This is a genomic window from Photobacterium sanctipauli (assembly GCF_003026495.1).
GTDB classification, from domain to species: Bacteria; Pseudomonadota; Gammaproteobacteria; order Enterobacterales; family Vibrionaceae; genus Photobacterium; species Photobacterium sanctipauli.
The window spans coordinates 1-57671 of the sequence record NZ_PYMA01000023.1 but is presented as its reverse complement, the minus strand read 5'-3'; the positions used below and the strand labels follow the sequence as shown (position 1 = coordinate 57671).

The window sequence follows — 57671 nt, the reverse complement described above, 5'->3', positions numbered from 1 at the left end:
CTTTGCAGCTTGTTTGCGGGTATTTGACCGGAAGCTGCCAGTATCCCCAACGCGATGGGCAAATCAAACCGCCCGCCTTCCTTGGGCAGGTCGGCCGGGGCAAGGTTCACCGTGATCCGCCGCGAGGGGAACTCGAAATTGGCATTGACGATGGCGCTGCGCACCCTGTCCTTGGCCTCCTTGACACTGGTCTCAGGCAAGCCGACCAAAGTTAGGGCTGGCATTCCGTTGCTAATGTGGACCTCCACGGTCACCGCGGGCGCATTCACCCCGACACAGGCACGGCTATGGATAATCGCAAGACTCATGAAACAATCACCCTGATGATAGATTAATCAACTAAGTTAATGAAAATAGTGTGTTTGGTTTCATCAATAGCCTATTTATGCAGCCAGTTTGCAAAATAATTTACAGTTTTTGCTTGTCATGCGAGCGATGTCTGTGTTACCACTTAGGTAAAGCAAAACACAAACATTAAAACTGGACAGACAGTCAATGCAATTTACCGCCAAAGCGCTCGTGCTCATTATCAACGTCATCGTGGTGATTATCTCACCGCGACGAGGGCTGGCAGGCGTAAATTAGCAACAAACACAACTACGCAAAAAAGCCCTCGCACCGAACGGTACGGGGGCTTTTTTTTGAACATTTACTGGAAATACGCTGAAAAAGACATCAGCGACTATCGCAAGCATGGAAACGGGAGAGCAGCGATGACAGGAGCAGAGTTAGTCGTACACGCGCTGCAGCAGCAGGGGATAAAAACAGTTTTTGGCTATCCGGGTGGCGCGATCATGCCTATCTACGATGCCCTCTATGACGGCGGGGTCGAGCATATCCTCTGCCGCCACGAGCAAGGTGCCGTCATCGCCGCTATCGGCATGGCGCGGGCAACCCAGGACGTGGCTGTTTGTATGGCGACTTCGGGGCCAGGCGCCACCAACTTGGTGACCGGCCTTGCCGATGCGTTCTTGGACTCGGTACCGATGGTTGCGATCACCGGCCAGGTTGCCAGCTCGCACATCGGCACCGACGCCTTCCAGGAAATGGATGTGATCGGCATGTCGTTGGCCTGTACCAAGCACAGCTACCTGGTGACCGACATCAACGAGTTGGCACCGACATTGGCCGAAGCCTTTGTGGTTGCCAAAGCAGGCCGCCCGGGCCCTGTTATTGTCGATATTGCCAAGGATGTGCAGTTGGCCGAAGCACCAACGGATATTGTCGCGGCCATCACGCCACCAGCCATCCCTGTTGCCTCTAGCGAGGCGGTTGCGGCAGCCCAGGCGGTATTGTCCCAAAGCAAGAAGCCTGTCATGTATGTGGGCGGCGGGGTGCAAATCGCCAAGGCAACCGACACGGTACGCAGCTTCCTGAAAATGAACCCGATGCCGTCGGTCAGCACCCTCAAGGGGCTGGGTACCATCGAGCGCCATGATCCGCACTATCTGGGCATGCTGGGTATGCACGGCACCAAGGCAGCCAACCTCATTGTACAAGACTGTGACTTGCTGATTGTCGTCGGCGCCCGTTTCGATGACCGCGTGACAGGCAAGCTAGATACCTTCGCGCCCAACGCCAAGGTCATTCACATTGACATCGACGCTGCCGAGTTCAACAAGCTGCGCCACGCCGACGCACCGCTTCGCGGCGATATCAATACGATTCTGCCCCAGTTGGAGCTGGCACAGGATATCAGCCCATGGGTGGCATACAGCGAAACGCTACGCCGCGACAACAAGTGGCGCTACGACCACCCGGGCGAGCTGATCTATGCCCCGCTATTGCTGAAGCAGCTATCGGACATGATGCCGGACAGCAGCATGGTATCGACCGATGTCGGCCAGCATCAAATGTGGGCGGCGCAGCATATCCAGCCGCGCGCCCCGCAAAACTACATCACCTCTGCCGGGCTGGGCACCATGGGCTTTGGTTTGCCTGCCGCAATGGGCGCCAAGGTTGCCCGCCCCGACGATGAATCGATCCTGATCACCGGCGACGGTTCGATCATGATGAACATCCAGGAGCTCGGCACCCTTAAGCGCCGCCAGATCCCGGTCAAGATTGTCCTGATCAACAACCAGCGCCTCGGTATGGTCCGCCAATGGCAATCGCTGTTCTTCGATGGCCGCCATAGCGAAACTATCCTTGATGACAACCCGGACTTCGTCAAACTGGCGGAAGCGTTCGATATCCCGGGCAAGACCATCACCACCAAGGACGAAGTCGGCCCCGCGCTGCAAGAGATGCTGACAAGTAAGACCTCTTATTTATTGCATGTCGTTATATCAGAAGAAGAAAATGTATGGCCGCTGGTTCCGCCGGGCGCCGCAAACCAAGACATGCTGGAGAATACCTAATGGAAAGATATTTACTCGACATCAAGGCCAATGATAAGCCAGTATTGCTAGAGCGGATTTTGCGGGTGATCCGTCACCGTGGTTTTATTATTAAAAAAGTAGACGCGACTCAAAATCACGAGAGCAAGATAGCCAGCATTTATATTATCGTAGATAGTGATCGTCCCATTACCACGCTTCTAAACCAAATCGAGAAGCTTTGGGATATACGTACCGTCGATACCACACTATTAGAAAACCGAGATTAGTTTTTAAGGAAGGAACAAAAGATGGCAAATACAGCGGATTTTATCTGGTTCAATGGTGAAATGGTTCCTTGGGCTGACGCCAATGTCCATGTACTGACCCATGCAATGCACTACGGCACCTCGGTCTTCGAAGGCATTCGCTGCTATAACACGCCGAACGGTCCTGCAGTGTTCCGTCACAAAGAGCACATGGAGCGTTTGAAGAACTCGGCCAAGATCTACCGCTTCCCGATCCCATACAGCACCGAAGAGCTGATGGAAGCCTGCCGCGAGACCCTTCGCGTCAACAAGCTAGAATCCGCCTATATCCGCCCGCTAGGTTTTGTCGGCAACGTTGGCCTTGGCGTATGCCCGCCGGCCGATACCGAAATGGAGCTGATCATCGCAGCCTTCCCGTGGGGTTCCTACCTGGGCGAAGAAGCACTGGAAAACGGTGTTGATGCCATGATTTCAAGCTGGAACCGCGCCGCGCCAAACACCATCCCTACCGCGGCCAAGGCCGGTGGTAACTACCTATCGTCGCTACTGGTTGGCGGTGAAGCGCGCCGCCATGGCTATGCCGAAGGTATCGCATTAAGCGTGGACGGCTACCTGTCTGAAGGGGCAGGGGAAAACATCTTCGTGGTACGTAATGGCGTGCTATCCACACCGCCGGCAACCAGTGCCATCCTGCCGGGTATCACCCGCGACACCATCATGATCCTCGCCAAAGAAATGGGTTATGAGATCCGCGAGGAAAACATTGCCCGCGAAGCACTGTACCTTGCCGATGAGATCTTTATGACCGGCACCGCGGCCGAGATTGTACCGGTACGCTCTGTTGACCAAATCACGGTCGGCGAAGGCAAACGCGGCCCAGTCACCAAGCAGGTGCAAGAGGCCTACTTCGGCCTGTTCAATGGCAGCACCGAAGACAAGTGGGGTTGGCTAGACCCAATCTACCCATCTGAAACCAAGTAAAGAATATATGCCTGCCCGCCAAACCGCGGGCAGCCAGCAACAAAGCAAAAGGATTTTTTTGTTATGCCCAAGTATCGCTCCGCCACTACCACCCACGGCCGTAACATGGCCGGTGCCCGCGCACTATGGCGCGCCACAGGCGTAAAAGACGAAGATTTCGGTAAGCCAATCATTGCCGTCGTCAACTCCTTCACCCAATTCGTTCCGGGCCACGTCCACCTGAAAGACCTTGGCCAGCTGGTTGCCAGGGAAATCGAAGAAGCGGGTGGTATTGCCAAAGAATTCAACACTATCGCGGTTGATGACGGTATCGCGATGGGCCACGGCGGTATGCTGTACTCACTGCCTTCGCGTGAGCTAATCGCCGATTCGGTCGAGTACATGGTGAACGCCCACTGTGCCGACGCCATGGTGTGTATCTCGAACTGCGACAAAATCACCCCGGGAATGCTGATGGCCTCGCTGCGCCTGAATATCCCGGTGATCTTCGTATCGGGCGGCCCGATGGAAGCAGGCAAGACCAAGCTGTCGGATCAGATCCTTAAGCTTGATCTGGTTGATGCCATGATCCAAGGTGCCGATCCCAATGTTTCCGATGAGCAAAGCGAGCAGATCGAACGCTCTGCGTGCCCAACGTGCGGCTCGTGCTCGGGCATGTTCACCGCCAACTCGATGAACTGCCTGACCGAGGCGTTGGGCCTAAGCCAGCCAGGCAACGGGTCGATGCTGGCCACCCACGCCGACCGCGAACAACTGTTTATCAACGCCGGTAAGCGTGTTGTCGAGCTGACCAAGCGCTACTATGAGCAAGACGACGAAAGCGCGCTACCGCGCAATATCGCCACCAAGAAAGCATTTGAGAATGCGATGGCATTGGATATCGCCATGGGCGGTTCGACCAATACCGTCTTGCACCTGCTGGCCGCGGCACAAGAAGGTGAAATTGATTTCACCATGGAAGACATCGACCGTATGTCCCGCCGCGTTCCCCATTTGTGTAAGGTGGCCCCGTCTACCCAGAAATACCACATGGAAGATGTCCACCGCGCTGGTGGGGTTTACGGCATTCTGGCAGAGCTGGATCGTGCCGGCCTGTTCCACAGCGAGTGCTACAACGTGCTTGGCGAGCAGTTCGCCCAAAGCTTCAAGCACTACGATATCGTCCAGACACAATCCGAAGACGTGAAGTCCTTCTTCCGTGCCGGCCCTGCCGGGATCCGCACCACCCAGGCCTTCTCGCAAGATTGCCGCTGGGATACGCTGGACGATGACCGTGAAAACGGCTGTATCCGCAATAAGGAGCACGCCTTCAGCCAAGACGGTGGCCTTGCGGTCCTATCCGGCAACATGGCGCTAGACGGCTGCATCGTGAAAACCGCGGGCGTTGACGAAAGCTGCCTCACCTTTACCGGCCCGGCGATTGTATTCGAAAGCCAGGAAAGCGCGGTTGAAGGGATTCTGGGGGGCAAGGTCAAAGCCGGCGACGTGGTGGTGATCCGCTACGAGGGTCCGAAGGGCGGCCCGGGCATGCAGGAAATGCTATACCCGACCACCTACCTGAAGTCGATGGGCCTAGGCAAAGAGTGCGCCCTGATCACCGATGGCCGTTTCTCAGGCGGTACCAGCGGCTTGTCGATTGGCCACGTGTCGCCGGAAGCAGCCAACGGCGGTACTATCGGCTTGATCAAGGACGGCGACACCATTGCCATCGATATCCCGAACCGCACCATCGACCTGCAAGTCGACGATGCCGAACTGGCCCAGCGCCGTGCCGACACCGAGCAACGCGGCTGGAAGCCTCTTGACCGCCAACGCGAGGTCTCGTTTGCCCTGCGTGCCTATGCCAACCTTGCCACCAGCGCCGACAAAGGGGCGGTACGTGACAAGTCCAAACTAGAAGGATAACCCATGATGAGCGAAGTAACCCAGGCCAAGGATGTAGAGCTATTAAGCGGAGCCGATTACCTTCGCGATATCCTCCGAGCACCAGTATACGAGGTGGCGCAAGTCACCCCGTTACAGGGAATGGATCGCTTGGCAGCACGCATTGGCAACCAGGTACAACTCAAGCGCGAGGATCGCCAGCCGGTCCACTCGTTCAAGTTGCGCGGTGCCTACAACATGATGGCGCAACTCACCCCGGCACAGCGCCAAGCCGGGGTCATTGCCGCCTCCGCGGGTAACCATGCCCAGGGGCTGGCGATGTCCGGCAAGCACTTGGGGGTGTCGGCCACTATCGTCATGCCGCGTACCACGCCCGATATCAAGGTCGATGCGGTACGCAGCTTCGGCGGCAATGTTGTCTTGCACGGTGGTAATTTCGACGAAGCCAAGGCCCATGCGGAGTCGTTGGCCGCCCAGCACGGCTATACCTTTATCCCGCCGTTCGATCATCCGGCAGTCATCGCTGGCCAGGGCACGATTGGGGTTGAGCTGGTGCAACAAAACGGCCACCTCGACTACATCTTCGTCCCGGTTGGCGGCGGCGGTTTGGCCGCGGGTGTCGCCGTGCTGATCAAGCAGCTCATGCCACAAATCAAGGTCATCGGGGTTGAAGCCGAAGACTCTGCCTGCCTCCATGCCGCCTTGGATGCCGGCCAACCGGTTACCCTCGATCAGGTTGGGATGTTTGCTGATGGTGTGGCGGTAAAACGCATCGGCGAAGAGACCTTCCGCCTGTGCCAACAGTACCTCGACGATTCCATCACGGTCAGCAGCGATGAGATTTGCTCGGCCGTGAAGGATATTTTCGAGGATACCCGGGCCATTGCCGAGCCTTCCGGGGCATTGTCGCTGGCCGGATTGAAGAAGTATGCCGAAGCAGAGCAACTTCAGGGCAAGCAACTGGCTGCCGTACTGTCGGGCGCCAACCTAAACTTCCACGGCCTGCGTTATGTTTCTGAGCGCTGTGAGCTGGGTGAAAAGCGGGAAGGCCTGTTGGCGGTGACTATCCCGGAGCGTCCGGGGGCGTTCCTTGATTTCTGCCACATCCTGGGCGGCCGTGCCGTCACCGAGTTCAACTACCGCCATAATGACGACACGCTCGCCAATGTGTTTGTCGGTGTCCGCTTGATGCAGGGGCAGGAAGAGCTCGACAGCATCATTCAGGATCTGCGCAAGGGCGGCTACCCGGTCGTCGACCTGTCAGACGATGAAATGGCCAAGGTTCACGTGCGCTACATGATTGGTGGCCGGCCGGCCAAACCGCTCAATGAGCGCCTGTACAGCTTTGAGTTTCCCGAGTACCCGGGCGCTTTGTTGAAGTTCCTCAACACCCTAGGCACCCACTGGAATATCAGCTTGTTCAACTACCGTAACCACGGTGCCGATTATGGCCGGGTATTGTGCGGGTTCGAGCTGGAAGAAAAAGACTTGCTATCGTTCACCAGCCACCTGCGTGAGCTTGGCTACCAGTGGAAGGATGAAACCGCCAACCCTGCTTACCAGTTCTTCTTGGCCCAGTAAGCAACTCGGCAGCACATAACTTAAAAAGCAGCCTAAGGGCTGCTTTTGTATTTCTGTCACTTGGGGGCAGAAATATAGTCAATACAGGCTTGCACCTGGTTTAGGTGAGATTTCAGCATCTCGGTTTGCAATGGCTCGGGCAACTTGCCATACAGGTTGGACAACTGCTGCCAGTAGTGGCTGCCGTTATCTTGCCCTTGCTCGACCATGATATCGCCAATGAACCACTCAAGGGGACGGCCAGTCAACAATGCAATTTTCAGCAGGGTCGTGATCCTCGGTTCGGTTTTGCCCGATTCAAGGTCCAAATACGTCTGCCGTGCAATATCAAGCTTCTTGGCCATCACTACTTGAGATAATTCTTTCCATTCGCGCGCCTCACGGATCTTGGATGCTATTTGCGACTTCGCGATTTCCATGGATTATCCTCTGTTAATTATTCGTCCTTTTCATCCACCATGGCGCTGCAAATTGTGATATTCAGCAGTGTCATAACATTGAAAAAGCAGCAAATTATCTAACAGAATCACCATAATTCACGGCAAATACGCATAAAACGTGAATCTATACATTCAATGTCTACCAAAGCAGACAATTTGGTTTTTTGCTTGCATATCTATGTATACAAGTCGACGCATACCAACAAGCAGCACATTGGCATTTTGCTTTGCTATCTGTCTTTCTGCGTCAATGCGCGGGTATACTCCGCCATAAAACCGGCAAGGTTAATACTTTGCTGCAAAATCACATTCCTGGCCGAGTGGGGCAGGCGGCTGAAATACTGCAAAAGGCGATCAATTTCCTCTTTGTATTCGCTTTCGAGAATTTCTATCCCCTCGTCGCCATAGACGAACCAGGTCAGCGGTCGCTCGGTGATCTCCGAAATTTCAGATAGCACCCTCACTTTTGGCTCGGTCTTTCCCGTTTCCAAATCTAGATAGGTTTGCCGCGCAACTTTCAGTTGCTGGGCCATGTGAACTTGCGTCAACCCCTTCCACTCTCGGGCCTCTTTGATACGAGCAGCAATTTGGGCTTTAGGATCTGTCATGTCTTACCTCCAATACACCAAAATGAATAACGCCTAGCTTTCATTACTGGATTGCACAACATAAGCCAACTTGACAAAAACACTTAAAATCAACCAAAAACAAAAACTTAAAAAACACCCTCTCAATATGAATTGTAAATTGATTCGCAAAACGTGATCTTGGTGCCTATATTTCTTATTTCGCAAAAAACCACCACCTCTGTCTAGATAGTAGACCTCAGGGTTAACAAAATAGAAAAAAGGCACCGCTCAGGGTGCCTTTTCTTAAAAGTGAGAATCGTCTTATTTATTAGACAACCTCGCTACTTACTCAACCGTTACCGCTTTGGCCAGGTTGCGAGGTTGGTCGACATCCGTACCCTTGATCAGGGCCACGTAGTACGACAACAGCTGCATCGGGATCGTGTAGTAGATAGGTGCTGTGATCTCGCTTACATGCGGCATGGTGATGATCTTCATGGTCTCATCCGCCTCGAAGCCCGCATCCGCATCCGCAAAGACATACAGCAAGCCGCCGCGGGCACGCACTTCTTCGATGTTCGACTTCAGCTTCTCCAGCAGCTCGTTGCTTGGCGCCACCACGACAACCGGCATATCGGCGTCGATAAGCGCCAGCGGGCCATGTTTGAGCTCACCGGCAGCATACGCCTCAGCGTGGATATAGGAGATCTCCTTTAGCTTCAGGGATGCTTCCATCGCGATTGGGTAGAACTCGCCACGGCCAAGGAATAGGGTATGGTGCTTATCGGCAAAATCCTCGGCCAGCGCCTCGATTTCCTTCTCAAATGACAGCGCGGCATTGATCTGTTTCGGCAACGCATGCAGTGCCTCAACAATCTCTTGCTCTTTCTCCGCACCAATCAGTGCTTTCTGCTTGCCCAGTGCGGTAACCAGCATCAGCAGTGCCGATAGCTGGGTAGTAAAGGCCTTGGTTGATGCCACGCCAATCTCGACCCCGGCACGGGTCATAAAGGCAAAATCAGACTCGCGAACCAACGAAGAGCCGGCTACGTTACAAATCGTCATCGCCGCCATGTAGCCTTTTTCCTTCGCCAGGCGAAGTGCCGCTAGGGTATCGGCCGTCTCACCCGACTGAGAAAGGGTGATCAACAAGCTATTCGGACGGGTGACGAACTTGCGGTAGCGGAACTCAGACGCGATCTCGACATCACAGCTAACCCCAGCCAAGTCCTCGAACCAATAGCGGGCTGTCATACCTGCATTATAAGACGTACCACATGCCACGATCTGGACATGCTCAACCTTGCTCAGGATTTCCGCGGCATTCACACCGATAGACTCCGTTACCACGCTGTCGGCGGTGATGCGGCCTTCCATGGTGTTGATCAGCGCGGTTGGCTGCTCGTAAATTTCTTTTTGCATGAAGTGGCGGTATTGGCCCTTGTCGCCGGCATCATGCTCGGCATTGGACTCGGCAATTTCACGCTCGACACGCTCACCAGTCGCATCAAATACCGTTACCTCACGGCGGGTAATTTCTGCCACATCGCCTTCTTCCAGGTACATAAAGCGGCGGGTAACATTGAGCAGCGCCAGCTGATCAGACGCCAGGAAGTTTTCACCGACGCCGAAACCAATCACGATAGGGCTGCCAGAACGCGCTACCACCACGCGGGATGGGTCTTTGCGATCAAGGGCAACGGTACCGTAGGCACCTTCCAACTGCTTCGCGGTTTTTTGCACGGCCTCCACCAAGCTTGCCGAGCTGCGCAGCTCCCACTCGACCAAATGGGCAATCACTTCGGTATCGGTTTGCGAGGAAAACACGTAGCCGCGCTCAACCAGCATTTCACGCAACTCTTCGTGGTTTTCGATAATACCGTTGTGAACAATGGCAATATCACCGGACATGTGCGGGTGGGCATTGGCCTCGGACGGCTCGCCGTGGGTCGCCCAGCGGGTGTGGGCGATACCCGTACCGCCAACCACATCTGCCGCCTCTACGGCATCCGCCAATTCCTGCACCTTGCCAAGGCGGCGCACGCGGGTTAGGTTAGCCTCGCTATCCACAACCGCGACACCGGCTGAGTCATAGCCACGGTACTCAAGGCGGCGTAAGCCCTCTACCAGAATTTCAGCGACATCACGCTGTGCTACTGCGCCAACAATCCCACACATAATCAATTTGCTCCTAAAGTTTTATTCCGCCGCCGCACAGATCACCTGTACGCCATGCTGTTCAATCTGTTGTTTCGCGTCGCCATCAAGGCCGTCGTCGGTGATCAGGGTGCTAATATTGCCCCATGGCAGCTCCAGGTTCGGAATTTTGCGACCGATCTTGCTGGACTCGACCATCACCACCACCTCACGGGATACCTCCGCCATTACCCGGCTCAATCCCACCAGCTCATTAAAAGTTGTAGTACCTCGAGCGGTGTCGATCCCGTCCGCACCAATAAAAAGCTGATCAAAGTCATAAGAACGCAATACCGATTCGGCCACTTGGCCTTGGAAGGCTTCCGAATGGGGATCCCATGTCCCGCCCGTCATCAGCAAGGTGGGCTCGTTTTCCAGCTCGTTGAGGGCATTGGCGACATTGAGCGAGTTGGTCATCACAATCAGGCCATGCTTGTCGTTGAGCAGGCTGATCAGGCTCGCCGTCGTACTGCCGCTATCGATAATGATCCGGTTATGGTCGCGGATACGGGCTGCTGCCGCTTTGGCAATCGCTAACTTACGAACCGAAACATTTTCCTCGACATCGGCCACCATTTCAGTCGGGATGGCAACCGCGCCACCATAACGACGCAATAGCAAGCCGCCTTTTTCCAAGGTGGCTAGGTCTTTGCGGATAGTGACTTCCGAGGTGGTAAATTGTTTGGCCAGGGCATCAACGCTCACTTCACCTTGCTCATTGACCACAACGGCAATGGCATGGCGACGCTGCTGGGTATTACGTTTAGACATTCAATTACGAACCGATAGCTATAAGTTTCGAACTGAAAGAAATGGTAGCAGATCAAAACTTTTTTGATCAAGCAAGTACAATTAATTTTTATTAAAAAAGAAGCAGCAATATAACGCTATGTTATAAGCAAATTTGTAAAAAGGGGGAGAGAGGAGAGGGGTGGCCACGACGAAAAAAGGCAAGGGAGCTCCCTTGCCTTTGCTATCCGATACTTAGTAAGCCAAGTGGTTATTTCTGCTTAACCGGGCGCTTCCAGCCTTTAATTGTACGGGCTGGCGCACGAGTGATCACTAACTCACCCTCACCGATATTGCGGTTGATGGTCGCACCGGCACCGATGGTTGCCCCCTTGGCAATCTTAACCGGGGCGATCAGCTGGGTATCCGAGCCGACAAACACATCATCTTCGATCTCGGTCTTGAATTTGTTGGCACCGTCGTAGTTACAGGTAATGGTACCGGCACCGATATTAACGCGATCGCCAATTTCAGCATCGCCAAGGTAGGTCAGGTGGTTGGCTTTCGAACCCTGGCCCAAGCGCGCCTTCTTCATTTCCACGAAGTTGCCGACATGCGAGTCGCCCACCAGCTCCGCACCAGGGCGTAGGCGGGTAAATGGACCCACGGTACAATCTTCACCTACCGTCGCCCCTTCAATCACGCTGTATGGGCGCACAATGGTGTTGTCGTCGATTTCACAGTCCTTGAGTACCGAGCCAGCACCAATGACCACGTTGTTGCCCAGTGACACGCTACCTTCGATGATCACATTAACATCGATTTCAACGTCGGTACCGCACTGCAGCTCACCGCGTAAGTCGAAACGGCTTGGGTCGCGCAGCATCACGCCTTGCTCCAACAGGCGCTCAGCCTGCATGGCCTGGAAAGCACGCTCCAGCTTGGCCAGTTGGATACGGTTGTTTACCCCTTCGACCTCGATGGCGCGTACAGGGTGCACCGCTTCCACCGCACGGCCCTCGTTGTGCGCCGCTTCAATAATATCCGTCAGGTAGTACTCGCCCTGGGCGTTATCGTTCTTCAATGCCGCCAACCAGCGCTTCAGATCGCCGCCATTGGCAACCATCACACCGGTGTTGATTTCCTTGATCAGCTTCTGCTCTTCGGTGGCATCTTTCTGCTCCACAATCGCCACTACCGGGCCGTTGCGACGCACGATACGGCCATAGCCTGTCGGATCGTCAAGCACAACGGTCAGCAGCGCAATACCGCCGCTAGGCTGGGCATCCAGCAGGTTATCTAGGGTTTCAGAGCTGATCAAGGGAACGTCACCGTACAGGATCAGCACCTTCTCATCATCAGCTATCGCAGGGCATGCCTGGTTTACCGCATGGCCCGTGCCCAACTGCTCTGCCTGCAATACCCAGTTAACCGGCTCGTCTGCCAATACCGACTGCATTTGATCGCCACCGTGGCCATATACCAAGTGGATCTGGTTTGCCCCCAGTCCCGCACAGGTATCGATCACGTGCTTTGCCATTGGCTTGCCCGCCAAGGTATGGAGTACCTTCGGCAGGTTCGAGTACATACGGGTTCCTTTGCCCGCCGCTAGGATCACAGCGCTGAAGCTCATGATGGATTATCCCTCTTGATGCATAATTAAAAACAATACTGCCCGCATTGTAACGGCTGAGCCCGGTCCGGTTAAGGGAAATAGTTAGTTTTTTGCGAGTAATAACTTGCAAAAAAACAAAGAGGGTAGTGAAAACCCCGGCCGGCTAGGTAAAAACACTACCCACGGCAAATAGCAGGCATAAAAAAAGCGACCCTAGGGTCGCTTTTTTGCGTCATGCGCCTGATTAACGCGCTTTCTTGGTCAGCTCGATGACTCGTAGCTGAGCAATCGCCTTAGCCAGGTCACTGGCCGCTTGAGCAAAGTCGATATCGCCATGCTGGTTGTGGATACGCTCCTCAGCCTGACGTTTCGCTTCTTCCGCTTTCGCTGCGTCCAAATCTTCACCGCGGATCGCGGTGTCAGCCAATACCGTGACGGTATTTGGTTGAACTTCCAGCATGCCGCCAGAAAGGTAAATAACCTCTTCTTCGCCATGCTGCTTAGTGATTCGAACCATACCCGGCGTGATAGCGGTCAGCAGCGGTGTGTGTCCTGCGTGAATACCCAGTTCACCTTCGCTACCGGTCACCTGGATATCTTCAGCACGGCCAGAGAACAGTTTTTTCTCTGCGCTTACTACGTCCAGATGGAAGGTTATCGCTGCCATGTCGCCTCCTACTTAGCTTAAAGCTTCTTCGCGTTTTCCAATACGTCTTCAATCGCACCGCAGTACATGAATGCCTGCTCTGGGATATCGTCGTATTCGCCCGCTAGAAGGCCTTTGAAGCTACGTAGCGTATCTTTCAGCGATACGTAGATACCTGGGTCGCCAGTGAAGACTTCAGCAACGTGGTAAGGCTGAGTTAGGAAACGCTCAATCTTACGTGCACGAGATACAGCCTGCTTATCTTCTTCAGACAGCTCGTCCATACCTAGGATTGCAATGATGTCTTTCAGCTCTTTGTAGCGCTGAAGCAAGCTCTGAACGCCACGCGCGATGTCGTAGTGCTCCTGACCAACCACTAGCGGATCAAGCATACGAGATGTTGAATCTAGCGGGTCAATCGCCGGGTATAGACCCAGAGAAGCGATCTGACGAGAAAGTACAACTGTCGCATCAAGGTGGGCGAACGTTGTCGCCGGCGATGGGTCAGTCAAGTCATCCGCAGGTACGTATACCGCCTGAACAGACGTGATAGAGCCTGTCTTGGTCGATGTAATACGCTCCTGAAGTACACCCATCTCTTCTGCAAGCGTTGGCTGGTAACCTACCGCAGATGGCATACGGCCTAGTAGTGCCGATACCTCTGTACCCGCAAGGGTGTAACGGTAGATGTTATCGATGAACAGAAGAACGTCACGGCCTTCGTCACGGAAACGCTCAGCCATTGTTAGACCAGTCAGTGCAACACGTAGACGGTTACCTGGTGGCTCGTTCATCTGGCCGTAAACCATTGCTACTTTCGATTCTTCAGGGTTTTCAACGTTAACAACGCCTGCTTCCTGCATCTCGTAGTAGAAATCGTTACCTTCACGGGTACGCTCACCAACACCGGCGAATACAGAAAGACCTGAGTGCTGAAGCGCGATGTTGTTGATCAGCTCCATCATGTTTACGGTCTTACCTACACCCGCACCACCGAACAGGCCGATTTTACCACCCTTAGCGAATGGACAAATCAGGTCGATAACCTTAACACCTGTTTCTAGTAGCTCAGTCGCATTTGACTGCTCTTCGTAGCTTGGCGCTTCACGGTGAATAGCGTAACGCTCTTTCTCACCGATCTCACCACACTCATCAATTGGTTGACCCAGAACGTTCATGATACGTCCTAGTGTCGCGTTACCAACTGGAACCTCAATTGGGCGGCCTGTATTTTCAACAGACAAACCACGACGTAAGCCATCAGAAGTACCCATAGCGATACCACGAACAACACCACCGCCAAGCTGCTGCTGAACTTCCAGTACTAGCGTACCGTTTTCTTTCGCATCAACGTGAAGGGCATCGTATACCTGTGGTACAGAGTCCTGCGGAAACTCTACGTCGACTACCGCACCGATGATCTGTACGATCTTACCTGTAGCCATCGTTAATCCTCTAAACTTATTAATTCTTTGCCTTAAACAGCAGATGCACCAGAAACGATTTCTGACAGTTCTTGTGTGATCGCGGCCTGACGGGCCTTGTTGTACACAAGCTGCAGTTCGTCAATCAAGTTTCCTGCATTATCTGTTGCTGCTTTCATCGCAACCATTCGTGCCGCTTGCTCACTGGCAAGGTTTTCGACAACACCCTGGTACACCTGAGATTCGACATAGCGAACCAACAGGGTATCTAGCAGGGCTTTAGGCTCAGGCTCATAAATGTAGTCCCAAGCGTGGCTGCGCTGCATTTCTTCATCTTCCGACTTAGGCAAAGGCAGCAATTGATCGATCACTGGTTCCTGAACCATGGTATTTACAAACTTGTTGTAAACCAGGTACAGGCGATCCAGTTGGCCTTCATCATATTTCTTCAGCATCACGCCAACAGTACCGATCAACTCATCAACCGATGGGTTGTCGCCCAGGCCAGAAACCTGTGCCAGTACGTTACCGCCATAGCTGTTGAAAAAGGCTGTCGCCTTGGCACCAACCAGTGCCAGGTCGATTTCAGCGCCCTTTTCAGACCAACCTTGGATATCTGTCATCGCCTGCTTGAACAAGTTGATGTTCAAGCCGCCACACAGACCGCGGTCAGTAGAAACAATGATGTAACCTACGCGCTTGGCTTCGCGCTCCTCAAGATAAGGGTGCTTATACTCAAGGCTACCAAGGGCGATATGACCGATCACTTTGCGCATAGTTTGTGCGTATGGGCGTGATGACTCCATTGCGTCTTGCGTTTTACGCATCTTAGACGCAGCCACCATTTCCATCGCTTTAGTGATCTTCTGAGTGTTTTTAACACTACCGATCTTGTTACGAATCTCTTTTGCGCCGGCCATCGTTACTCTCCGTTAGTAGGTGATCGCAAGCGACCACCAACCAATTACCAAGTCTGGGTCGCTTTGAAATCTTCAACCAGTTTCACGAACTGAGTTTCGATTTCGTTGTTCCAAGCACCCGTTTCATCAACCTGAGACACTAGCTCAGCATAGTGACCTTTGGCGTATGAAAGCAACGCAGCTTCGAAGTCAGCAAGCTTAGTTAGCTCGATGTCGTTCAAGTAGCCTTTCTCAGCAGCAAAGATTACCAGAGCCTGCTCAAATACAGACATTGGCGCGTACTGCTTCTGCTTCATCAGCTCAGTTACTTTCTGACCGTGATCAAGCTGTTTCTTCGTTGCTTCATCAAGGTCAGACGAGAACTGGGCGAAAGCCGCTAGTTCACGGTACTGTGCAAGTGCGGTACGGATACCACCCGACAGCTTCTTGATGATCTTGGTCTGAGCAGAACCACCTACACGCGATACAGAGATACCTGGGTCAACCGCTGGGCGGATACCGGCGTTGAATAGCTCTGTCTGTAGGAAGATCTGACCATCGGTGATAGAGATAACGTTGGTCGGTACGAATGCCGATACGTCACCTGCTTGCGTTTCGATGATCGGAAGCGCAGTCAAAGAACCGGTACGGCCCTTCACTTCACCGTTGGTGAATTTCTCTACGTAGTTCTCGTTTACGCGAGCTGCACGCTCTAGTAGACGTGAGTGGAGGTAGAAAACGTCACCTGGGAATGCTTCACGACCCGGCGGACGGCGTAGCAATAGTGAGATCTGACGGTAAGCAACAGCCTGCTTAGACAGGTCATCGTATACGATCAGTGCATCTTCACCACGGTCACGGAAGTACTCACCCATTGCACAACCTGCGTACGGTGCTAGGTATTGCAGGGCAGCAGCTTCTGACGCAGAAGCAACAACCACAATGGTGTTTTCCAGCGCGCCGTGCTCTTCAAGCTTACGTACTACGTTGGCGATAGTTGACGCCTTCTGACCGATAGCAACGTAAACAGAGTAAATACCAGAGTTCTTCTGGTTGATGATGGCATCGATAGCCATCGCCGTTTTACCCGTCTGGCGGTCACCGATAACCAACTCACGCTGGCCACGGCCGATTGGGATCATCGAGTCAACTGCCTTGTAACCAGTCTGAACTGGCTGATCAACAGATTTACGGTCGATAACGCCCGGTGCAATCACTTCAACAGGAGAGAACGTCTCTGTTTCGATTGGACCTTTACCGTCAATTGGCTCACCCAGTGTGTTCACTACGCGGCCTAGTAGCGCAGGGCCTACTGGTACTTCAAGAATACGACCAGTACCCGTTACTTTCATGCCTTCCTGAAGGTCGGCATATGGGCCCATTACAACCGCACCAACCGAGTCACGCTCAAGGTTAAGTGCCAGTGCAAAACGGCCACCAGGTAATTCAATCATTTCACCTTGCATTACGTCTGCAAGGCCATGGATACGAATGATACCGTCGCTTACCGAAACGATAGTACCTTCGTTGCGCGCTTCACTAACAACGTTGAAATTTTCAATACGCTGCTTGATAAGTTCGCTAATTTCCGTGGAATTAAGTTGCATGCTCCAATTCCCCAAATCAAGACTGCAAAGTATCGCTCAGGCGGTCTAGTTTGCCGCGTACTGAGTTATCGATGACTAAGTCTCCAGCTCTAATTACAACCCCGGCAATCAGGGTCTCGTCTACACTGCAATTCAGCTTAACCTTACGCTCAAGACGCTGTTCCAGCTTCGTGCTAATTGCTTCAAGTTGGCTATCGTCGAGGGTAACCGCTGAGGTTACTTCCGCGTTGATAGTCTTCTCGTGTTCACTTTTCAGGAACAGGAACTCGTCGCATACCGCAGGAAGGGCTTTCAAGCGTCCGTTCTCTGCCATTACCTTGATCAGGTTCTGGCCGAACTCGTTGAGTTGCTCGCCGCAGACCGAAACAAATACTTCGGTCAGCTTGTCGGCAGCGTAACCACTATCCAGGATGTCCTGCACAGTTTCGTTATTCGCTACCTCGGCAGCAAAGGTGAGCATTTCAGACCATTGGCCCAGCTCACCTTTCTCAACCGCAAGATCAAAAGCTGCTTTAGCGTAGGGGCGTGCGATAGTAGTCATATCAGACATGTGCTTGCCCCTTTAATTACAGTTCTGCAGTGACTTTGTTAAGAAGATCCGCATGAGCATCCTTATCAATAGAACGCTCAATGATTTTCTCAGCACCAATCACAGCCAGAGTTGCAACTTGCTTTCTTAGTTCATCGCGAGCGCGGTTACGTTCTGCTTCGATCTCAGCAAGACCTTGGGACAGAATTTTATCGCGCTCAGCTTGGGCTTCCGCCTTCGCTTCATCGATGATTTGAGCTTTGCGCTTATTCGCTTGCTCAACGATTTCGGTTGCAGTGCGTTTTGCTTCTTTCAACTGATCAGAAGCATTTGCCTGCGCTAGGTTCAGGTCTTTAGCAGCGCGATCAGCGGCTGCTAAACCGTCAGCAATTTTCTTCTGACGTTCTTCAATCGCTTCCATGATTGGCGGCCATACATATTTCATGCAGAACACGACAAAAATGAAGAAGGCAATTGCCTGACCCAGCAAAGTTGCATTCATATTCACAACGCATCTCCTTAAAAAGGGTTGCTATGGGTCCGTTCGTTCTTATTGATTAGCCAGCTAGCTGACCAACGAATGGGTTTGCGAATGTGAATAGTAGAGCGATTACGATACCGATCATTGGAACCGCATCAAGCAGACCCGCAATGATGAACATCTTAACTTGAAGCATTGGTGCCATTTCAGGCTGACGCGCAGCACCTTCTAGGAATTTACCACCTAGAAGTGCGAAGCCGATCGCTGTACCCAGTGCAGCAAGACCTACAATGATGCCCACGGCAATTGCAGAAAAGCTTAGTAAAGTTTCCATCACTATCTCCAGTTTATAGTTGTCGGCTAAAGTGCCAGTAAAAAATTGAATAATTTACAAATAATCGTTAATGATTGTCTTCATGTGCCTGAGACAGGTACACAATAGTCAACATCATAAACACGAATGCTTGAATTGTAATGACTAGGATGTGGAAAATTGCCCACGGTACCGAGCCCAGCCATTGTGCCCACCACGGCATCAATGCCGCGATTAGGATAAACACCACCTCACCTGCGAACATGTTACCGAACAGACGCATACCCAGTGAAATCGGCTTCGCCAGTAGCGAAACAACTTCAAGAAGCAGGTTGAACGGAATCATAACCGGGTGATTGAACGGGTGAAGAGCCAGTTCTTTTGCAAAGCCGCCAAGGCCTTTCACTTTGATGCTGTAGTAAATCATCAATGCGAATACGCCCAACGCCATTGCCATGGTGATGTTAACATCTGCAGTTGGTACTACCTTAAGATAAGGAATACCTAACCAATGTTCCGCTGGATACGGTAGAAAATCGATAGGCACAAGGTCCATCGTATTCATCAAGAAAATCCAACAGAAAATGGTCAGAGCCAGAGGTGCAATCAGCGGGTTGCGACCATGGAAGGTATCCTTAACGTTGGTGTCAACGAATTCAACCATGATTTCCACAAAACACTGTAGCTTGCCTGGAACTCCTGATGTTGCCTTCTTCGCTACCGAACGGAACAGCCATAAAAATGCCATACCGGTCAGGACAGAGAATACAAGGCTATCTATATGAACCGTCCAGAAGCCACCATCACCCACTGACAAGTTTGTCAGGTGGTGAGTAATGTAGCCTGACGGCGTTAGCGCTTCACCTGGCGCAGCCATAACTCATCCTATTTGTTGTTGTTAATGAATAAAACCGGCCCAAAGATGTTAATCCCAAGAGCCAGCAAATAGGTCAGTTTGAGGGGAACAAGTTCCACCTCGACATACAGGTAAACAAAGGCAAATAGAATGACCGTGACAAGGATTTTTAATACCTCGCCACCATAGAAGGATGCCATTACCAGCCGCGCCTTGCGGGCACCGCTGAATAAAAAGGCACAGGCTGCGAAAACAGTGTTGGCAATCACAAAGATGCCGCCACCGATCAAAGCCGAGATTCCCCAGTCAACACTGACAGCGAACACTGCCATGATTGCCGTTGTCAATACGACGCCAGATTGTAGCAAAAGTAACCTTTTCGCCAATTGACGGCCAGGCTTAACTAGCGCCGATACCATGTATTCGTTCCTCGAGTCCTTTCCACTGCACATACGACGTGCTGGGAAAACTGCCGAAAATTATACGGCTCATTAGATTGAATGCAATCTAATCGCAGCAAAAAAAACTGTTATATTTTACAACACAATAACCTGATCACGTCATTGTAATTTTTGCAACAAAATATGCACGTTTTATGTCACATTTCGTGACCAAACATTGCAAGAAGTTGCTTCAGCTTGTCGGCTTGGTCAAAACTGATTACGATCTTTCCTTTACCGTTTTTCTGCTGATTGATCGCCACCTGGGTGCCAAAACGCTCAGAAAGGTGATTTTCTACCGCCTCGAGCTGAGGGTCCACCGCCACATTTTTTGGCTCTGGCTCAGGTGCCAGCATTTTCTTGACCAAACGCTCCGCATCACGAACCGTTAACATTTTGGCCACAATAATTTGTGCCGCTTCGAGCTGCTGCTCTGCCGGCAAGGCCAACAATGCGCGGGCATGGCCCATATCCAGCAACTTCTGCTCAACCATCCGCTTCACCGGCGCTTCCAATTGGTTCAATCGGAGCAGGTTGGAGACAGCCGCGCGCGACTTACCGACAGCCTCAGCCACCTGTTGGTGGGTGAGTGAGAACTCACTTTGCAGTTTCTCCAGCGCTTGTGCTTCCTCAATCACGTTGAGATCTTCGCGCTGGATGTTCTCGATAAGGGCAATGGCCACTGTCGAGCAGTCATTAACATCCTTGATAATACAAGGGACTTTCTGAAGCCCAGCTTGACGCGAAGCACGCCAGCGCCTCTCCCCGGCAATTATTTCATATTGTTGCGGGGCAATTTCGCGCACCACAATCGGTTGGATCACCCCTTGGGCACGGATGGACTCAGCCAACTCGGACAATGCTTCGTCCGACATTACCTTGCGCGGCTGGTAGCGGCCAGGCTGCAATTGGTTGGTTGCCAACTCTTTTAGGGTGCCGTCTGCAGACAGCGACTGTGCCTGCTCTGCTTTTTGTTGCTTTACCTGCGCCACCGAGCTGGTTGCCAGCAGCGCATCAAGGCCCTTACCCAGGCCTCGCTTATTCATGTTCATGGTTAGCCCTTACGCATCGACCGTGCCGGCATTCTGCGCCAGCTCGTCACGACGAATGATTTCACCCGCCAAAGCGAGGTAGGCTTTGGCACCACTGGAGTATTTGTCGTAATACATTGCAGGGCGGCCATGGCTCGGCGCTTCGGCCAAGCGGACATTACGCGGGATCACGGTACGATAAACCTTGTCGCCAAAGTGCTTCTTGAGCTGTTGCGACACTTCATTCGCCAGGCGGTTGCGCGGATCGTACATGGTCCGCAGCAGGCCTTCGATTTTCAGGTCGCTGTTGACGACAGCGGTCAGTTTGCTGATGGTATCCATCAATGCCGTGAGCCCCTCCAGCGCGAAGTATTCGCACTGCATCGGCACCAGTACTGAATCTGCTGCAGTCATGGCATTGATTGTAAGAAGGTTTAAGGCAGGAGGACAATCAATAAAGATGAAATCATAGTTATCACGAACTACCTCTAAGGCGTTACGTAAGCGCACCTCGCGGGCGAAGACTTCCATCAATTTGATTTCTGCCGCTGTCACGTCACCGTTGGCGGCGACCAAATGATAGCCGCCGGTGGTATCGGTGATAGCCACATCATTGAACGGGGTTTCTTCGACAAGAAGATCATAAGCCGTTGCATCAACTTGGTATTTATCGACCCCACTCGCCATGGTGGCGTTCCCTTGCGGGTCAAGGTCAATGACCAATACCCGCCGCTGCGTCGCCGCCAACGAGGCCGCCAAGTTAACACACGTTGTGGTTTTACCCACGCCTCCCTTCTGGTTGGCTACTGCTATGACTCTTCCCACAAAAAAACCTCATCCATTAACCCTTTGCCACCAAGGTTACTAGATGGCGCTCGCCATCCAACTCTGGAACTTGCAAAGATTTGACCTCTGTCACAGAACACCATTCCGGTAATTCTGCCACTTCCTGTTGATTGAATTGCCCCTTCAGCGCCAGGAAGTGACCTTCCTGCGCCGGCAAGTGATGGCACCAAGATACCATATCACTCATCGAGGCAAACGCGCGGCTTAGCACCACGTCAAAACCTATCTCAGGTTGGAACTCCTCAACCCGGCTCTGAACTGGCGTCACATTGGTGATCTTCAGTTCGTGGATCACCTGGCGGATAAAGCGGATCCGCTTGCCCAAGCTGTCGAGCAGGGTAAACGCCTTATCCGGGTTCATGATCGCCAACGGGATCCCCGGCAGGCCGGGGCCTGTGCCAACATCGATAAAGCGCTCACCCACAAGGTGAGGGCTTACCATAATACTATCCATGATATGTTTCACTAACATCTCGTTCGGATCGCGAACCGATGTCAGGTTATAGGCTTTGTTCCACTTATCTAGCATGGCAACGTAGCCAACCAGCTGGTCGACTTGTTGCTCGGTAACCGTTAGCTCGGTTTGTGCGATCAGCTGAATTAAACGTTGTTTCACTGGTAGCTCCTATTCGCCTTTCTTCAGCATGCCGTGTTTCTTCAGGTAGACCAGCAGCAATGAAATCGCCGCCGGGGTAATACCCGAAATACGCGATGCCATGCCGATGGTCTCAGGCTTGGCATCATTAAGTTTGCTGATCACCTCGTTGGACAGCCCCTTAACCAGGCTATATTCCAAATCGAATGGCAACTTGGTGTTTTCATGACGCAGTGATTTCTCCACTTCGTCTTTCTGGCGGTCGATATAACCCTGGTATTTCACCTGGATTTCAACCTGCTCGCTAGCCTGCGCATCTTCGTGGGCAGGACCGAACATATCAATATTGGTCAGTTGCTCGTAGCTCACTTCCGGGCGGCGCAATAAATCTTCGCCGCTGGCCTCACGGGCAACCGGGGTCTTGAGTATCGCGTTCACGTCGGCCACCTGCTCTGAATTTGGTGTAACCCAAATCCCTTTCAGGCGCTGGCGCTCTTGCTCCATGTTTTCCATTTTTTGGTTGAAGCGAGTCCAACGTTCATCATCCACTAAACCAAATTCGCGACCGATTTCGGTCAAACGTAAGTCAGCATTGTCTTCGCGAAGCAACAAACGGTATTCCGCACGGGATGTAAACATGCGGTACGGCTCCTTGGTGCCCATCGTTGACAGGTCGTCGATCAACACGCCCATGTAGGCTTGATCACGGCGTGGGCTCCAGCCTTCCTTGTCTTGCGCTTGCAGCGCAGCGTTCATCCCGGCAAGCAAACCTTGGGCCGCGGCTTCCTCGTAGCCGGTGGTACCGTTGATCTGGCCGGCAAAGAACAAGCCGCCAATAAACTTGGTTTCAAACGTCTGCTTCAAATCGCGCGGATCGAAGAAATCATATTCGATAGCGTAACCCGGGCGGACAATCGCCGCGCTTTCGAAGCCTTTCATCGAACGGACAATTTGCATCTGCACGTCAAACGGCAGGCTGGTGGAGATACCGTTAGGGTAGAGCTCGTGAGTTGTCAGTCCTTCCGGCTCGATAAAGATCTGGTGGCTGTCCTTATCGGCAAAGCGCATCACCTTGTCTTCGATCGACGGACAGTACCTTGGGCCGATCCCCTCGATCACACCGGAGTACATTGGGCTGCGATCCAGGTTATTGCGGATCACATCATGGGTTTTCTCGTTGGTGTGGGTGATAAAGCACGGGATCTGGCGCGGATGATCCGATGGCTTGCCCATGAACGAAAACAGCGGTGTCGGGTTGTCGCCATGCTGGACCTGCAGCTGGCTGAAATCAACCGTGCGGGCATCGATACGCGGTGGCGTGCCGGTTTTTAGGCGATCAACACGCAAAGGCAATTCGCGCAGGCGAGAAGCCAGGGCGATCGATGGTGGATCACCGGCACGGCCGCCGCTGTAGTTTTCCAAGCCAATGTGGATCTTGCCGCCGAGGAAGGTACCAACCGTTAGTACCACGGTCTTACCGCGGAACTTCAGCCCCATCTCCGTCACCACGCCAACCGCGCGGTCGTTTTCGACGATCAAGTCATCAACGGATTGCTGGAATAGCATCAGGTTTGGTTGGTTTTCCAACTTCTCACGCACCGCAGCCTTGTACAAGGCGCGATCTGCCTGAGCACGCGTGGCACGCACTGCCGGGCCTTTCGAGGCATTCAAAGTACGGAATTGGATCCCGCCCTTATCCGTTGCCTGGGCCATTAAGCCACCCAGGGCATCAACTTCTTTAACCAGGTGTCCTTTCCCGATCCCGCCGATCGCTGGGTTACATGACATCTGTCCCAACGTATCGATGTTGTGCGTCAGCAATAGGGTTTTTTGTCCCATACGGGCTGCAGCCAATGCGGCCTCTGTACCTGCATGACCGCCACCAACTACGATGACATCAAAATTGTCCTGGTAAAACATGAAACTACCTCGGGTATTCAAAATTGCCAGTGGGTTATCTTTGAGCAAAGGTGGATCATTCTATCGCGTTTCTTGAAAAGAGAGAATCTTTCCTGAAGATCATTTGATCATGAGAAATGAGCTCTTTAAATATATATAAGATCTTTTAAAGAGATCTTCTGTTAGATCTATTATATAGATCGCCCGATCGTGTGGATAAGTGATATTTGATCCTAATGATCATGATGTTAGAGACGATCATTTGTTGTGGAGTAGCATGGATCTTCGCAAGGATTAGCTGGGATCAAAATGTACACTTATCAACAGGGGGGAGGGAGCTATAAAGTTATTAAATGGATAACTATGGTTTGATCACCGTTTAGATCTATAGTTATCCACAGAAAAAAGTTTAAAATTACTACTTTTTTGGAGTAATTTTAGGCTGATTTTTATCCACAGAGGTGGGTTTTCCATGTTTCCAGCCATGCTTCAGCCGGATCTTCAGGGACTGGATCCTGCGAAACATCGATATCCAAGCGATCGCCAATGCGCTCGGCACCCAGCTCAGACAGTAGTTGATCAATGTTTTTGGCAGCGGCACAGAAAGTGTCGTAGCTGCTATCGCCCAATCCGACAATGCCGTATTTCATCTTGCTCAAGTCGGGCTTTTGCTCTGCCAGCTGGCTGACAAAAGGCAGGAAGTTATCCGGGTATTCGCCTGCGCCATGGGTTGAGCAGACCACCAGCCAAACACTTTGTTGGTCCAGTTGGCTGAGTTCGGCTTGGTTTTCGATGCTGGTGCTGTGGCCGTCTTGCTCTAGCAGGTCGGCGAGGTGGTCGGCAACGTATTCGGCACCACCAAGGGTGCTGCCTGTAATAAGGGTGATATGGCTCATGGGGTACATACCTGTGTAGATATTCACAACAAATTTATACACAGCATTGTACTGGCTCAGGGCAGGGATGAAAGCTTGATCTTGCGGTAGGGCGGATCTTTTTCGAGAGGTTATTCACAGCCTGCCCCGAGGATCCGAAACAGGCTGTGGAAGAAGATCGTGTTGGCGGGGGCGGTTATTTACCGATACAGAACGAGGTAAATATCCGGCCAAGAAGATCGTCCGAGGTGAACTCGCCGGTGATCTCGCTGAGGTGCTGCTGGGCAAGGCGCAGTTCCTCGGCCAGGATTTCACCGGCCATGAAGCCTTCCAGTTGCTCCTTGCCGATTTCAAGGTGGTGCGCTGCGCGCTCCAGGGCCTCCAGGTGGCGGCGGCGGGCCATAAAGCCGCCTTCGGTCGTGCCGGCGAAGCCCATGCACTCCTTGAGGTGTTCACGCAGGCTATCCACCCCTGCACCCGTGCGTGCCGACAGGCGGATCAGGGTGGGGTTGTTGACATGGCAGATCCCGGTCTCCTCACCGGTAAGCTCGACCTTGTTGCGGATCACCGTGATACCCAGATCGCTTGGCAGGCGCTCGACAAATTCCGGCCAAATCTCATTCGGGTCGGTCGCATCGGTGGTGGTGCCATCGACCATGAATAGCACGCGGTCGGCCTGCTGGATTTCTTCCCATGCCCGCTCGATACCGATACGCTCAACCTCGTCCGAGGCCTCGCGCAAGCCAGCGGTGTCGATGATATGCAGCGGCATTCCATCAATATGGATATGCTCGCGCAGTACGTCGCGGGTGGTACCGGCGATATCGGTGACAATCGCCGAATCCTTGCCCGATAGCGCATTGAGCAAGCTGGACTTGCCGGCATTCGGACGGCCCGCGATAACCACTTTCATTCCCTCGCGCATAATCGCGCCTTGGTTGGCCTCGCGGCGAACCGCATCTAGGCGGTCGATGATGCCGTGCAGATCGCCGGTGACCTTGCCATCGGACAGGAAGTCGATTTCCTCTTCCGGGAAGTCGATCGCAGCCTCGACATAGATGCGCAGGTGGATCAGGGCTTCAACCAGCTCGTTAACCCGGGTGGAGAAGGCGCCCTGGAGCGATTTGAAGGCACTTTTGGCGGCTTCCTCTGAGCTGGCATCAATCAGGTCGGCAATCGCTTCTGCCTGGGCTAAATCGAGCTTGTCGTTCATAAATGCCCGCTCGGAGAATTCCCCAGGACGGGCGGCACGGATCCCGTTGATTTGCAGGATACGCTTGATCATCATATCCATCAGAACCGGGCCGCCGTGGCCCTGCAGCTCCAGCACATCTTCGCCAGTGAAAGAGTTCGGCCCCTTGAAGAACAAGGCGATACCCTGGTCAAGAGCACTGCCGTCTTCATTTTTAAACGGAAGGTACTCGGCGTAGCGCGGTTTCAGCTCGCGGCCGGCCACGGCCAATGCCACTTCTTTGGCGAGCGGGCCCGACACGCGGATAATGCCTACACCACCTCGGCCCGGCGGTGTTGCTTGGGCAACAATGGTATCTGTATGTTCGTTCATAATTTTGGCTTAGCTTGATAAATACGCAGCAATTGTAAACAGACTAGCCGTGATTGCCCAGTAGGCGCAAACGGCAGCCGGGAATTTATGAAAATAAAAAAGGCGACCCTGCGGTCGCCTTTTCTTATCGAAGCTCTGCAGGCTTATTTAGAATGCAGGCCTTTTTTCTCCAGTGAGCGGTAGATCAGCGTTTGCTGGATCAGCGTCACAACGTTCGATACTAGCCAGTAAAGTACTAGGCCAGATGGGAACCATAGGAAGAAGAAGGTAAACATCACCGGCATGAAGGTCATGATCTTCTGCTGCATCGGGTCCGTTACCGTGGTTGGGCTCATTTTCTGGATCAGGAACATCGTTGCACCCATCAGGATAGGTAGCACGAAGTATGGGTCCTGTGCAGAAAGGTCAGTGATCCAGGCGAAGAACGGTGCGTGGCGCAGTTCAACCGACTCCATCAGTGCCCAGTATAGCGCGATAAAGATAGGCATCTGTAGCAAGATTGGTAGACAGCCACCCAGCGGGTTCACTTTTTCTTTCTTGTACAGCTCCATCATCTCCTGGCTCATACGCTGGCGGTCGTCGCCTAGGCGCTCACGCATTGCCTGCAGCTTAGGCTGTAGCATGCGCATTTTCGCCATCGAGGTGTACTGTGCCTTCGTCAGCGGGTACATCGCACCACGAACGATGAAGGTTAGGACGATGATCGCCAGACCCCAGTTCACCACGATACCTTGGATGAACGACAGTAGGCTGTGCAGCGGGCTTGCGATGAACCATAGCCAACCGTAGTCAACGGTAAGGTTTAGGTTAGGCGCAGTGGCGGCCATTTGGTCTTGTAGCTTAGGACCCACCCATAGTGTCGCGGTTAGTGTTTGCTCACTACCCGGTGCAACTGTGGTTGATGGCATGCGAACACCGATGTAACCCTGGCCATTGCTGGTGCGGGTGTACAGGTTGGTGACGTCGTCGGTACGCGGGATCCATGCAGACACGAAGTAGTGCTGCATCATTGCCGCCCAACCTTGCTCTGAGATCGATAGGTTCAGGTTCTTGTCCTGCATATCGTCAAAGCTGTATTTTTTGTACTTCACGCTGTCAGCCGAGTATGCGCCACCACGGTAGGTAGGCATTGTCAGGCTGCCGCCGTCATCCATTAGGTTCTGCTTCAGCTGTGCGTACATCTGAACGTTGGCTGCCGACTCAGACTGGTTGTTGATGCTGTATTCAACGTCAACCGCGTAGCTGCCGCGCTTAAGGATGAAGGTTTTCACGTAGCTGATGCCGTCTTTTTCAAACGTCATCGGTACGCGAAGCTCGTCTTGGTCTTCGGCAATAGTGAAGCTGTCAGCGTCAACGGTTAGTTGAGCACGGCCAGCTGCCGTATCAATACCCTGGGCACCAATTAGGCCCGACTGAGCGGTGAAGCTGTGGCCAGCGTCATTTTTCAGTAGGACGAACGGGTCTTCAGAATCGAGTTCGTTATCGTAAGCAAGCAGTTTTGCTTCGATTACATCGCCACCAAGCGTATCGACAGTTAGCGCCAGTACATCTGTGTTGATGGTGATAAGGTTATTGGAAGTGCTTTGGTCAGTAATCGGCTGGCCATCACTAGTATGTGAAGGAACATCACCATTGTTGACTTGTTGCTCTACACCCTGGCTTTGAGGCTGAGGGTTGCTGTCCATGTTCCACTGCTGGAATAGCAGGAAAGAGACAAACAGTAGGGCAATTAACAGAATATTGCGTTGGGAATCCATCGTTAATTATCTCTGTCGTTATGCTTGGTTGGCGGAACGGGGTCATAACCACCGTCGGTTAAAGGATGACATCTTAATAGACGTTTCGCCGCGAACCAACCTCCTTTTATTGCTCCGTGTGCTTTTATTGCTTCAATTGCGTACTGGGAACAGGTCGGGGTGTAGCGACAACGCGGTCCGATGAGCGGACTGATTGCCAGTTGGTAAAAGCGGACTAGTCCGACGACTAGCCACGCGAAGGGCGAGACAGGCGATGCCATAATTTATCTAGCAGCTTAAATAGTTCTTCGTTGCTCAGCTCACTTGCGCTCTTTTTGGCGATCACAACAAAATCTTTGGCTGGCAAATCAGCTTGCTTCAGGCGAAAGCTTTCACGCACGATGCGCTTAAAGCGGTTACGGGCTGGGGCAGTTTTGATTTGTTTTTTGGGTACAGCTAAGCCAAGACGCGGATGGTCTAGATTGTTGGAGCGGGCAAGAATGGTTAAGTGGGGAGAGCCAGCACGATGAGCTTGCTGGAAGACTTTTTTATAATGTTCGGGAGTTAACAGACGTAACTCCCGAGAAAAAGCGAGCTTATTCAAAATAATCAGAGATTACTTAGAAAGACGCTTACGGCCTTTAGCGCGACGTGCGTTGATTGTTGCGCGACCGTTCTTAGTAGCCATGCGTGCACGGAAGCCGTGAGTACGCTTGCGCTTTAGAACTGAAGGTTGAAAAGTGCGTTTCATGGGTTTTACCTTAAATTAACTGATCAGTTTTTAAGTTTTGCTTAAGTTCCCGACTGCGAACAATCGGTGCCTCAAATGCAAAGAGGCGGAATTGTAATCACTGACCCATAAATAGTCAATAATTATACCCACAGTAAACTGCGGGCGCTGAATTATACTTCCTGTGTGGCTGAGTGCAAGGATCCTTCGCGGATCCCAACCTTATTCAGGAACTTTTTCAGTCTTGGATCCTGAGCATGGTTGAAGATCTGCTCTGGCGTGCCCTGTTCAACAAACTCGCCGTCGGCCATAAAGATCACCCGATCCGCCACTTCGCGGGCAAATTGCATCTCGTGCGTCACCACCAGCATGGTTTGGTGGCGGGTAGCCAGTTTTTGCATCAGGGTCAGGACTTCGCCCACCCATTCAGGATCGAGCGCCGACGTCGGCTCATCAAATAATAGCAGTTCCGCCTCGAGTGCCATGGCACGGCCAATCCCGACCCGCTGCTGCTGACCGCCGGACAGGGCGGCCGGGTAGTGGTCGCCCTTATCGCCTAGGCCGATATCGTCGAGGATCTGCTGGGCTTTGTGGTGGGCATCTTCTTTTTTCCAGCCCTTCACGGTGATCAACCCCTCGGCAATATTTTGTCTGGCTGTCAGGTGGGCAAAAAGGGCATAGTTTTGGAATACAAAACCGGTTTTTCGCCGCAGGGCAAGGATGTCCTTGCTGGTTGCACTTTGGGTGGCGACAGAGACATCGCCCAAGGTGAGGCGGCCCTCGTCGGCGGTTTCCAAGAAGTTGATACAGCGCAGCAAGGTCGATTTGCCCGTGCCCGACGGGCCGATCACCACCACGATTTCGCCTTTGCCTATCGTTAAGTCAAGGCCGGAGAAGATGGTGCTGTCACCAAAGCGCTTGGTTAGGTTTTCAATCTTAATCATCGTACATAGGCCTTGTTGAGTTTCGCTTCCGCCCAAATCTGGACACGGGTTAGCAGCAATACCATTCCCCAGTAGATCAATGCCACGGCAAGGAAGGCCTCGAAGAACTTGAAGCTCGACGATGCTTCCATTTGGGCCTTGGCCATGATTTCCGCCACGCCCAGGGTGAAGGCGAGGGAGGTCGATTTGATCATATCGATAAAATAGTTCATCAAGGATGGCAGTGCGACCCGGGTCGCCTGCGGCAGGATGATCCGGCGCATGGCCTGTAGCTCGGTCATGCCGATTGACAGGCTCGCCTCGCGCTGGCTGCGGTCGATACCGATAATCGCGGCGCGGATACTCTCTGCCTTATAGGCGGCAAAGTGGAGGCTGAGGCCGATCACCGAGGCCGAGAAGGCATCCAGGCCAACGAAAACCGGAAAGATTTGCGGCAGACCGTAGTAAAGCAGGAAGAGCTGTACCAGTAGCGGGGTACCGCGGAAAAAACTGATATAGAGCTGGCTAAGCTGATCCAGCACCGGGATCCGGTATACCCGCAATAGCGCCAGTACCAATGCGATGATCAGGGCAAACAGCAGCCCCCATAGTGCCATTCCCAGCGTGGTACCGAGGTATTTGAACAAAATCGGTAGCAGCGAGAGCATGTAATCGAAATCAAAACCCATAATGGATACATCTTCTTATCGGTCGAATTTAAGCGATAAAGACCCACCCGAGGGTGAGCCTTTAAGTATATGAAGCAATACGGGGGAACGTATTACTGGGTGATATCAGCGTCGAACCATTTCACCGAGATCTCTTTCAATGTCCCGTCTTCGCGCATGGCGTCCAGCGCCTGGTTGACCTCATCGCGTAGCTTTTCGCCTTTCTCGCCTTGGACAAACGGCCATGCGTTCTCGATTTTCTCGAACGGTTCGCCAGCCAGTTGCAGCGGCAGGTTGGCTTTCTTGATGAGCTCAAGCGATGACAGGCGGTCCATTACGAACGCGTCGGTGCGGCCAAGGGCGACATCGTGCTCGATACCGGCATCATAGGTCTTGATGTTAATTTCGCTGCTGTTATCAAGCTGGCGAAGCAGTTGCTCGTAGTTCGAGCCCAGGTTAACACCCACGGTTTTGCCGTTAAGGTCGGCGGTGTCTGCGATGTCATCGTTGCCCTTGCGCACAACCAGTTGTGCACCATCAATCACATAAGGCTGGGAGAACAGGTATTTGCCCTTGCGCTCTTCGGTCATGGTAATTTGGTTGGAAATGGTGTCGATACGACCGGTTTCCAATAGGCCGAATAGGCCCGAGAAGTTAGCGGTCACAAACTCAACGTTGTAGTCGTTGCGCTCGGCAATTTCGTTCCACAGGTCGACTTCAAACCCCTGCAGCTGATCTTGCTTCACAAAGGTAAATGGGAAATAGCGTCCTGACATACCCACTTTGACATCCGTCGCAGCCATAACACTCTGGCTAGCGGCTAGTGTGAAGGCGACGGCTGTAAATGTTGTTTTTACCCAGCTTTTCATCCTGTTTACTCCTCAGGTTGCTGTGATGATCTTCTGTTGTGGATATATCCTATCTGGTTATATTGGCTTTATTTAAATAACGAAGTGTTATGTCAAATAACAATTTGTTAGATGTCAGTAACAAATGGCTATTAGCAAATGTTCATAGATTTGTGGGTAAGAGGCGGGCAATTTGTGCTGATCTCGGCTTTTGCTGTGCGATCTATGTGAATAAGTCTGATCTTATTCACCGGATCTGCGATCTCTTTGCTGGCGATCCTGAGCCAGCGGGTATAAAATTGCATCCCTTTTTGTGTTTAGTTATTCAGTGTGGAGTCGAGCTTGTCATCTTCGCTTTGGTTGCAGTGCCTTCAACGCCTTCAAGAAGAACTCCCTGCAACAGAATTCAGTATGTGGGTTCGACCGCTTCAGGCCGAGCTGAACGATAATACGCTGACGTTGTTCGCGCCGAACCGTTTTGTGCTTGATTGGGTTAGGGATAAGTACCTCAACAACATCAACCGCCTGCTTAATGAGTTTTGCGGTAATGATGTGCCGATCCTGCGATTTGAAGTGGGCAGCAAGCCGGTGTCTGCGCCGCCGCCAAAACCGGTGGCACCGGCGCCAATGGCCGAGCCTGTGGCACCGCTGGTTGAGGATACGCCGCCGAGAACCTGGGAGCCGGCACCGTCCCCGGTTCAGCCTGAATCCCAGGACACCGGCTATCGCTCCAACGTAAACCCAAAGCATAACTTCAATAACTTCGTTGAGGGTAAGTCGAACCAGCTGGGCCTGGCAGCCTGCCGCCAAGTTGCCGACAACCCGGGCGCGGCATATAACCCGCTGTTCCTATACGGCGGTACCGGCTTGGGTAAAACCCACTTGCTGCACGCGGTGGGCAATGCCATCGCCGATCGCAAGCCGAACGCCAAGGTGGTTTACATGCATTCCGAGCGTTTTGTCCAGGACATGGTCAAGGCGCTGCAGAACAACGCGATTGAAGAGTTCAAGCGCTATTACCGGAGTGTTGACGCGCTGCTTATCGATGATATCCAATTCTTTGCCAACAAAGAGCGCTCGCAGGAAGAGTTTTTCCACACCTTCAATGCGCTGTTGGAAGGCAACCAGCAAATCATCCTGACTTCCGACCGCTACCCCCGCGAGATCAACGGGGTGGAAGATCGCCTTAAGTCGCGCTTTGGCTGGGGCCTGACCGTGGCCATCGAGCCGCCGGAGTTGGAAACCCGGGTGGCGATTTTGATGAAAAAGGCCGAAGACCACCACATTCGCCTTGCCGACGAAGTGGCGTTCTTTATTGCCAAGCGCCTTCGCTCCAATGTTCGTGAGCTTGAAGGGGCATTGAACCGCGTGATTGCCAACGCCAACTTCACCGGCCGTGCCATCACGATTGATTTTGTCCGTGAGGCGCTACGCGATTTGCTGGCGCTTCAGGAAAAGCTGGTCACCATTGATAATATTCAGAAAACCGTGGCCGAGTACTATAAAATTAAGATGGCTGATATGCTGTCCAAGCGCCGCTCGCGCTCGGTTGCCCGCCCGCGCCAAATGGCGATGGCATTGGCGAAGGAGCTGACCAACCACAGCTTGCCTGAAATCGGCGATGCCTTTGGTGGACGCGACCATACCACGGTGCTTCACGCTTGCCGTAAAATCGAGCAGTTGCGTGAGGAAAGCCATGATATCAAAGAAGATTATTCCAACCTGATAAGAACACTGTCATCTTAATATGAAATTTATTGTTGCACGCGAACATTTATTAAAGCCGCTCCAGCAGGTGTCTGGTGCGCTGGGTAGCCGCCCGTCGTTGCCGATTTTGGGCAATATCCTGTTGCAGGTGGAAGACGGTTGCCTGTCGATGACGGGGACAGACTTGGAAGTTGAAATGATTGCCAAGCTGGCGCTTGAAGCCGACTTCGAGCCTGGTGCGATCACGGTGCCTTCCCGCAAGTTTCTCGATATCTGTCGTGGCTTGCCTGATAGCGCGAACATTACCGTTTCCCTTGAGGGGGATAGGGTGATTATTCGCTCCGGCCGTAGCCGCTATTCGCTATCGTGCCTATCGGCGGTTGATTTCCCGAATATTGAAGATTGGCAAAGTGAGGTTGAAATCACCTTGCCCCAGGGCCAGATGCGCCAGCTTATCGACAGCACCCAGTTTTCGATGGCACACCAAGATGTGCGCTACTACTTAAACGGTATGCTGTTCGAAACAGACGAAAAGCAGCTTCGCTCGGTTGCCACCGACGGCCACCGAATGGCGGTATGCGCCATCGAGCTGGAGCAAGCGATGCCGGCAAAACAAATCATCGTACCGCGCAAGGGTGTGATGGAATTGATGCGTTTGCTCGATAGCCCTGAATCGCCGGTTACCATTCAAATTGGCCACTCCAATATCCGTGCCGAGGTAAACAACTTCGTCTTTACCTCTAAGTTGGTTGATGGGCGCTTCCCTGACTACCGCCGCGTAATGCCGCAAAACAGCAACAAGTTTGTCGAAGCTGGCTGCGATGAGTTGCGCAAGGCATTTTCCCGTGCCGCGATTTTATCGAACGAGAAATTCCGCGGTGTCCGCCTGAACCTGTCCAACGGTGAAATGCGCATTACCGCCAATAACCCTGAGCAGGAAGAGGCCGAGGAGTTCCTGGACGTGGACTACCAGGGTGAGGCTTTGGAAATTGGCTTTAATGTCAGCTACGTACTTGATGTGCTGAACACCTTGAAGTGTGAGCAGGTGCGTTGGTCGTTGTCTGATGCCAATGCCAGTGCATTGCTTGAAGACAGTGCCAACGGCGATGCCATGTATGTTGTGATGCCGATCAGGCTGTAGGAATGGCTCTTACCCGTCTTATTGTTAAAGACTTCCGAAATATTGAAGCTTGCGACTTGTCCTTGTCGGCAAGCTTCAATTTTCTGGTGGGTGCCAATGGCAGTGGCAAAACCAGCGTGTTGGAAGCCGTTCACTACCTGGGGCATGGTCGATCTTTTCGCAGCCACCTAACCGGAAGGGTGATCCGCCACGAGCAACAAGAGCTGTTTGTTCATGGCAGGCTCCAGTCCGAGTCAAATATCGAACTGCCTGTCGGTATCAACAAGAAGCGTGATGGCACCACGGAGCTAAAGATTGGTGGCGAAACCAATCAGAAACTGGCAAAACTTGCCTTGATTTTACCTATCCAACTCATTACCCCGGAAGGGTTTGAGTTGTTGACCGGTGGACCAAAGTTCCGTCGCGCCTTTATTGATTGGGGTGTGTTTCACGTGGAACCTCAGTTTTACCATGCCTGGAGCAGGGTAAAACGGCTGACCAAGCAACGTAACGCACTTCTAAAGACCGCGACCCGTTATCGTGAGTTAAGCTACTGGGATCAGGAATTGGCGAGCCTGGCCGAAGATATCGATCGCTGGCGCCGGGATTACCTGGATGCCGTAAAACAAAAAGCCAACCAGATATGCCAAGGCTTTTTGCCCGAATTTGATATCCAGCTCGGTTATTACCGTGGCTGGGAAAAAGAAACACCCTATGCTGAGCTGTTACAGCGAAATTTCGAGCGTGATTGCCAGCTAGGTTATACCGTTGGTGGGCCCCACAAGGCCGACTTGCGGATCAAGGTTGCCGGTACGCCTGTTGAGGATGTGCTGTCCCGAGGTCAGCTTAAGCTGATGATGTGTGCCTTGCGATTGGCACAGGGGCTGCACCTTTCGGAGACAACCGGTAAGCAGTGTATATATTTAATTGATGATTTTGCTTCCGAGCTGGATAGCCATCGGCGGGCGCTGCTAGCGCAACGGTTGAAAGAGACCAACGCCCAAGTGTTCATCAGTGCAATCAGCATTGACCAAATAGCGGATATGCATGATGAAAATGGCAAGATGTTTCATGTGGAACACGGTAAAATAACCGCAGGATAATTTAAGCGAGAGTAACTCAATGTCCAACAACTACGATTCATCAAGTATCAAGGTATTGAAAGGCCTTGATGCGGTACGTAAGCGCCCAGGGATGTACATTGGCGATACCGATGACGGTACAGGCTTGCACCACATGGTCTTTGAGGTTGTCGATAACTCAATCGACGAAGCTCTTGCTGGCCACTGTGAAGATATTATTATCACCATCCACGAAGATGGTTCGGTATCGGTCAGCGATGACGGTCGTGGTATTCCGACAGAAATGCACCCGGAAGAAGGGGTGTCGGCAGCAGAAGTAATCATGACGGTGTTGCACGCCGGTGGTAAGTTCGATGATAACTCTTATAAAGTTTCCGGTGGTCTGCACGGGGTAGGTGTGTCGGTTGTGAACGCCCTGTCTGAAAAAGTTGAGCTGACTATCCATCGTGGTGGTGCTATCCACCAGCAGATCTACCATCACGGTGAGCCTCAGGCACCGCTGACGGTGATCGGCGAGACCGAGAAAACCGGTACCCGCATTCGTTTCTGGCCAAGCGCAGAGACCTTCAGCAACATTGAATTCCATTACGAGATTTTGGCAAAGCGCCTGCGTGAGCTGTCGTTCCTGAACTCGGGCGTGTCTATCAAGCTGATCGACAAGCGCGAAGAAGACAAGCAGGATCACTTCATGTACGAAGGTGGTATCCAGGCGTTTGTTGAGCACTTGAACCGCAACAAGACACCAATCCACCCGAAAGTATTCCACTTCAACTTCGAGCGCGAAGACGGTATCTCTGTCGAAGTGGCGATGCAGTGGAATGATGGCTTCCAGGAAAACATTTACTGTTTCACCAACAACATCCCGCAGAAAGACGGTGGTACCCACCTTGCTGGCTTCCGTGGCGCACTAACGCGTACCCTGAATAACTTCATGGATAAGGAAGGCTATTCGAAGAAAGCAAAAACTGCGACCTCGGGTGATGATGCCCGTGAAGGCCTAACGGCTGTTGTATCGGTGAAGGTGCCTGATCCTAAGTTCTCTAGCCAGACCAAAGATAAGCTGGTATCGAGCGAAGTGAAGCCGGCCGTTGAGTCTTCAATGGGTGAGAAGCTAGGTGAGTTCCTGCTTGAGAACCCATCTGATGCCAAGACGGTTTGTACTAAAATCATTGATGCATCACGTGCCCGTGAGGCTGCACGTAAGGCACGTGAAATGACACGTCGTAAAGGCGCGCTTGATCTTGCCGGCCTACCTGGCAAACTTGCTGACTGTCAGGAAAAAGATCCTGCACTGTCTGAACTCTACATAGTGGAGGGTGACTCTGCGGGCGGTTCAGCTAAGCAGGGTCGTAACCGTAAGAACCAGGCAATCCTACCGCTAAAAGGTAAGATCCTGAACGTTGAGAAAGCACGCTTCGACAAGATGCTGTCTTCGCAGGAAGTGGCAACGCTGATCACTGCGATGGGCTGTGGTATTGGCCGTGACGAATACAACCCGGATAAACTTCGCTACCACAACATCATCATCATGACCGATGCCGATGTCGATGGTTCGCACATCCGTACGCTACTGCTGACTTTCTTCTACCGTCAAATGCCTGAGCTTATCGAGCGCGGCCACATCTATATTGCCCAGCCACCACTATACAAAGTGAAGAAGGGTAAGCAAGAGCAGTACATCCAAGATGATGAAGACATGGGTCAGTACCAAGTGGCACTGGCGCTCGACAATGCGGCATTGTTTACTGCCGAAGGTGCACCTGCAATTTCAGGTGAGGCACTAGAGACGCTGGTTAAGCAGTTTAACAGTGCTGGCAAGCTAGTTACCCGCATGAGCCGCCGCTACCCGACGCTGTTGCTGAACGAATTTATCTACCAGCCACGCTTGCGTGGCGAGTCGCTGGCTGATCAAGCTGCGGTTGAAGCTTGGGCACAGCCATTGGTTGCGGCGCTGAATGCCAAGCAATCGGGTGAAAGCCAGTACACGTTCGAAACCATCCGTGATGAGGAGCAGGGCGTATGGTTGCCTAAGATCATCGTTCGCACCCACGGTGTTGAATACGACTACCCGCTAAGCGCCGATCTGCTGAACTCGAAAGAGTACGCGAAGTTGGCGGATTTGTCCGAAGCATTGCACGAGCTGCTTGACGACTCGGCCTATGTTCAGCGTGGCGAGCGCAAGCAGCCGGTAGCTAGCTTCAAGGAAGCACTGGACTGGTTGATCAAAGAATCGCGCCGTGGCCTAAGCCTACAGCGCTATAAAGGTCTGGGTGAGATGAACCCTGAGCAGCTTTGGGAAACAACCATGGATCCTGAGTCACGCCGCATGATGCAGGTAACCATCAATGATGCTGTTGCAGCTGATGAGTTGTTTACCACGCTAATGGGTGATCAGGTTGAGCCTCGCCGTAACTTCATTGAAGCGAACGCGTTGAACGCTAACCTGGATGTATAACCTGTTAGGTTAAATCATTGAATTAGAAGCGCCGCAGTTTATTGCGGCGCTTTTTTTTGATTTTTTCTCGTATAAGGGTTGGAAAAGAAGCAGTGCATCCGCATATCTAGTTATGAAGAGCAAGGTGCCGAAAGTCGGGCCTGCGATGGTCTTGTCCAATAGTGGAAAGCCGCTTCATCACAATTAGATTATTTTATTGCTTCCTAAGAAGGATATGATTTATGCGAAACCTAGATTTCACTCCTCTATACCGTTCTGCAATTGGCTTTGATCGTCTGTTCAACCAGATGGAGAAGAATGTTTCTAATGCCAATGCCGGTTACCCTCCGTACAATATCGAACAGCAAGACGACAACCACTACCGTATCACCATGGCAGTCGCCGGTTTTTCCGAAGCCCAGCTTGATATTACCCAGCAGCAAAACAAGCTGATTGTACGCGGTACACGCGAGCAGCATGAAGGCGACGCACGCCAGTACCTATACCAAGGTATTGCTGAGCGTGATTTCGAGCGTAAGTTCCAGCTTGCTGACTATGTCAAAGTGGTTGGTGCCGAGATGGAAAATGGCTTGCTTCATATCGATCTTGAACGCGAGATCCCCGAAGAGCAAAAGCCACGCAAAATCGCAATCAATGGTAGCCGTCTGCTAGAAGGTGAGTAAGCCTTCCCGCCAGTGCGCGTGATAACGGATAGATAAGTGAAAGGCCAGCAATGCTGGCCTTTGTTGTATTGGTGCTATCCGGTTGCCTGTTTCACGTGGAACAATTTAATATCCTGAATAGGCTAGGGCTGCGCGTGCTTGTGTTCACCGTAAGCTTTCGCGACTTCTTCAGCGATGATGGCAATACCGCGCTGCATAACTTCGTCGTCTTGCACGTAGTTCATTCGCAGGCATTCATGGCCGTGCTGCCAGTCATCTTGCAATCCAATAAAGAAGTACTCGCCCGGCACGATCAACACGCCCCGTGCCTTTAACCGTTGGTATAATTCCATGGTGCTGATTGGCAAGTCCTTAAACCATAACCAAAGGAACATGGCACCTTCTGGCTTGTGGATACGAAAACGTGTATCGGTAATGGCTTGCTGCAGCAGCTCTACCGCATGCTGAGACTTACGCAGGTAAAACGGCTTAATGACGTCTTCGCTTAGGCGCAATAGATCATGTTGCTCAATCATCTTGTGCGCAAGGGCGGGGCCGATACTGCCCGGAGCCAAACTCAACACGCCATTCATATTGGCAACGGCAGTGGCAATTTCCTCGCTGGCGACGACGATACCGCAACGTGCGCCCGGCAAGCCAAGCTTAGATAGGCTCATGCACAGGATAGTATTGTCATTCCAAACCGGGGTGACATCCTCAAAGATGATATCCGGGAACGGGATACCGTAGGCGTTGTCGATAATTAGCGGGATATTATGCTCGCGCGCGAGTTCATCGAGGTGGGCGATCTCGTCATCGGTTAGTACATTGCCCGTTGGGTTGGTTGGTCTTGAGGCACAAATTGCCCCCACGGTGTCATCAACAGTCAATTGGTTGAAGTCGATGTGGTATTTGAACATCCCGTTGTCCAGCAGGCTGATTTCCGGCCGGTACGAAATGAACATATCGTCACTTAACCCTGAGTCACCATAGCCAATGTACTCGGGTGCCAAAGGCAACAAGATTTTCTTCTTGTTACCTCCCGGGCATTCACCGGCAAGCAGGTTGAATAAATTAAAGAAGGCGCTTTGGCTGCCATTGGTCAGCGCAATATTCTTAGCACTGATGTCCCAGCCGTATTGTGCCTTGAGCATATCGGCGAGGGCATTGATAAAGATATTCTTACCCTGTGGCCCATCATAATTGGTGAGGGCCTGGGTGAGTTCGCCGCTAGCCGCCATTTGTTGGGTGAGGCGGTTAAAATACTCAACCATTTCTGGGATCTGCGCCGGGTTGCCACCACCGAGCATAATTGCATCGGGGTTGCGTAGGCCATCATTTAGATCATCCATCAATTGGGTGATACCTGAGTAGCGGGCGAACTTGTCACCGAATGTAGAAAACTCCATCTTTACTTCTTGCCTCGGACTTCAATTTTGTTTTTTGCGAATTGGTAGTGGTTATGTTGTGCTTTCCTTCAACATACCTTAATGATTCGTCTAGGGGAACCTTTAAACTATAGGCGAATACTGGTTGGAGGTTTCACGTGAAACACAGTGGTGGCAGTGGGCTAATGTTAGGGAACTGCTGTAGGGAATTGACTGAATGAAACTCGCCGATGTTTCACATGAAACAGGGCTCGAGTTTGTTGGTGGCGGCAACGTGGCTGAGGTGAATAGCTTGGTTGTTTGGCTAAGGTATAGCACGGGAGTTAGATAAGAAAAAACCCCGGCAGGCCGGGGTTTTGATATGGGTTGGTGCTAGCAGTGGTTACTTCTGCAGAACAGAAATATCAGCTACTTTTAGGAACTCGTTACGAAGCTGGTTAAGCATCGTTAGACGGTTCACTTTTAGCTGCTCGTCGTCTGCCATAACCATCACGTTGTCGAAGAAGGCATCGACATTGTCGCGCAGGGTGGCAAGTTCTGATAGAGCTTGCTGGTAGTCGCCTTCGGCAAAAACAGGCGCAAGGGTCGCAACCATTGCTTCAACTTTTTCAGCCAAGGCTTTCTCAGCATCTTCGACCAGCAGGTTGTTATCGATCGCAGCAGGTAGCTCGCCATCGAACTTAGCCAGGATGTTACCCACACGCTTGTTGGCTGCTGCCAACGACTCAGCCGCGTCGAGTGAGCGGAAGTGGCTCACTGCTTTAACACGCTTGTCAAAGTCTGCAGGCTGGGTTGGACGGCGTGCAAGCACTGCCTGGATAACATCAACGCTGTGGCCTTCGTCTTGGTACCAAGCACGGAAGCGGCCAAGCATGAAGTCGATAACATCGGCTTCGACATTGTCGTTAGTCAGCTTGTCACCAAACAGGGTACGCGCCTTAGCGATAAGATCGGTAAGGTCAAGATCGTAACCTTTTTCGACGATGATACGAAGCACACCCAGGGCGGCACGGCGTAGCGCAAATGGATCGCTGCCTTTCGGTGCCTGGCCGATGCCAAAGATACCCACTAGGGTATCTAGCTTGTCTGCCATCGCAACGGCGGCAGACACACCCGTGCTTGGTAGCTCGTCACCGGCAAAGCGAGGCATGTACTGCTCGTTAAGCGCCAGTGCCACTTCTTCGGCTTCACCGTCGTGGCGCGCATAGTGCATGCCCATAACACCCTGGGTATCGGTAAATTCGAATACCATTGATGTCATTAGGTCACACTTGGCCAGCAAACCAGCACGCTTAGCGTTGTCGACATCGGCATTGATCTTGTCGGCAATGTAGCCAGCAAGCTCGGTGATGCGATCCGTCTTGTCTTTGATAGTACCTAGTTGCTTCTGGAAGATTGCGCTTTCCAGCTCAGGCAGGCGATCAATTAATGGACGCTTGCGGTCGGTGTTAAAGAAGAACTCCGCATCGGCAAGGCGAGGGCGGACAACTTTCTCGTTACCTTCGATGATCTGGCGTGGGTCTTTAGACACGATGTTCGATACGAAGATGAACTTAGGCACTAGGTTGCCTTCGGCGTCGTAAACCGGGAAGTACTTCTGGTCGCCCTTCATGGTGTAAACCAAGGCTTCAGAAGGGACGTTTAGGAAGTCTTCTTCGAAAGAGGCGGTTAGGACAACCGGCCACTCAACCAAAGAGGTCACTTCTTCAACCAGCTCGTCTTCCAAGTCAGCGATACCACCCACTTCTTCCGCGGCTTTTTTCGCGTCAGCAAGGATGATAGCTTTACGTGCTTCGTAGTCAGCCATTACCTTGCCGCGCTCTTCCAAGATAGCAGGGTATTGGTCGGCATTGTCGATGGTGAATTCAGCTTCACCCATGAAGCGGTGACCGCGGATAATACGGCCTGAGTCCACACCCAGGATGGTTCCCGGGATCAGCTCGTCACCCAGAAGCATGGTCAGCGTTTTAACCGGGCGGATAAATTGGGTGTCTTTGTCACCCCAGCGCATTGGCTTTGGAATAGGCAACTTGGCAAGGGCATTGGCTGCCAGTGTGCTAAGTAGCTCTTGGGCCGGCTTGCCCTTGACTTCTTGCTTGTACAGCAACCATTCGCCCTTGTCTGTTTTTAGGCGTTCAGCCTGCTCAACGCTGATACCGTTACCGCGCGCCCAACCTTGTGCAGCCTTGGTTGGGTTGCCTTCGGCGTCAAAAGCCGCAGTGACTGCAGGGCCACGCTTTTCAACGACTTTGTCGGCTTGGCCTTCGGCCATTGCGGTTACTTTAAGTGCCAGACGGCGAGGGGCAGCAAACCATTCCACACCTTGGTGCGCAAGATCGGCTGCGGTTAGCTCAGCTTCGAAGTTGGATGCAAATGCTTCTGCCAGTGTGCGTAATGCTTTTGGTGGCAGCTCTTCGGTGCCCAGTTCGATAAGGAAATTCTTTTCGCTCATGCCAGATCCTTACTTGTTGGTTTTGCACATAGGGAAGCCAAGTGCTTCACGGGATGCGTAGTAAGCTTCGGCAACTTGCTTGGTTAGGTTGCGAATACGCAGGATGTAACGCTGGCGCTCGGTAACCGAGACAGCCTTACGGGCATCAAGTAAGTTGAAAGCATGGCCTGCTTTCAGGATACGCTCATAAGCAGGAAGCGGCAGTGGCTTCTCAAGTGCTAGTAGCTCCTGACACTCTTTCTCGCACTGGTCGAAGAAGGTGAATAGGAAATCAACGTCGGCGTGCTCGAAGTTGTAAGTAGACTGCTCAACTTCGTTTTGGTGGAAAATGTCACCATAGGTTACTTTACCTAGCGGGCCATCAGTCCAAACAAGATCGTATACAGAGTCTACGCCCTGGATGTACATTGCCAGACGCTCGATACCGTAAGTGATTTCACCCGTTACAGGCTTACACTCAAGGCCGCCAACCTGCTGGAAGTAAGTGAACTGAGTCACTTCCATGCCGTTTAGCCAAACTTCCCAGCCAAGACCCCAGGCACCCAGAGTTGGGTTTTCCCAGTTATCTTCAACGAAACGAATGTCGTGGATTTGGGTGTCGATACCCAGCGCTTCTACCGAGCCTAGGTACAGTTCCTGAATGTTGTCTGGTGATGGCTTGATGATCACCTGGAACTGGTAGTAGTGCTGAAGGCGGTTAGGGTTTTCACCGTAGCGGCCATCAGTTGGTCGACGAGATGGTTGTACATACGCTGCTGCAATAGGTTCTGGACCTAGAGCTCGTAGACATGTCATTGGGTGAGAGGTACCTGCACCTACTTCCATGTCCAAAGGTTGCACAATAGTACAACCTTGCTGGCCCCAGTAATCCTGCAGCGCGAGGATCATGCCCTGAAAGGTTTTAATATCGTATTTCTGCATTGTCAGCTTCGCGTGATTAATGGATTAATAGAAATTTCGTAACTATCCAGTATACCCCGACAGCCATTACGCTAGTAGCTCTTGTGCATGTTTTTTGGTCATCTTTAATGATTTTGCTTAAATTAGTTGGAAGGGGGGAAAGGTGTTCAAGCTCAATGGGGCAATTTTACATTGTTCTGATAACGGCAAATTTCCCAGCGCTACAATATAGCCTCTAAATACCGCATCATTTCGATGCGCCACAACGACATCGGCGCTAAGCCGAGACATAGGGATGATAAGATGGATTTGAGTATTTCACGCCGCTCTGGCAAATGGGCACGCAATTTAGCAATGGCAACGGCTGTCGCTGTTGTCGCAACAGGCTGTTCAACGACCAACCCATACACGGGCGAGGAGCAAACGGCCAAGGCGACCAGCGGAGCACTGATTGGTGCTGTTACTGGTGCGGCGATTGGGGTTGCCTCATCAAGCAAGAGCGACCGTGGCAAGGGGGCGCTAATTGGCGCGGCTTCAGGCGCAGCGCTTGGCGGCGGTATTGGTTACTACATGGATGTGCAAGAAGCTGAGCTGCGTAAGCAATTGCAATCAACGGGGATCAGCGTAACCCGAGATGGCGACAATATTGTGCTAAACATGCCGAATGAAATTACTTTTGGTGTCGACCAAACCGACCTGAGCACCCGAGCCAAGAAAGCCTTGTACAACGTTGCTATCGTTGCCAAAGAGTATGACAAAACCATGCTCAATGTTTACGGCTTCACTGATAGCACCGGTTCGGAGTCGTACAACCTGCGCCTGTCGCAAGTACGAGCGAGCGAGGTGACCAACCAGCTGGTTCGCGATGGGGTTGCCGGTAACCGTATTATTACCAAGGGCATGGGCGAGGCACACCCAATTGCCTCAAACTCGTCTGAACAAGGCCGTGCCGAGAACCGCCGTGTTGAGATCGTCTTGAGCCCAACATCGTAATCGCTCAGTGCTGACGATAAAGAAAGAGCCGAAAGGCTCTTTTTTTATCGGTTGATCCCTGTGGTAAAGCTGGTTAGAATTCACGCTCCTTTGGGGAGTAGCTTCTCGTCCCAACGAGATAAACGTCAACATAATTGAAGCAAAATCTTCATGGCGTTTATGACTCACGCAATCCTACTAGTGAGTTTAGCGAGACCATTGGCAAACCAGCATGAACCGGGGTGGGGCGTGCCTGTTTGTCTATGGTAAAAATAAATATCCTCGCCCCCAAGAGCACCCTGTGAGCGTTTTAGCTGTTTCTATTACTACCGTTGCCCTGGCTGAAATTGGCGATAAGACCCAATTATTATCGCTATTGTTGGCAAGCCGCTACCGCAAGCCCATTCCTATTATCTTGGCTATCTTTTTCGCCACCATTGCCAACCATGCATTGGCGGCCTGGCTCGGTGTTGTTGTGGCAGATTACCTGACGCCGGATGTTTTGAAGTGGGTATTGGTGGTGAGCTTTGTGGCCATGGCCGGATGGATTTTGATCCCGGATAAGCTCGATGACGATGAGCAGATCTCTAACCGGGGGCCGTTCATTGCCAGCTTTATCGCCTTCTTTATTGCCGAAATCGGCGACAAGACCCAAGTTGCAACCACCATGCTGGGGGCCAAGTACAGTGATGCACTCTGGTTGGTCGTGCTAGGTACGACCGTAGGTATGCTACTGGCCAATGTACCAGTGGTACTGATTGGCAAGTTATCAGCCGATAAGATGCCGTTGGGGTTGATCCGCAAGATAACCGCCGCCTTGTTTATCGGCCTTGCGGTGGTTGCGGGATTGGGCTTGTAATTGGTCTGCTCGCACATGATTGGCGTGATGTTTCATGTGAAACATCTCGCGGTATTTCTGGTGCTCGCAACGGTGTAGCCTAGCAAAGTGTGACCTTAGTTGCAGTGTGGATATTACCCGCATGATAAGGTGAAACCAGTGCCGATGAACGGTTGTTAGGAGGGGTTATGGAACGTTTTCTTGCAATTTCACCGCAAAGCCAATTCTGGTTATTTAATACCGCATTGGCGTTGAATATCTTGGGAATGGTGCTGACAGATATGTGGTTACCCATGGTGGTAGGCGCGATTATTACCACTTATCTTTCGGTCGATGCTTTGGTGCGCTTGCGTTATGTGACACCAATGAAAAAAGAAATCCGCAAACTGCGTCAAGATTTAGAGAAAGCCCATCAACAACTGCATGACAGCCAGTGAGCTGCATAACCGCGATTCGACCATGAACAATGAAAAAGGCAGCTCAATTGAGCTGCCTTTTTTAATCGGTGCCTTTTTTGATCAGGTAGCGGTATGGCAGGCTATCTGTTTCGGCGGCGACAAGGGTGTGATCCATAAAGCGGCAAAAGCTCGGAATATCACGGGTTGTCGAAGGATCATCAGCGATAACAAGCAGGGTATCGCCCTCCGCCATTTTTCTTACTGTCTTACGTACCATCATGACAGGTTCTGGGCAGCGAAGTCCTTCTGCTTCCAAGCTATGAGTTGGGTTTTCAAATATTGCAGTCATCGTTCTACACCTTGTTCTTAAGGTGCTGATGATACCGATGAAGAAGAATTAATCAATAAGGGTTGGCAAATAGGATTAAAACGTGTAACTTATTTAACAAGTCATTAACTTTATCTTCTAAAGGATTAGGAGGGATAGATATGTTGACTCAGATGGATCGATTAACCATTTACTGTGTGTTGTGCTTTATCACTTTTTGCTCTCTTGTTATGCGCAACCCGAATGAAATGAGTGTGTTTGCACTCGGCGGGCTGATCGCCGCCGCCCTTGGCCTTTGGTTTGAACTGACGAACTCGCCAGAGCTTGAAGAAGAAAATAATCAATAGGGCATTATTCGCTTAGACATCGACTACACTCCCCCAGTTTTCTTGGGCTTCCCCGCTTTTATAGCGGGATTTTTTTTATCTGGCGCGACATAATATCCATTGTCTCGATAAAAAAAGGTGGGTTATGGAGCTCGAAGAAGTTTATCGCCGTGACTTGAATCTGCTGGTGGCACTGAAAGTGTTGTTAGAAGAAGGCAGCGTCAGCAAAGCTGCGGTGCGTTTGAGCCTTAGCCAGTCGGCGATGAGCCGCGTACTGGGGCGCTTGCGGGATCTGATTGGTGATCCGCTTTTCACCCGCCAGGGGCAGCGGCTGCTGCCGACGCAGCGGGCACTGGAATTGAATGAGCAGCTCAATGAGCCGCTCGAGGCGATGCGTACCTTGCTGACGCCCAACGACTTCCGCCCCCAGGAGTGCGAGCAGCACTTTGTTATCGCCACTACCGATTACGCGATGCAAACCATCTTGCCATTCGCCTTGCCGCGTATCTACAGCGAAGCCCCCAAGCTGTCGTTGGAGTTTGCGCCGCTGCAGCATGATCATTTGATGACCCAGCTGACAACCGATGGTTGTGATATGGCGATCTGCCGGCCGATAGGCCCGGTTGATCCGCTATGTAGCGATCACCTCGGGCTTGTTAGCGTATTTTGCATGTTGTCGAAGCATCACCCCTTGGCGGATAAAACGCTTACGCTGGATGATTACCTCAATTATCCCCACGCCATGATAGCGATCAGTGATGGGGTGAAGGCGTTGATTGACGATGCCTTGCGCGATTATCCGCAGCGTAAAATGGTATTGCGGGCATATCACCTTGAGGCGGCGCTGGCTGTGGTTGACACCATGCCGCTGATCATCACCGTACCGGCTGACTTGGCGTATTTGGTGGCGGATAAGTTAGATTTGGTGATCAAGCCTTTGCCGTTTGAGCTCAAGCCATTCGACTATTCATTGATTTGGCACCAGCGATGCGAGCATTCGGCATCACAAATTTGGTTACGTAATTTGATTAAGGAAGAGTGCAGCAAGCTGATTGATAAGCGTATCCGGGATATGGGGTTTGTATAGCCTAGAAAGTGGCGTTGCATTGATAGCAATGAAAAAGCCGACAGTAAAACTGCCGGCTTCGATTAGCTAAAACAGGGGGTTTTATAGCTTAATCACCACGCGGCCAGTGATTTGGCCATTGGTGATTGCTTCGGCACAGTCTGCGACTTCTTCTAGGCTAACTTCGCGGCAAGCTTGCTCGAAAAAGCTTGCTGGTAGTAGTTCACCCAGCTTCTGCCACGCCTGCTGGCGTTTCTCGAACGGGCACATTACCGAATCGATGCCCAGCAGTTTTACATTGCGAAGAATGAACGGCATGACGGTGGTGGGTAGATCGAAACCGCCAGCCAGGCCACAAGCGGCAACCGCACCGTCGTAATCGACCTGAGCAAGCACTTTGGCCAATACCTTGCTGCCAACCGTATCTACCGCGCCAGCCCATAGCTGCTTCTCTAGCGGGCGGGCAGGTTCTTCAAGTTCGCTGCGCTCTACAATGCGGCTTGCACCCAAAGATTTAAGCAATTCGCCATTTTCTGATGCGCGGCCAGTCACGGCTGCCACGGTGTAGCCAAGCTGGGCCAATAGCGTTACGGCAACCGAGCCAACACCGCCACTGGCGCCGGTAACCAAAATTTCACCTGATTCGGGCTTCACACCAGCATCGACCAGTGCCTGCACGCATAGCATGGCAGTGATACCGGCGGTGCCAATCATCATGGTTTGCTTGCCGTCAAGGTTCGCTGGAAGCGGGACAAGCCAGTCGGCTTTCAGGCGGGCTTTTTCTGCCATACCGCCCCAGTGGCCTTCGCCCACACCCCAACCGGTTAGAACCACTTTGTCACCAGGCTGGTAACGATCATCGGAAGACTCAGCAACGGTGCCCGTTAGGTCGATACCCGGCACCATCGGGAATTGGCGAACAATACGTCCTTTGCCCGTGATGGCCAAGCCATCTTTGTAGTTTAGGGAAGAGTAGTCCACATCGATCAGCACTTCGCCTTCAGGCAATTGTGATTCGTCGATTTGGTCGATACTTGCGATAGTTTTTTTCTCTTCTTGGTTTAGAACCAGTGCCTTAAACATAGCTGTGCTCCGATTTAAAAAAGCGTCTTTGATGGGGTGAGTGTAGTCTTGATATCACTATGAATAAAATGAAACTTTGTCATTTTATGTATGCATCACATACATAGCTTGGCTTTAGGGCCTTATCGATAATAAAAAACCCGCCGAAGCGGGTTTTGTGAGGTTATTCAACCCGTTCGAACACTGTCGCTATCCCTTGACCAAGGCCAATACACATGGTCGCAAGACCGAATTGGGTATCATGGTGCTCCATGAGGTTGATCAGCGTGGTGGAAATACGCGATCCAGAGCAGCCCAGCGGGTGGCCGAGGGCGATAGCACCGCCGTTAAGGTTCACTTTGTCATCGACGCACTCGAGTAGCCCTAGATCCTTGGCGCATGGCAATGACTGTGCCGCGAAGGCTTCGTTGAGCTCGACCAGGCCAATATCTTCCATGCTCAACCCTGCACGCTTAAGCGCCTTCTGGCTGGCAGGAACTGGGCCATAGCCCATGATTGAAGGGTCGCATCCGGCAATCGCCATGGATTTAACACGGGCTCTAATGGTCAGGCCGAGCGATTTGGCTTTCTCTTCACTCATCACCAACATGGCCGAAGCACCATCTGATAGGGCCGACGAGGTACCTGCGGTGACAGTACCATTGGCCGGGTCAAACACCGGACGCAATGCCGATAGCCCTTCGACTGTGGTTTCCGGGCGGATCACTTCGTCGTAATCGAAGGTGGTCAGGATACCGCTTTCATCATGGCCTTCCGTGGCATAGATTTCATTTTTGAATCGGCCTTCGACCGTTGCAGCATGGGCTCGCTGGTGGGAGCGGGCGGCAAAGGAATCTTGCATCTCGCGGCTGATCCCATGCATTCTGCCTAGCATTTCTGCGGTGAGCCCCATCATGCCGGCGGCCTTTGCCACCGACTTGGATAGGCCGGGATGAAAATCGACCCCATGGATCATTGGTACATGCCCCATGTGCTCGACGCCACCGATAATACAGGTATCAGCATCACCCACCATGATCGTGCGGGCGGCATCATGCAGGGCTTGCATTGAAGAGCCGCACAAACGGTTTACGGTTGTCGCGCCTACCGTGTGGGGAATACCCGCTAAGAGAGCGGCATTACGGCCGACATTGAAGCCTTGTTCCAACGTCTGCTGGACACACCCCCAGTAGATATCTTCGATACTGGACGGATCCACCTGAGGGTTGCGGGCAAGCAGCCCCTTCATCAGGTGCGCCGAGAGATCTTCTGCACGGGTATGCCTGAAGGCGCCGCCTTTCGAACGACCCATCGGGGTACGGATACAATCAACAATCACTACATTATTCATTTTCTGTTCCTCATCCTTAAGTCGTGGTTAGGCGTTGGTTGGTGCCGGGTAGTAGGTTTCGCCCTTGGCCGCTTTTTCACGGAGTCCCTGCGGTACTTGGTAGACTGCGCCAAGGTGGGCTATCGAGTCTGCAAGGGCGACGTAATTTGCCAAGCCAATGGTATCGAGGTAACGGAATACCCCGCCACGGAAAGGAGGGAACCCAAGGCCGTATACCAGCGCCATATCGGCATCTGCTGGGCTTGCGATGATATCTTCCTCTAAGCAACGGACAACCTCGTTGATCATCGGTACCATCATGCGGGCGATGATTGTCTCGTCATCGTATTGCTGCGGGTTGCTTGCCACGGGGGCGATAAGTGCCGCGACATCTGGATCAATCGACTTCTTGGGCTTGCCCTTGCGATCGATGGAATAGCTGAAGAAGCCTTTGCCGTTCTTCTGACCATAGCGCTCTGCTTCGAACATCACATCGACAGCATCTTTGTAGTCCTTGCCCATGCGCTCAGGGAAGCCTTCGGCCATGACGGCTTGGGCGTGGTGTGCCGTATCAATTCCGACAACATCCAACAGGTAGGCAGGTCCCATCGGCCAACCGAATTGTTTTTCCATGATTTTGTCGATGTATTCGAAATTGGCACCATCGCGAAGTAGCATGCTAAAGCCGGCAAAGTATGGGAATAGCACACGGTTGACAAAGAAGCCCGGGCAGTCGTTGACCACAATCGGCGACTTGCCCATTTGGGCCGCGTAGGCCACAACACGATCAATGGTTTCGTCAGATGTCTTTTCGCCGCGGATAATCTCTACCAGCGGCATACGGTGTACCGGGTTGAAGAAGTGCATGCCGCAGAAGTTTTCTGGGCGTTTCAGTGAGCTGGCCAAGAGGTTGATAGGGATTGTCGAGGTATTGGAGGTGATCACCGTGTGTTCACCGACCTGTTGCTCAACTTCGCTCAGTACCGCAGCTTTGATTTTTGGGTTTTCGACCACGGCTTCGACAACCACATCGACGCTATCGGCACCGGCGTAATGCAGGCTAGGGGTGATCCCGCTCAGCACCTTCGCCATTTTGAAGCCATCGATACGGCCGCGCTCAAGCTGCTTGTTGAGCAGTTTTGTTGCTTCGCCCATGCCCAGATCCAGCGATGCCTCAGCGATGTCTTTCATCAAGACAGGAACGCCTTTTAGCGATGACTGGTAGGCGATACCGCCTCCCATTATCCCGGCACCCAGCACCATGCCTTTTTCTGTTGGTTTGCCGGACTTCACTGCTTTTTTCGCCTTGGCTTTGATGTACTGGTCGTTAAGGAAAATGCCGACCAGTGCTTGGGCAACCTCGGTTTTGGCAAGGGTCACAAAGTGCTTGTTTTCAATAGCCAGCGCTTCATCGCGATGGCTACGAGCCGCCTCCTCTATCGTTTTAACGGCGGTAATAGGGGCTGGGTAGTGTGGGCCAGCTGCCTTTGCCACCATGCCCTTGGCAATGGTGAAGCTCATTGTTGATTCGATTTTATTGAGCTGGAGCGGCGCCTTTTTCTGTTCACGTCGAGACTGCCAATTTAGCTTGCCGGCAATGGCCTCCTTGAGCATGGTGATGGCTGCGGACTTCAAGTTAGCTGGCTCGACGATGGCATCGACGAGGCCAAGCTTGAGGGCATCGGCGGCTTTCTTATCTTTACCCGCTGTGATGATCTCCATGGCAGAATCGGCACCGATCAGGCGTGGCAAGCGTACTGTACCGCCGAAGCCGGGCATGATACCCAGCTTGGTTTCAGGTAGGCCGATACGAGCCGTATTGTCTGCCAGGCGAAAATCCGTTGCCAATACGCACTCACAGCCACCGCCTAGCGCGTGGCCATTGATCGCAGACAGTGTAGGAACAGGCAGATCTTCGAGCTTGTTGAAGATGTCATTGGCGTGGGCAACCCACTGCGATAGTTCAGCTGCAGGCTTGGCAAATAAGCCAAGAAACTCGGTAATATCAGCACCGACAATAAATGCTTCTTTATTGGAGGTAAGAAGCAGGCCTTTAAGATCGGTTTGATGGTATAGCGCATTCAGGGCCTCGTTGAAGCTCTCCAGCGTTTTGATATCAAACTTATTGATTGAGCCTGGAGCATCGAGGTTCAGCTCCGCGATGCCATCTTCCAGATAGCGAACGGATAGGGTTTCACCTTGGTAAATCATGTTCTATCTCCGTGAATTCGAATTCCGGTCTTTGCCGAATTTTGATTTAACTGGTTTGACCTGTCGCCAGGTTAAATAATAGTCTGAACCTGTTCTGCAACTATTACAATAAAAAGTTTAAACAATTGTTTAACTTTTGATGTTGATTGTTAACTTTAAGCGTGGGTGCAATTGATGAATGGAGGCTGTGTCGGCTGGATATGGCTCTTTTTTCAAGAATAGCATTGAGAAGTTGGGAAATGCTTCTAAAGCTGCTCAAGACACGTTTGGCAAAACTAGTCTTTTGATGTTTCTCGCCTGTAAATGGTAATGCCGTAGTACGTTGCTGCGGCATTATTCATCGAAGGATCGATAAATATGAAGACAAAGCTAACAGGGCTGTCTGTGGCATTGGCGATGGCGTTATTGCCCATAAGTAGCCAGGCGGTCATGATGGTTAAGCCACCATCAGCAGCAACACCTGATGTCGACTGGAGCTGGGTGCCTGATTTGCCCCCCGGTGATCCGCTTTTTTCTCAACAATGGCATTTGCGTAATACTGGGCAAGCGGCCTTTGCAAAATCAGCAGGTACCCCTGGCCAGGACATGAACCTATGGCTTACCCATTTGCTGGGTATCCATGGTGTCGGAATCAATGTTGCTATCATTGACGACGGTTTGGAATTGGACCATCCGGATCTGGCTGCCAATATCCGCCCGGGCTCATGGGATCTCGTTAATAATGATAACGATCCTACACCCGACAACCCAACCGATAACCATGGTACTGCCGTTGCTGGGATTGCTGCTGCGGTAGGCTGGAATGCCATCGGTGGTCGTGGTGTTGCGCCAAAAGCGGGTTTGAAGGGGTTTAACTGGTTGCTCAACCAATCTATCGAAGGGTGGTTGATGTCCCATGGTGCGGCTGAAAACACCCAAGATAGCCGGGTATTTAACCAAAGTTATGGCTACAGCACGATTTACCCGGTGAAGTACGACTTATCTCAACCCAAGCAAGCACTGGAAGAGCAAGTCTATGCCGAGGTAACTCAGACCTCGCACCAAGGGCGCGGTAGTTTGTTTGTGAAGTCAGCGGGGAATAGCTACAACTATTTTTATGGCTGGCTGGGGGCCTCTCTTGGCGCGGCCTTTGTTTTGCCGGGGGACTACTTCGATAGTAACCGTTCTGGACCGGCAAATAACGGTTTGCCAATGCAAGATAGCAACCTGACGCCTACCAATGCCAACTATTGGAATTTGGTGGTGTCTGCGTTGAATGCTGATGGTGGCTTGTCTTCGTATAGCAGTGTCGGTGCCAATGTTTTTGTCTCTGCCCCTGGTGGCGAGTATGGCATCGATAAACCTGCGATGGTAACAACGGACTTGTCGGGGTGTGATGCCGGGAATAATGTGATTGGCGATAGCGGCAATGTGCTCCATGGCGGCCATGAACTCGATCCAAATTGCGATTTCATGGGGACAATGAACGGCACTTCTTCGGCGGCACCGAATACTTCCGGTGCGGTGGCACTTTTGATGTCGGCCAATCCCGCACTTAATTGGCGAGACGTTAAACACATTTTGGCCTCTACGGCGACCAAGACCGATCCACAGCATTCGGGAGCTGCGTTATCGTTTATCGATTCAACCGGCCAGTTGGTCGAGTATGATGCGATACCGGGCTGGCAGACCAATGCTGCCGGTTATGAATTTAATAGTTTCTATGGCTTTGGCCGGGTCAATATCGACGATGCAGTCATGATGGCATTGCATTATGCTCAGCCGCTTCCCCCGTTGATGATAACTGATTGGACACATAAAACTGTTGATAGCCAGATCCCCGATGCTAACTTGCTTGGGGTTGATAGTCATTTCCAACAAAGCGAGGATTTTGTTGTAGAGGCTGTGCAAGTCAAGCTCGATGTTGATCATCTGCGATTGCATGATTTGGCGGTTGAATTAATTTCACCGGCTGGTACTCGCAGTGTTCTGCTTTCCCCGCGTACCGGTTTGGTGAGCCAGTCGCTCGATAACTCTGTTACTGGCTTTGACCAACAACTGTTGCTATCCCATCATTTTTACGGCGAATCGGCTAAAGGGCAGTGGCGATTAGTTGTCAGGGATACCAACAGCGAGAGTAGCAGTTGGATTGCATACTTCGATTCAGCGAACATCTTTTCTATTCCACAAGTAAATAATGCCCAAGACGGCGTGTTGAAATCTTGGGATATTCGTTTCTTCGGTCATCAAGGGGGGTAACATGATGCTTCGTATATGTATTAGTGCGCTGGCGTTGTCAGTTTCGTTGAATGCCATAGCCGCTATTGAACCATTACCGCCATTACCTTCTGATTCGGTAATTCAGTGGCAGCCGGTAGGGAGCCTGGTGCTTGGTGGCCAGCCATACAGCAAGCTACAACCAGTGATTTCGGGCAAGCGTAGCAAGCGGGTAGCGCCTATGGTCACTGGAGGACAGCTTTTTATTGGTGATACGTTGTTAGCGAACGGATCAGCCGAGGGGCCAGTAGAAGTTACTGGGGGGCTATTTTTGCGCCTTTCCCCTGAGGTGAGTTCAATGGATTTGTTTAGGGAGCTCCAGCTGGAGTTGGTCTATGAACGTTCGGGTACTGCCTTTGTCCGTACTACAGGGCAGCAAAAAGATTTGCTTCCTATGTTGGCAAGTTTAGAAAATGATAGCCGTATCCAGCAGCTGCAATTGGAGTTGGTCGGGAATATTAATCGACCACAGTAAATGACAGGTGCGATAAACAAAAAGGAGGCTAAAGCCTCCTTTTTCTGTAGGGGGATTTGAGATCAAGAGCAAGTATCTGTGATATCCTGCCAGATTACCCACAATCACTGCAGCATAGCGTGCCATGACAGCATCTGAACCGTATTTGATCCCAGCCGCCGGGGCGAGCTTTGAGGAAGAAATAAAGAAAAGCCGCTTTATTACTTATCTAGCGCACACGCCTAATGTTGAAGCCGCTAAGGCGTTTGTTCAGCAAATAAAAGAAAAGCACTCGGATGCGAGGCATAACTGCTGGGCGTTTGTTGCCGGTCGACCTGAAGATTCAATGCAGTGGGGGTTTAGTGATGATGGTGAGCCATCGGGGACGGCCGGTAAGCCTATATTGGCACAGCTGACAGGCTGTGGCGTTGGTGAAATCACCGCTGTTGTCACCCGTTACTCTGGTGGGATCAAGCTGGGTACCGGCGGTTTGGTCAAGGCTTATGGCGGTGGTGTGCAACAGGCACTTACTGTGTTGCACACCAAAGAAAAGATAATAACTTCAGTGCTGGCCCTAAGCTGCGAGTATAATCAGGTATCGCTGGTGGAATCGCTATTAGCTGAATATACAGGGCGCCAAATTGAGGCTGACTATGGCAATCGAGTCGATATGACCATAGAGCTAGACACCCGCTTGGTGGCTGAGTTTTGTGCCAAGTTGACCAACCGAAGTGGTGGGCAGGTTGTCGCAGCCCCTAAAACGGTTTAAATGCCGTATCGCAATATTATTTATTTAAGGATGAGAGCCAAGCAAGGCCATGCAATTTCGTTCCATTATTAGGATAGTCGGGCTACTGCTCGCACTTTTTAGTGTCACTATGCTGGCACCTGCTTTGGTTGCACTTATATATAGAGATGGTGCAGGTTTCCCTTTTGTCGTAACTTTCTTCCTGCTGTTTGCCGGTGGCGCACTATTATGGGTGCCAAACCGTCATTATCGGCGAGAATTAAAAGCCCGTGACGGCTTCTTGATTGTTGTGCTGTTTTGGACGGTAATTGGTAGTGCAGGTGCTGTACCGTTTATTTTGGCCAAAACGCCAGATCTTTCTATGACCGATTCTTTCTTTGAATCTTTCTCGGCGCTTACCACAACCGGAGCGACGGTCATAGTTGGCCTTGACCATCTACCCAAGGCGATTTTGTTTTATCGCCAGTTGCTGCAATGGTTTGGTGGTATGGGGATCATCGTCTTGGCTGTAGCAATTTTACCGGTACTCGGGATCGGTGGTATGCAGCTTTACCGTGCTGAAATTCCAGGCCCGGTGAAAGACAGCAAGATGACCCCTCGAATTGCCGAAACAGCCAAAACTTTATGGTATATCTATTTGGCATTGACCTTAAGCTGCGCCGCGGCATTTTGGCTTGCGGGGATGTCAATATTCGATGCTATTTCACATAGCTTTTCCACGGTAGCGATAGGTGGATTCTCAACCCATGATGCCAGCATGGGGTATTTCGATAGTCCGACGATAAATATGATCACTGTTGTGTTCCTATTGATATCGGCCTGTAACTTTTCTCTTCATTTTGCCGCCTTTGCCAATGGTGGTATCCACCTAAGAACATACTGGCGTGATCCAGAGTTTCGGGCCTTTTTGGCTATTCAGGCAATTCTACTGGCAATTTGCTTTGGCTTATTATTAAAACACCATTCTTACGACTCCTATTATGATGCGTTTGATCAGGCCCTGTTCCAAACGGTATCTATCTCGACAACGGCTGGCTTTACGACGACCAGTTTTGCGGAGTGGCCACTGTTCTTGCCTGTTTTGCTGTTGTTTTCATCTTTTGTTGGCGGCTGTGCGGGGTCGACCGGAGGTGGCATCAAGGTGATTCGTATTTTATTGCTATTTCTTCAAGGGGTCAGGGAGCTAAAGCGGCTGGTGCACCCTCGAGCGGTGTATACGATCAAGGTTGGTAATAAGGCACTGCCACAGCGAGTTGTCGATGCGGTGTGGGGGTTCTTTTCAGCATATGCACTGGTGTTTGTTATTTGTATGTTGGCACTTATTGCCACCGGACTTGATGAGTTAACGGCATTTTCAGCCGTTGCCGCCACCTTGAATAACCTTGGCCCAGGTTTGGGCGAGGTTGCTGTTCATTTTGGTGAGATCAATGACCCAGCGAAATGGGTACTGATTATTTCAATGCTATTCGGGCGTTTGGAAGTCTTTACTTTGCTGGTGCTATTTACGCCTACGTTTTGGCGTAGTTAATTTCAGATAAGGAAATGTCGTGGAAAAAGTACTTCTTCTTCATTCAAGCAGTGATGGGCAAACCATCAAAATTATGCGCCATATTGAAAAAACATTGGGTGAGGAGTACCAGTGCGAGTTAGTGGACTTAAATCAGCTTCCTCAAATCGACTTTGCACAATATGGGCGCATCTTAATCGGAGCGTCGGTTAGGTATGGCCACCTAAATAAAAAGCTATACGAATTTATTGACCATAACCTTACTTCGCTTAAAAAACACAAGGTCGGTTTCTTTTGTGTCAATCTTACAGCGCGTAAAGAAGGTAAGAATACGCCAGAAACAAGTGCGTATATGAAGAAGTTCCTTAAAAAGTCACCTTGGCAACCTAAACTACAGGCTGTTTTTGCGGGGGCACTACGTTATCCGCGCTATACCTGGTTTGACCGTGTCATGATTCGGTTCATTATGCGAATCACCGGGGGGGAAACTGATACTAGTAAAGAGGTGGAATACACTGATTGGCCGAAAGTGGCATTGTTTGCGGAAGAATTTAAGGCTTTTTAGCCTGTTTTTTATGGCTTTGGCTTAAAAAGTGTTCGAAAGGCCGTTTTTGGTGATTTTTTTATGATTTACCCCTTGCCAACGTGATCGAAGTCTCTATAATGCCACCTCACCGACACGGAGCACGGCAACTTAGCCAGCAACGTATCGGATTGTTCTTTAACAATTTGACCATGCAATCTGTGTGGGCACTCGTGAAATGATAGTCAATAGATTTATCAATGAAACTGAGTGACCAAATCGAATCGCAAGATTCGGCACAGTCAATTCATTCATTACTTCGGTAATGGATTAACAGTATTCATTGAGCCGCATCTTAGATGCAACAAAACTTTAATTGAAGAGTTTGATCATGGCTCAGATTGAACGCTGGCGG

At 51.8% G+C, this 57671-nt stretch carries 55 protein-coding genes and 1 riboswitch (1 of these 56 running past the window's edge); of the genes, 20 read left to right on the top strand and 35 right to left on the bottom strand.

Translation table 11 applies throughout. From position 1 onward, the window contains the following. Nucleotides 1-308 carry the 5' portion of a YifB family Mg chelatase-like AAA ATPase gene (locus C9I98_RS24030; RefSeq protein ID WP_036820635.1) on the bottom strand. It extends 1219 nt beyond the left edge of the window, so 308 of the gene's 1527 nt are visible here — the first part of the coding sequence; the start codon lies at nt 306-308; the stop codon falls past the left edge of the window. A gap of 405 nt (nt 309-713) precedes the next feature. On the opposite strand from C9I98_RS24030, the gene ilvG reads away from it, so the two are divergent. From ilvG to ilvA, 5 genes are all read left to right on the top strand, one after another. Further along, the gene (gene ilvG, locus C9I98_RS24025; RefSeq protein ID WP_107272563.1) at nt 714-2360 is read left to right on the top strand and encodes an acetolactate synthase 2 catalytic subunit; all 1647 of its coding nucleotides are present in this window, start codon (nt 714-716) and stop codon (nt 2358-2360) included. Continuing rightward, nucleotides 2360-2608: an acetolactate synthase 2 small subunit gene (gene ilvM / locus C9I98_RS24020; protein ID WP_036826113.1), complete on the top strand. Its 249-nt coding sequence runs from the start codon at nt 2360-2362 to the stop codon at nt 2606-2608. Before ilvG ends, ilvM begins: the two co-directional genes overlap by 1 nt. Before the next feature lie 21 nt (nt 2609-2629). Then, the gene (ilvE, locus tag C9I98_RS24015; RefSeq protein WP_036826114.1) at nt 2630-3568 is read left to right on the top strand and encodes a branched-chain-amino-acid transaminase; all 939 of its coding nucleotides are present in this window, start codon (nt 2630-2632) and stop codon (nt 3566-3568) included. A 63-nt stretch (nt 3569-3631) separates the two neighbouring features. Beyond that, a complete protein-coding gene (ilvD, locus tag C9I98_RS24010; protein ID WP_107272562.1) occupies nt 3632-5473 on the top strand; it encodes a dihydroxy-acid dehydratase in 1842 nt (613 codons plus the stop codon). Nucleotides 5474-5479: 6 nt separating this feature from the next. After that, nucleotides 5480-7033: a threonine ammonia-lyase, biosynthetic gene (ilvA, locus tag C9I98_RS24005; protein WP_107272573.1), complete on the top strand. Its 1554-nt coding sequence runs from the start codon at nt 5480-5482 to the stop codon at nt 7031-7033. A gap of 56 nt (nt 7034-7089) precedes the next feature. Here the strand turns inward: ilvA and C9I98_RS24000 are convergent, their stop codons facing one another. The 27 genes from C9I98_RS24000 to C9I98_RS23870 all read right to left on the bottom strand — a co-directional run bounded on the left by C9I98_RS24000 (nt 7090) and on the right by C9I98_RS23870 (nt 31447). Further along, complete coding sequence (locus tag C9I98_RS24000; protein ID WP_036824976.1) at nt 7090-7452, bottom strand: helix-turn-helix transcriptional regulator; 363 nt, start codon at nt 7450-7452, stop codon at nt 7090-7092. 251 nt (nt 7453-7703) lie between these two features. Beyond that, the gene (locus C9I98_RS23995; protein WP_036824974.1) at nt 7704-8081 is read right to left on the bottom strand and encodes a helix-turn-helix transcriptional regulator; all 378 of its coding nucleotides are present in this window, start codon (nt 8079-8081) and stop codon (nt 7704-7706) included. 306 nt (nt 8082-8387) lie between these two features. Then, a complete protein-coding gene (glmS, locus tag C9I98_RS23990) occupies nt 8388-10220 on the bottom strand; it encodes a glutamine--fructose-6-phosphate transaminase (isomerizing) (RefSeq protein WP_107272561.1) in 1833 nt (610 codons plus the stop codon). A 21-nt stretch (nt 10221-10241) separates the two neighbouring features. Beyond that, complete coding sequence (locus C9I98_RS23985; RefSeq protein WP_036826095.1) at nt 10242-11009, bottom strand: DeoR/GlpR family DNA-binding transcription regulator; 768 nt, start codon at nt 11007-11009, stop codon at nt 10242-10244. 229 nt (nt 11010-11238) lie between these two features. After that, nucleotides 11239-12600 (bottom strand): bifunctional UDP-N-acetylglucosamine diphosphorylase/glucosamine-1-phosphate N-acetyltransferase GlmU, encoded by a 1362-nt coding sequence (glmU, locus tag C9I98_RS23980; protein WP_107272560.1) that lies wholly within the window; start codon nt 12598-12600, stop codon nt 11239-11241. 226 nt (nt 12601-12826) lie between these two features. Continuing rightward, complete coding sequence (locus C9I98_RS23975) at nt 12827-13249, bottom strand: F0F1 ATP synthase subunit epsilon (RefSeq protein ID WP_036818788.1); 423 nt, start codon at nt 13247-13249, stop codon at nt 12827-12829. Between the two features lie 17 nt (nt 13250-13266). Continuing rightward, nucleotides 13267-14673 carry a F0F1 ATP synthase subunit beta gene (gene atpD / locus C9I98_RS23970; protein WP_036818790.1) on the bottom strand — a complete coding sequence of 469 codons (1407 nt, stop codon included), beginning with the start codon at nt 14671-14673 and terminating at the stop codon, nt 13267-13269. A gap of 32 nt (nt 14674-14705) precedes the next feature. Then, nucleotides 14706-15572 carry a F0F1 ATP synthase subunit gamma gene (gene atpG / locus C9I98_RS23965; RefSeq protein WP_036818792.1) on the bottom strand — a complete coding sequence of 289 codons (867 nt, stop codon included), beginning with the start codon at nt 15570-15572 and terminating at the stop codon, nt 14706-14708. Between the two features lie 44 nt (nt 15573-15616). After that, the gene (atpA, locus tag C9I98_RS23960) at nt 15617-17158 is read right to left on the bottom strand and encodes a F0F1 ATP synthase subunit alpha (RefSeq protein ID WP_036818794.1); all 1542 of its coding nucleotides are present in this window, start codon (nt 17156-17158) and stop codon (nt 15617-15619) included. 16 nt (nt 17159-17174) lie between these two features. Next, the gene (gene atpH, locus C9I98_RS23955; RefSeq protein ID WP_036818796.1) at nt 17175-17708 is read right to left on the bottom strand and encodes a F0F1 ATP synthase subunit delta; all 534 of its coding nucleotides are present in this window, start codon (nt 17706-17708) and stop codon (nt 17175-17177) included. Nucleotides 17709-17724: 16 nt separating this feature from the next. Continuing rightward, a complete protein-coding gene (gene atpF / locus C9I98_RS23950) occupies nt 17725-18195 on the bottom strand; it encodes a F0F1 ATP synthase subunit B (protein WP_036818799.1) in 471 nt (156 codons plus the stop codon). A gap of 49 nt (nt 18196-18244) precedes the next feature. Further along, complete coding sequence (atpE, locus tag C9I98_RS23945; protein WP_005302247.1) at nt 18245-18502, bottom strand: F0F1 ATP synthase subunit C; 258 nt, start codon at nt 18500-18502, stop codon at nt 18245-18247. Between the two features lie 67 nt (nt 18503-18569). Next, a complete protein-coding gene (gene atpB, locus C9I98_RS23940; protein ID WP_036818801.1) occupies nt 18570-19358 on the bottom strand; it encodes a F0F1 ATP synthase subunit A in 789 nt (262 codons plus the stop codon). Nucleotides 19359-19366: 8 nt separating this feature from the next. Next, entirely contained in the window at nt 19367-19756 is a 390-nt protein-coding gene (locus C9I98_RS23935) for a F0F1 ATP synthase subunit I (protein ID WP_036818803.1), read from the bottom strand. 179 nt (nt 19757-19935) lie between these two features. Beyond that, complete coding sequence (locus tag C9I98_RS23930; protein ID WP_170111235.1) at nt 19936-20823, bottom strand: ParB/RepB/Spo0J family partition protein; 888 nt, start codon at nt 20821-20823, stop codon at nt 19936-19938. Between the two features lie 15 nt (nt 20824-20838). Then, nucleotides 20839-21633, bottom strand: coding sequence for a ParA family protein (locus C9I98_RS23925; protein WP_036823190.1), 795 nt, complete (start codon nt 21631-21633; stop codon nt 20839-20841). A gap of 16 nt (nt 21634-21649) precedes the next feature. Next, nucleotides 21650-22270: a 16S rRNA (guanine(527)-N(7))-methyltransferase RsmG gene (gene rsmG, locus C9I98_RS23920; protein WP_036823193.1), complete on the bottom strand. Its 621-nt coding sequence runs from the start codon at nt 22268-22270 to the stop codon at nt 21650-21652. Between the two features lie 9 nt (nt 22271-22279). Continuing rightward, the gene (mnmG, locus tag C9I98_RS23915; RefSeq protein ID WP_036823196.1) at nt 22280-24169 is read right to left on the bottom strand and encodes a tRNA uridine-5-carboxymethylaminomethyl(34) synthesis enzyme MnmG; all 1890 of its coding nucleotides are present in this window, start codon (nt 24167-24169) and stop codon (nt 22280-22282) included. Nucleotides 24170-24597: 428 nt separating this feature from the next. Continuing rightward, complete coding sequence (gene mioC, locus C9I98_RS23910; RefSeq protein ID WP_036827465.1) at nt 24598-25044, bottom strand: FMN-binding protein MioC; 447 nt, start codon at nt 25042-25044, stop codon at nt 24598-24600. Nucleotides 25045-25219: 175 nt separating this feature from the next. Continuing rightward, entirely contained in the window at nt 25220-26587 is a 1368-nt protein-coding gene (gene mnmE / locus C9I98_RS23905; RefSeq protein WP_036827462.1) for a tRNA uridine-5-carboxymethylaminomethyl(34) synthesis GTPase MnmE, read from the bottom strand. Nucleotides 26588-26730: 143 nt separating this feature from the next. Next, nucleotides 26731-28344: a membrane protein insertase YidC gene (gene yidC, locus C9I98_RS23900; protein WP_107272558.1), complete on the bottom strand. Its 1614-nt coding sequence runs from the start codon at nt 28342-28344 to the stop codon at nt 26731-26733. 2 nt (nt 28345-28346) lie between these two features. Continuing rightward, nucleotides 28347-28604, bottom strand: a complete 258-nt coding sequence (gene yidD / locus C9I98_RS23895; RefSeq protein ID WP_081878983.1) for a membrane protein insertion efficiency factor YidD — start codon at nt 28602-28604, stop codon at nt 28347-28349. Next, nucleotides 28571-28927, bottom strand: coding sequence for a ribonuclease P protein component (gene rnpA / locus C9I98_RS23890; RefSeq protein WP_036824744.1), 357 nt, complete (start codon nt 28925-28927; stop codon nt 28571-28573). The genes yidD and rnpA overlap by 34 nt, the downstream gene beginning before the upstream one ends. A 12-nt stretch (nt 28928-28939) precedes the next feature. Beyond that, nucleotides 28940-29074, bottom strand: coding sequence for a 50S ribosomal protein L34 (rpmH, locus tag C9I98_RS23885; protein WP_004411068.1), 135 nt, complete (start codon nt 29072-29074; stop codon nt 28940-28942). Nucleotides 29075-29226: 152 nt separating this feature from the next. Next, nucleotides 29227-29997, bottom strand: coding sequence for an amino acid ABC transporter ATP-binding protein (locus tag C9I98_RS23880; RefSeq protein WP_107272557.1), 771 nt, complete (start codon nt 29995-29997; stop codon nt 29227-29229). Then, entirely contained in the window at nt 29994-30665 is a 672-nt protein-coding gene (locus C9I98_RS23875) for an amino acid ABC transporter permease (protein WP_036826158.1), read from the bottom strand. The genes C9I98_RS23880 and C9I98_RS23875 overlap by 4 nt, the downstream gene beginning before the upstream one ends. Before the next feature lie 92 nt (nt 30666-30757). Continuing rightward, nucleotides 30758-31447 carry an amino acid ABC transporter substrate-binding protein gene (locus C9I98_RS23870; RefSeq protein WP_420848109.1) on the bottom strand — a complete coding sequence of 230 codons (690 nt, stop codon included), beginning with the start codon at nt 31445-31447 and terminating at the stop codon, nt 30758-30760. 387 nt (nt 31448-31834) lie between these two features. Here C9I98_RS23870 and dnaA point away from each other — a divergent pair, with 387 nt between their 5' ends. From dnaA to ibpA, 5 genes are all read left to right on the top strand, one after another. Further along, entirely contained in the window at nt 31835-33238 is a 1404-nt protein-coding gene (gene dnaA, locus C9I98_RS23865; RefSeq protein ID WP_107272556.1) for a chromosomal replication initiator protein DnaA, read from the top strand. 1 nt (nt 33239) lies between these two features. Then, a complete protein-coding gene (gene dnaN / locus C9I98_RS23860) occupies nt 33240-34340 on the top strand; it encodes a DNA polymerase III subunit beta (protein WP_036831838.1) in 1101 nt (366 codons plus the stop codon). 2 nt (nt 34341-34342) lie between these two features. After that, nucleotides 34343-35422 (top strand): DNA replication/repair protein RecF, encoded by a 1080-nt coding sequence (gene recF, locus C9I98_RS23855; RefSeq protein WP_036831841.1) that lies wholly within the window; start codon nt 34343-34345, stop codon nt 35420-35422. 19 nt (nt 35423-35441) lie between these two features. Further along, entirely contained in the window at nt 35442-37856 is a 2415-nt protein-coding gene (gene gyrB, locus C9I98_RS23850; protein WP_036831844.1) for a DNA topoisomerase (ATP-hydrolyzing) subunit B, read from the top strand. Between the two features lie 221 nt (nt 37857-38077). Further along, nucleotides 38078-38518 carry a small heat shock chaperone IbpA gene (gene ibpA / locus C9I98_RS23845; RefSeq protein ID WP_036831847.1) on the top strand — a complete coding sequence of 147 codons (441 nt, stop codon included), beginning with the start codon at nt 38078-38080 and terminating at the stop codon, nt 38516-38518. A 122-nt stretch (nt 38519-38640) separates the two neighbouring features. Here ibpA and C9I98_RS23840 read toward each other — a convergent pair whose 3' ends face one another. From C9I98_RS23840 to glyQ, 3 genes are all read right to left on the bottom strand, one after another. Beyond that, nucleotides 38641-39906 (bottom strand): valine--pyruvate transaminase, encoded by a 1266-nt coding sequence (locus C9I98_RS23840; RefSeq protein ID WP_036831853.1) that lies wholly within the window; start codon nt 39904-39906, stop codon nt 38641-38643. A gap of 361 nt (nt 39907-40267) precedes the next feature. Beyond that, nucleotides 40268-42337, bottom strand: a complete 2070-nt coding sequence (gene glyS / locus C9I98_RS23835) for a glycine--tRNA ligase subunit beta (protein WP_036831854.1) — start codon at nt 42335-42337, stop codon at nt 40268-40270. Nucleotides 42338-42346: 9 nt separating this feature from the next. Continuing rightward, nucleotides 42347-43258, bottom strand: a complete 912-nt coding sequence (glyQ, locus tag C9I98_RS23830; protein ID WP_036831856.1) for a glycine--tRNA ligase subunit alpha — start codon at nt 43256-43258, stop codon at nt 42347-42349. A 282-nt stretch (nt 43259-43540) separates the two neighbouring features. Between glyQ and C9I98_RS23825 the strand changes: the two genes are divergently transcribed. The 3 genes from C9I98_RS23825 (at nt 43541) to C9I98_RS23815 (ending at nt 45484) form a co-directional block, all read left to right on the top strand. Beyond that, the gene (locus C9I98_RS23825) at nt 43541-44230 is read left to right on the top strand and encodes a YiaD family glycine zipper/OmpA-like lipoprotein (RefSeq protein WP_036831858.1); all 690 of its coding nucleotides are present in this window, start codon (nt 43541-43543) and stop codon (nt 44228-44230) included. A gap of 87 nt (nt 44231-44317) precedes the next feature. Continuing rightward, nucleotides 44318-44418: riboswitch (yybP-ykoY riboswitch) on the top strand. A 92-nt stretch (nt 44419-44510) separates the two neighbouring features. Further along, nucleotides 44511-45068, top strand: coding sequence for a TMEM165/GDT1 family protein (locus C9I98_RS23820; RefSeq protein WP_036831865.1), 558 nt, complete (start codon nt 44511-44513; stop codon nt 45066-45068). 167 nt (nt 45069-45235) lie between these two features. Further along, entirely contained in the window at nt 45236-45484 is a 249-nt protein-coding gene (locus C9I98_RS23815) for a hypothetical protein (RefSeq protein ID WP_036831861.1), read from the top strand. Nucleotides 45485-45545: 61 nt separating this feature from the next. Here C9I98_RS23815 and tusA read toward each other — a convergent pair whose 3' ends face one another. After that, a complete protein-coding gene (gene tusA / locus C9I98_RS23810; protein WP_036831863.1) occupies nt 45546-45794 on the bottom strand; it encodes a sulfurtransferase TusA in 249 nt (82 codons plus the stop codon). A 140-nt stretch (nt 45795-45934) separates the two neighbouring features. Between tusA and C9I98_RS23805 the strand changes: the two genes are divergently transcribed. Both C9I98_RS23805 and C9I98_RS23800 read left to right on the top strand, forming a co-directional pair. Continuing rightward, nucleotides 45935-46120: a hypothetical protein gene (locus tag C9I98_RS23805; RefSeq protein ID WP_107272554.1), complete on the top strand. Its 186-nt coding sequence runs from the start codon at nt 45935-45937 to the stop codon at nt 46118-46120. A 124-nt stretch (nt 46121-46244) separates the two neighbouring features. Next, a complete protein-coding gene (locus C9I98_RS23800; RefSeq protein ID WP_107272553.1) occupies nt 46245-47186 on the top strand; it encodes a LysR family transcriptional regulator in 942 nt (313 codons plus the stop codon). A gap of 81 nt (nt 47187-47267) precedes the next feature. Here the strand turns inward: C9I98_RS23800 and acuI are convergent, their stop codons facing one another. From acuI to fadB, 3 genes are all read right to left on the bottom strand, one after another. Continuing rightward, nucleotides 47268-48248 carry an acrylyl-CoA reductase (NADPH) gene (acuI, locus tag C9I98_RS23795; protein WP_107272552.1) on the bottom strand — a complete coding sequence of 327 codons (981 nt, stop codon included), beginning with the start codon at nt 48246-48248 and terminating at the stop codon, nt 47268-47270. A 163-nt stretch (nt 48249-48411) separates the two neighbouring features. After that, nucleotides 48412-49578: an acetyl-CoA C-acyltransferase FadA gene (gene fadA / locus C9I98_RS23790; protein ID WP_036829690.1), complete on the bottom strand. Its 1167-nt coding sequence runs from the start codon at nt 49576-49578 to the stop codon at nt 48412-48414. Between the two features lie 27 nt (nt 49579-49605). Next, complete coding sequence (fadB, locus tag C9I98_RS23785) at nt 49606-51768, bottom strand: fatty acid oxidation complex subunit alpha FadB (RefSeq protein ID WP_036829691.1); 2163 nt, start codon at nt 51766-51768, stop codon at nt 49606-49608. 357 nt (nt 51769-52125) lie between these two features. On the opposite strand from fadB, the gene C9I98_RS23780 reads away from it, so the two are divergent. The 5 genes from C9I98_RS23780 to hemG all read left to right on the top strand — a co-directional run bounded on the left by C9I98_RS23780 (nt 52126) and on the right by hemG (nt 57298). Further along, on the top strand, nt 52126-54006 hold the full coding sequence (locus tag C9I98_RS23780) for a S8 family serine peptidase (RefSeq protein ID WP_211318345.1): 1881 nt from the start codon (nt 52126-52128) through the stop codon (nt 54004-54006). A gap of 1 nt (nt 54007) precedes the next feature. Next, the gene (locus C9I98_RS23775) at nt 54008-54499 is read left to right on the top strand and encodes a hypothetical protein (RefSeq protein WP_036823772.1); all 492 of its coding nucleotides are present in this window, start codon (nt 54008-54010) and stop codon (nt 54497-54499) included. Between the two features lie 124 nt (nt 54500-54623). Next, on the top strand, nt 54624-55247 hold the full coding sequence (locus C9I98_RS23770; RefSeq protein WP_036823767.1) for a YigZ family protein: 624 nt from the start codon (nt 54624-54626) through the stop codon (nt 55245-55247). A gap of 49 nt (nt 55248-55296) precedes the next feature. Continuing rightward, complete coding sequence (locus tag C9I98_RS23765) at nt 55297-56754, top strand: TrkH family potassium uptake protein (protein ID WP_107272551.1); 1458 nt, start codon at nt 55297-55299, stop codon at nt 56752-56754. A 19-nt stretch (nt 56755-56773) separates the two neighbouring features. Continuing rightward, nucleotides 56774-57298: a menaquinone-dependent protoporphyrinogen IX dehydrogenase gene (hemG, locus tag C9I98_RS23760; RefSeq protein WP_036828504.1), complete on the top strand. Its 525-nt coding sequence runs from the start codon at nt 56774-56776 to the stop codon at nt 57296-57298. The last annotated feature ends 373 nt before the right edge of the window (nt 57299-57671 follow it).

Bases quoted from the DNA above. Each gene is read 5' to 3' on its own strand.
- ilvG (WP_107272563.1), top strand. From the start codon at position 714: ATGACAGGAGCAGAGTTAGTCGTACACGCGCTGCAGCAGCAGGGGATA.
- ilvM (WP_036826113.1), top strand. From the start codon at position 2,360: ATGGAAAGATATTTACTCGACATCAAGGCCAATGATAAGCCAGTATTG.
- ilvE (WP_036826114.1), top strand. From the start codon at position 2,630: ATGGCAAATACAGCGGATTTTATCTGGTTCAATGGTGAAATGGTTCCT.
- ilvD (WP_107272562.1), top strand. From the start codon at position 3,632: ATGCCCAAGTATCGCTCCGCCACTACCACCCACGGCCGTAACATGGCC.
- ilvA (WP_107272573.1), top strand. From the start codon at position 5,480: ATGAGCGAAGTAACCCAGGCCAAGGATGTAGAGCTATTAAGCGGAGCC.
- C9I98_RS24000 (WP_036824976.1), bottom strand. From the start codon at position 7,452: ATGGAAATCGCGAAGTCGCAAATAGCATCCAAGATCCGTGAGGCGCGC.
- C9I98_RS23995 (WP_036824974.1), bottom strand. From the start codon at position 8,081: ATGACAGATCCTAAAGCCCAAATTGCTGCTCGTATCAAAGAGGCCCGA.
- glmS (WP_107272561.1), bottom strand. From the start codon at position 10,220: ATGTGTGGGATTGTTGGCGCAGTAGCACAGCGTGATGTCGCTGAAATT.
- C9I98_RS23985 (WP_036826095.1), bottom strand. From the start codon at position 11,009: ATGTCTAAACGTAATACCCAGCAGCGTCGCCATGCCATTGCCGTTGTG.
- glmU (WP_107272560.1), bottom strand. From the start codon at position 12,600: ATGAGCTTCAGCGCTGTGATCCTAGCGGCGGGCAAAGGAACCCGTATG.
- C9I98_RS23975 (WP_036818788.1), bottom strand. From the start codon at position 13,249: ATGGCAGCGATAACCTTCCATCTGGACGTAGTAAGCGCAGAGAAAAAA.
- atpD (WP_036818790.1), bottom strand. From the start codon at position 14,673: ATGGCTACAGGTAAGATCGTACAGATCATCGGTGCGGTAGTCGACGTA.
- atpG (WP_036818792.1), bottom strand. From the start codon at position 15,572: ATGGCCGGCGCAAAAGAGATTCGTAACAAGATCGGTAGTGTTAAAAAC.
- atpA (WP_036818794.1), bottom strand. From the start codon at position 17,158: ATGCAACTTAATTCCACGGAAATTAGCGAACTTATCAAGCAGCGTATT.
- atpH (WP_036818796.1), bottom strand. From the start codon at position 17,708: ATGTCTGATATGACTACTATCGCACGCCCCTACGCTAAAGCAGCTTTT.
- atpE (WP_005302247.1), bottom strand. From the start codon at position 18,502: ATGGAAACTTTACTAAGCTTTTCTGCAATTGCCGTGGGCATCATTGTA.
- atpB (WP_036818801.1), bottom strand. From the start codon at position 19,358: ATGGCTGCGCCAGGTGAAGCGCTAACGCCGTCAGGCTACATTACTCAC.
- C9I98_RS23935 (WP_036818803.1), bottom strand. From the start codon at position 19,756: ATGGTATCGGCGCTAGTTAAGCCTGGCCGTCAATTGGCGAAAAGGTTA.
- C9I98_RS23930 (WP_170111235.1), bottom strand. From the start codon at position 20,823: ATGAATAAGCGAGGCCTGGGTAAGGGCCTTGATGCGCTGCTGGCAACC.
- mnmG (WP_036823196.1), bottom strand. From the start codon at position 24,169: ATGTTTTACCAGGACAATTTTGATGTCATCGTAGTTGGTGGCGGTCAT.
- mioC (WP_036827465.1), bottom strand. From the start codon at position 25,044: ATGAGCCATATCACCCTTATTACAGGCAGCACCCTTGGTGGTGCCGAA.
- mnmE (WP_036827462.1), bottom strand. From the start codon at position 26,587: ATGAACGAACATACAGATACCATTGTTGCCCAAGCAACACCGCCGGGC.
- yidC (WP_107272558.1), bottom strand. From the start codon at position 28,344: ATGGATTCCCAACGCAATATTCTGTTAATTGCCCTACTGTTTGTCTCT.
- yidD (WP_081878983.1), bottom strand. From the start codon at position 28,604: ATGGCATCGCCTGTCTCGCCCTTCGCGTGGCTAGTCGTCGGACTAGTC.
- rpmH (WP_004411068.1), bottom strand. From the start codon at position 29,074: ATGAAACGCACTTTTCAACCTTCAGTTCTAAAGCGCAAGCGTACTCAC.
- C9I98_RS23880 (WP_107272557.1), bottom strand. From the start codon at position 29,997: ATGATTAAGATTGAAAACCTAACCAAGCGCTTTGGTGACAGCACCATC.
- C9I98_RS23875 (WP_036826158.1), bottom strand. From the start codon at position 30,665: ATGGGTTTTGATTTCGATTACATGCTCTCGCTGCTACCGATTTTGTTC.
- C9I98_RS23870 (WP_420848109.1), bottom strand. From the start codon at position 31,447: ATGGCTGCGACGGATGTCAAAGTGGGTATGTCAGGACGCTATTTCCCA.
- dnaN (WP_036831838.1), top strand. From the start codon at position 33,240: ATGAAATTTATTGTTGCACGCGAACATTTATTAAAGCCGCTCCAGCAG.
- recF (WP_036831841.1), top strand. From the start codon at position 34,343: ATGGCTCTTACCCGTCTTATTGTTAAAGACTTCCGAAATATTGAAGCT.
- gyrB (WP_036831844.1), top strand. From the start codon at position 35,442: ATGTCCAACAACTACGATTCATCAAGTATCAAGGTATTGAAAGGCCTT.
- ibpA (WP_036831847.1), top strand. From the start codon at position 38,078: ATGCGAAACCTAGATTTCACTCCTCTATACCGTTCTGCAATTGGCTTT.
- C9I98_RS23840 (WP_036831853.1), bottom strand. From the start codon at position 39,906: ATGGAGTTTTCTACATTCGGTGACAAGTTCGCCCGCTACTCAGGTATC.
- glyS (WP_036831854.1), bottom strand. From the start codon at position 42,337: ATGAGCGAAAAGAATTTCCTTATCGAACTGGGCACCGAAGAGCTGCCA.
- glyQ (WP_036831856.1), bottom strand. From the start codon at position 43,258: ATGCAGAAATACGATATTAAAACCTTTCAGGGCATGATCCTCGCGCTG.
- C9I98_RS23825 (WP_036831858.1), top strand. From the start codon at position 43,541: ATGGATTTGAGTATTTCACGCCGCTCTGGCAAATGGGCACGCAATTTA.
- C9I98_RS23815 (WP_036831861.1), top strand. From the start codon at position 45,236: ATGGAACGTTTTCTTGCAATTTCACCGCAAAGCCAATTCTGGTTATTT.
- tusA (WP_036831863.1), bottom strand. From the start codon at position 45,794: ATGACTGCAATATTTGAAAACCCAACTCATAGCTTGGAAGCAGAAGGA.
- C9I98_RS23805 (WP_107272554.1), top strand. From the start codon at position 45,935: ATGTTGACTCAGATGGATCGATTAACCATTTACTGTGTGTTGTGCTTT.
- C9I98_RS23800 (WP_107272553.1), top strand. From the start codon at position 46,245: ATGGAGCTCGAAGAAGTTTATCGCCGTGACTTGAATCTGCTGGTGGCA.
- acuI (WP_107272552.1), bottom strand. From the start codon at position 48,248: ATGTTTAAGGCACTGGTTCTAAACCAAGAAGAGAAAAAAACTATCGCA.
- fadA (WP_036829690.1), bottom strand. From the start codon at position 49,578: ATGAATAATGTAGTGATTGTTGATTGTATCCGTACCCCGATGGGTCGT.
- fadB (WP_036829691.1), bottom strand. From the start codon at position 51,768: ATGATTTACCAAGGTGAAACCCTATCCGTTCGCTATCTGGAAGATGGC.
- C9I98_RS23780 (WP_211318345.1), top strand. From the start codon at position 52,126: ATGAAGACAAAGCTAACAGGGCTGTCTGTGGCATTGGCGATGGCGTTA.
- C9I98_RS23775 (WP_036823772.1), top strand. From the start codon at position 54,008: ATGATGCTTCGTATATGTATTAGTGCGCTGGCGTTGTCAGTTTCGTTG.
- C9I98_RS23770 (WP_036823767.1), top strand. From the start codon at position 54,624: ATGACAGCATCTGAACCGTATTTGATCCCAGCCGCCGGGGCGAGCTTT.
- C9I98_RS23765 (WP_107272551.1), top strand. From the start codon at position 55,297: ATGCAATTTCGTTCCATTATTAGGATAGTCGGGCTACTGCTCGCACTT.